At 71.8% G+C, this 55,829-nt stretch carries 55 protein-coding genes, 1 tRNA gene and 1 riboswitch (1 of these 57 cut by a window edge); of the genes, 33 read left to right on the top strand and 23 right to left on the bottom strand.

Translation table 11 applies throughout. From position 1 onward, the window contains the following. Window positions 1-86: 86 nt before the first annotated feature. Window positions 87-404, top strand: a complete 318-nt coding sequence (locus GPA03_RS07995) for a carboxymuconolactone decarboxylase family protein (RefSeq protein WP_156251484.1) — start codon at window positions 87-89, stop codon at window positions 402-404. Window positions 405-951: 547 nt separating this feature from the next. On the opposite strand, the gene GPA03_RS07990 is transcribed toward GPA03_RS07995, so the two are convergent. The 3 genes from GPA03_RS07990 to GPA03_RS07980 all read right to left on the bottom strand — a co-directional run bounded on the left by GPA03_RS07990 (window position 952) and on the right by GPA03_RS07980 (window position 4,181). Further along, the gene (locus GPA03_RS07990) at window positions 952-1,950 is read right to left on the bottom strand and encodes an LLM class flavin-dependent oxidoreductase (protein WP_241681160.1); all 999 of its coding nucleotides are present in this window, start codon (window positions 1,948-1,950) and stop codon (window positions 952-954) included. Between the two features lie 55 nt (window positions 1,951-2,005). Beyond that, window positions 2,006-2,599 carry a sugar O-acetyltransferase gene (locus GPA03_RS07985; protein WP_156251483.1) on the bottom strand — a complete coding sequence of 198 codons (594 nt, stop codon included), beginning with the start codon at window positions 2,597-2,599 and terminating at the stop codon, window positions 2,006-2,008. 805 nt (window positions 2,600-3,404) lie between these two features. Further along, window positions 3,405-4,181: a siderophore-interacting protein gene (locus GPA03_RS07980; RefSeq protein WP_156251969.1), complete on the bottom strand. Its 777-nt coding sequence runs from the start codon at window positions 4,179-4,181 to the stop codon at window positions 3,405-3,407. Window positions 4,182-4,502: 321 nt separating this feature from the next. On the opposite strand from GPA03_RS07980, the gene GPA03_RS07975 reads away from it, so the two are divergent. The 4 genes from GPA03_RS07975 (at window position 4,503) to GPA03_RS07960 (ending at window position 8,647) form a co-directional block, all read left to right on the top strand. Beyond that, window positions 4,503-5,723, top strand: coding sequence for an SHOCT domain-containing protein (locus GPA03_RS07975; RefSeq protein WP_156251482.1), 1,221 nt, complete (start codon window positions 4,503-4,505; stop codon window positions 5,721-5,723). Window positions 5,724-5,737: 14 nt separating this feature from the next. Further along, window positions 5,738-6,934, top strand: a complete 1,197-nt coding sequence (locus GPA03_RS07970; protein ID WP_156251481.1) for a TFIIB-type zinc ribbon-containing protein — start codon at window positions 5,738-5,740, stop codon at window positions 6,932-6,934. Beyond that, window positions 6,934-7,239 (top strand): hypothetical protein, encoded by a 306-nt coding sequence (locus tag GPA03_RS07965; RefSeq protein WP_206673486.1) that lies wholly within the window; start codon window positions 6,934-6,936, stop codon window positions 7,237-7,239. Before GPA03_RS07970 ends, GPA03_RS07965 begins: the two co-directional genes overlap by 1 nt. 217 nt (window positions 7,240-7,456) lie before the next feature. Next, entirely contained in the window at window positions 7,457-8,647 is a 1,191-nt protein-coding gene (locus GPA03_RS07960) for an acyltransferase family protein (protein ID WP_156251480.1), read from the top strand. A 9-nt stretch (window positions 8,648-8,656) separates the two neighbouring features. Here GPA03_RS07960 and GPA03_RS07955 read toward each other — a convergent pair whose 3' ends face one another. Continuing rightward, complete coding sequence (locus GPA03_RS07955; protein ID WP_162458301.1) at window positions 8,657-10,144, bottom strand: MFS transporter; 1,488 nt, start codon at window positions 10,142-10,144, stop codon at window positions 8,657-8,659. Between the two features lie 256 nt (window positions 10,145-10,400). Between GPA03_RS07955 and GPA03_RS07950 the strand changes: the two genes are divergently transcribed. Continuing rightward, window positions 10,401-11,555 carry a hypothetical protein gene (locus GPA03_RS07950; protein ID WP_156251478.1) on the top strand — a complete coding sequence of 385 codons (1,155 nt, stop codon included), beginning with the start codon at window positions 10,401-10,403 and terminating at the stop codon, window positions 11,553-11,555. Then, the gene (locus tag GPA03_RS07945; protein WP_156251477.1) at window positions 11,552-14,311 is read left to right on the top strand and encodes a multicopper oxidase domain-containing protein; all 2,760 of its coding nucleotides are present in this window, start codon (window positions 11,552-11,554) and stop codon (window positions 14,309-14,311) included. The genes GPA03_RS07950 and GPA03_RS07945 overlap by 4 nt, the downstream gene beginning before the upstream one ends. A 6-nt stretch (window positions 14,312-14,317) precedes the next feature. On the opposite strand, the gene GPA03_RS07940 is transcribed toward GPA03_RS07945, so the two are convergent. The 6 genes from GPA03_RS07940 to GPA03_RS07915 are packed head-to-tail and all read right to left on the bottom strand — an operon-like array spanning window position 14,318 to window position 20,642. After that, a complete protein-coding gene (locus tag GPA03_RS07940; RefSeq protein ID WP_156251476.1) occupies window positions 14,318-14,968 on the bottom strand; it encodes an aspartate/glutamate racemase family protein in 651 nt (216 codons plus the stop codon). A gap of 28 nt (window positions 14,969-14,996) precedes the next feature. Beyond that, on the bottom strand, window positions 14,997-17,000 hold the full coding sequence (locus tag GPA03_RS07935; RefSeq protein WP_156251475.1) for a glycoside hydrolase family 127 protein: 2,004 nt from the start codon (window positions 16,998-17,000) through the stop codon (window positions 14,997-14,999). An 11-nt stretch (window positions 17,001-17,011) separates the two neighbouring features. Next, window positions 17,012-18,322 carry a four-carbon acid sugar kinase family protein gene (locus tag GPA03_RS07930; RefSeq protein WP_156251474.1) on the bottom strand — a complete coding sequence of 437 codons (1,311 nt, stop codon included), beginning with the start codon at window positions 18,320-18,322 and terminating at the stop codon, window positions 17,012-17,014. Then, the gene (locus GPA03_RS07925) at window positions 18,322-19,590 is read right to left on the bottom strand and encodes a RuBisCO large subunit C-terminal-like domain-containing protein (RefSeq protein ID WP_241681158.1); all 1,269 of its coding nucleotides are present in this window, start codon (window positions 19,588-19,590) and stop codon (window positions 18,322-18,324) included. The genes GPA03_RS07930 and GPA03_RS07925 overlap by 1 nt, the downstream gene beginning before the upstream one ends. 13 nt (window positions 19,591-19,603) lie before the next feature. Continuing rightward, the gene (locus tag GPA03_RS07920) at window positions 19,604-20,077 is read right to left on the bottom strand and encodes a hypothetical protein (protein ID WP_162458300.1); all 474 of its coding nucleotides are present in this window, start codon (window positions 20,075-20,077) and stop codon (window positions 19,604-19,606) included. Between the two features lie 10 nt (window positions 20,078-20,087). Beyond that, entirely contained in the window at window positions 20,088-20,642 is a 555-nt protein-coding gene (locus GPA03_RS07915; protein ID WP_156251472.1) for a hypothetical protein, read from the bottom strand. A 111-nt stretch (window positions 20,643-20,753) separates the two neighbouring features. On the opposite strand from GPA03_RS07915, the gene GPA03_RS07910 reads away from it, so the two are divergent. The 5 genes from GPA03_RS07910 (at window position 20,754) to GPA03_RS07890 (ending at window position 23,117) form a co-directional block, all read left to right on the top strand. Continuing rightward, complete coding sequence (locus GPA03_RS07910; RefSeq protein ID WP_156251471.1) at window positions 20,754-21,050, top strand: type II toxin-antitoxin system VapB family antitoxin; 297 nt, start codon at window positions 20,754-20,756, stop codon at window positions 21,048-21,050. A 37-nt stretch (window positions 21,051-21,087) separates the two neighbouring features. Then, window positions 21,088-21,693, top strand: a complete 606-nt coding sequence (locus tag GPA03_RS07905; RefSeq protein WP_162458299.1) for a LytR C-terminal domain-containing protein — start codon at window positions 21,088-21,090, stop codon at window positions 21,691-21,693. Then, window positions 21,690-22,127, top strand: coding sequence for a DUF4190 domain-containing protein (locus tag GPA03_RS07900; protein WP_162458298.1), 438 nt, complete (start codon window positions 21,690-21,692; stop codon window positions 22,125-22,127). Before GPA03_RS07905 ends, GPA03_RS07900 begins: the two co-directional genes overlap by 4 nt. Beyond that, window positions 22,109-22,852 carry a glutamine amidotransferase gene (locus tag GPA03_RS07895; protein WP_421958406.1) on the top strand — a complete coding sequence of 248 codons (744 nt, stop codon included), beginning with the start codon at window positions 22,109-22,111 and terminating at the stop codon, window positions 22,850-22,852. The genes GPA03_RS07900 and GPA03_RS07895 overlap by 19 nt, the downstream gene beginning before the upstream one ends. A 174-nt stretch (window positions 22,853-23,026) precedes the next feature. Continuing rightward, window positions 23,027-23,117 (top strand) — tRNA-Ser (locus GPA03_RS07890). A gap of 149 nt (window positions 23,118-23,266) precedes the next feature. On the opposite strand, the gene GPA03_RS07885 is transcribed toward GPA03_RS07890, so the two are convergent. Next, a complete protein-coding gene (locus tag GPA03_RS07885; RefSeq protein ID WP_156251468.1) occupies window positions 23,267-23,959 on the bottom strand; it encodes a hypothetical protein in 693 nt (230 codons plus the stop codon). Between the two features lie 72 nt (window positions 23,960-24,031). Here GPA03_RS07885 and GPA03_RS07880 point away from each other — a divergent pair, with 72 nt between their 5' ends. Then, window positions 24,032-24,868 carry an NAD-dependent protein deacetylase gene (locus GPA03_RS07880; RefSeq protein ID WP_170296881.1) on the top strand — a complete coding sequence of 279 codons (837 nt, stop codon included), beginning with the start codon at window positions 24,032-24,034 and terminating at the stop codon, window positions 24,866-24,868. 99 nt (window positions 24,869-24,967) lie between these two features. Then, the gene (gene hutH / locus GPA03_RS07875; RefSeq protein WP_156251467.1) at window positions 24,968-26,566 is read left to right on the top strand and encodes a histidine ammonia-lyase; all 1,599 of its coding nucleotides are present in this window, start codon (window positions 24,968-24,970) and stop codon (window positions 26,564-26,566) included. Between the two features lie 136 nt (window positions 26,567-26,702). On the opposite strand, the gene GPA03_RS07870 is transcribed toward hutH, so the two are convergent. Continuing rightward, entirely contained in the window at window positions 26,703-27,251 is a 549-nt protein-coding gene (locus tag GPA03_RS07870; RefSeq protein ID WP_156251466.1) for an NUDIX domain-containing protein, read from the bottom strand. Between the two features lie 62 nt (window positions 27,252-27,313). On the opposite strand from GPA03_RS07870, the gene hutU reads away from it, so the two are divergent. From hutU to GPA03_RS07845, 5 genes are all read left to right on the top strand, one after another. Then, window positions 27,314-28,969 (top strand): urocanate hydratase, encoded by a 1,656-nt coding sequence (gene hutU / locus GPA03_RS07865; RefSeq protein ID WP_156251465.1) that lies wholly within the window; start codon window positions 27,314-27,316, stop codon window positions 28,967-28,969. A gap of 117 nt (window positions 28,970-29,086) precedes the next feature. Further along, on the top strand, window positions 29,087-30,304 hold the full coding sequence (locus tag GPA03_RS07860; protein WP_156251464.1) for an allantoate amidohydrolase: 1,218 nt from the start codon (window positions 29,087-29,089) through the stop codon (window positions 30,302-30,304). A gap of 112 nt (window positions 30,305-30,416) precedes the next feature. Next, window positions 30,417-31,742, top strand: coding sequence for a formimidoylglutamate deiminase (locus GPA03_RS07855; RefSeq protein WP_156251463.1), 1,326 nt, complete (start codon window positions 30,417-30,419; stop codon window positions 31,740-31,742). Continuing rightward, window positions 31,739-32,956: an imidazolonepropionase gene (gene hutI / locus GPA03_RS07850; protein ID WP_156251462.1), complete on the top strand. Its 1,218-nt coding sequence runs from the start codon at window positions 31,739-31,741 to the stop codon at window positions 32,954-32,956. Before GPA03_RS07855 ends, hutI begins: the two co-directional genes overlap by 4 nt. A 9-nt stretch (window positions 32,957-32,965) precedes the next feature. Beyond that, window positions 32,966-33,658, top strand: a complete 693-nt coding sequence (locus GPA03_RS07845) for an SDR family oxidoreductase (protein ID WP_156251461.1) — start codon at window positions 32,966-32,968, stop codon at window positions 33,656-33,658. 4 nt (window positions 33,659-33,662) lie between these two features. Here the strand turns inward: GPA03_RS07845 and GPA03_RS07840 are convergent, their stop codons facing one another. Continuing rightward, complete coding sequence (locus GPA03_RS07840; RefSeq protein WP_156251460.1) at window positions 33,663-34,469, bottom strand: GAP family protein; 807 nt, start codon at window positions 34,467-34,469, stop codon at window positions 33,663-33,665. Between the two features lie 119 nt (window positions 34,470-34,588). On the opposite strand from GPA03_RS07840, the gene GPA03_RS07835 reads away from it, so the two are divergent. Genes GPA03_RS07835 through GPA03_RS07820 form a run of 4 tightly spaced genes read left to right on the top strand, consistent with a single transcriptional unit; the run spans window position 34,589 to window position 37,098 of the window. Next, window positions 34,589-35,785: a sensor histidine kinase gene (locus GPA03_RS07835; protein ID WP_162458297.1), complete on the top strand. Its 1,197-nt coding sequence runs from the start codon at window positions 34,589-34,591 to the stop codon at window positions 35,783-35,785. Continuing rightward, entirely contained in the window at window positions 35,746-36,420 is a 675-nt protein-coding gene (locus tag GPA03_RS07830; RefSeq protein WP_156251458.1) for a response regulator, read from the top strand. The genes GPA03_RS07835 and GPA03_RS07830 overlap by 40 nt, the downstream gene beginning before the upstream one ends. A gap of 29 nt (window positions 36,421-36,449) precedes the next feature. Further along, the gene (locus tag GPA03_RS07825; RefSeq protein WP_156251457.1) at window positions 36,450-36,905 is read left to right on the top strand and encodes a hypothetical protein; all 456 of its coding nucleotides are present in this window, start codon (window positions 36,450-36,452) and stop codon (window positions 36,903-36,905) included. Next, entirely contained in the window at window positions 36,898-37,098 is a 201-nt protein-coding gene (locus tag GPA03_RS07820; RefSeq protein ID WP_156251456.1) for a phosphotransferase, read from the top strand. The genes GPA03_RS07825 and GPA03_RS07820 overlap by 8 nt, the downstream gene beginning before the upstream one ends. Before the next feature lie 124 nt (window positions 37,099-37,222). Here the strand turns inward: GPA03_RS07820 and GPA03_RS07815 are convergent, their stop codons facing one another. Then, window positions 37,223-38,008, bottom strand: a complete 786-nt coding sequence (locus GPA03_RS07815) for a helix-turn-helix transcriptional regulator (protein ID WP_241681157.1) — start codon at window positions 38,006-38,008, stop codon at window positions 37,223-37,225. A gap of 75 nt (window positions 38,009-38,083) precedes the next feature. Here GPA03_RS07815 and ilvD point away from each other — a divergent pair, with 75 nt between their 5' ends. After that, complete coding sequence (gene ilvD / locus GPA03_RS07810) at window positions 38,084-39,994, top strand: dihydroxy-acid dehydratase (RefSeq protein WP_156251455.1); 1,911 nt, start codon at window positions 38,084-38,086, stop codon at window positions 39,992-39,994. A 103-nt stretch (window positions 39,995-40,097) separates the two neighbouring features. Here ilvD and tadA read toward each other — a convergent pair whose 3' ends face one another. Beyond that, complete coding sequence (gene tadA, locus GPA03_RS07805; RefSeq protein ID WP_277754984.1) at window positions 40,098-40,550, bottom strand: tRNA adenosine(34) deaminase TadA; 453 nt, start codon at window positions 40,548-40,550, stop codon at window positions 40,098-40,100. Window positions 40,551-40,737: 187 nt separating this feature from the next. On the opposite strand from tadA, the gene GPA03_RS07800 reads away from it, so the two are divergent. Then, complete coding sequence (locus GPA03_RS07800; RefSeq protein WP_162458296.1) at window positions 40,738-41,673, top strand: GNAT family N-acetyltransferase; 936 nt, start codon at window positions 40,738-40,740, stop codon at window positions 41,671-41,673. 6 nt (window positions 41,674-41,679) lie between these two features. Here GPA03_RS07800 and GPA03_RS07795 read toward each other — a convergent pair whose 3' ends face one another. Together GPA03_RS07795 and GPA03_RS07790 are read right to left on the bottom strand one after the other, a co-directional pair. Next, window positions 41,680-42,027: a DUF1330 domain-containing protein gene (locus GPA03_RS07795; protein WP_156251453.1), complete on the bottom strand. Its 348-nt coding sequence runs from the start codon at window positions 42,025-42,027 to the stop codon at window positions 41,680-41,682. 34 nt (window positions 42,028-42,061) lie between these two features. Continuing rightward, entirely contained in the window at window positions 42,062-42,493 is a 432-nt protein-coding gene (locus GPA03_RS07790) for a glutaredoxin domain-containing protein (RefSeq protein WP_241681156.1), read from the bottom strand. Window positions 42,494-42,567: 74 nt separating this feature from the next. Between GPA03_RS07790 and upp the strand changes: the two genes are divergently transcribed. Further along, window positions 42,568-43,203, top strand: coding sequence for a uracil phosphoribosyltransferase (gene upp / locus GPA03_RS07785; RefSeq protein WP_156251452.1), 636 nt, complete (start codon window positions 42,568-42,570; stop codon window positions 43,201-43,203). Next, window positions 43,203-43,622: a YccF domain-containing protein gene (locus GPA03_RS07780; RefSeq protein ID WP_156251451.1), complete on the top strand. Its 420-nt coding sequence runs from the start codon at window positions 43,203-43,205 to the stop codon at window positions 43,620-43,622. Before upp ends, GPA03_RS07780 begins: the two co-directional genes overlap by 1 nt. Before the next feature lie 111 nt (window positions 43,623-43,733). Here the strand turns inward: GPA03_RS07780 and GPA03_RS07775 are convergent, their stop codons facing one another. Together GPA03_RS07775 and GPA03_RS07770 are read right to left on the bottom strand one after the other, a co-directional pair. After that, window positions 43,734-44,960, bottom strand: a complete 1,227-nt coding sequence (locus GPA03_RS07775) for an O-succinylhomoserine sulfhydrylase (protein ID WP_156251450.1) — start codon at window positions 44,958-44,960, stop codon at window positions 43,734-43,736. Further along, window positions 44,957-45,367 carry a rhodanese-like domain-containing protein gene (locus GPA03_RS07770; RefSeq protein ID WP_156251449.1) on the bottom strand — a complete coding sequence of 137 codons (411 nt, stop codon included), beginning with the start codon at window positions 45,365-45,367 and terminating at the stop codon, window positions 44,957-44,959. Before GPA03_RS07770 ends, GPA03_RS07775 begins: the two co-directional genes overlap by 4 nt. A gap of 4 nt (window positions 45,368-45,371) precedes the next feature. Continuing rightward, window positions 45,372-45,465, bottom strand: a riboswitch (SAM riboswitch). 140 nt (window positions 45,466-45,605) lie between these two features. Here GPA03_RS07770 and GPA03_RS07765 point away from each other — a divergent pair. Together GPA03_RS07765 and GPA03_RS07760 are read left to right on the top strand one after the other, a co-directional pair. Continuing rightward, complete coding sequence (locus tag GPA03_RS07765; protein ID WP_156251448.1) at window positions 45,606-46,133, top strand: hypothetical protein; 528 nt, start codon at window positions 45,606-45,608, stop codon at window positions 46,131-46,133. Between the two features lie 111 nt (window positions 46,134-46,244). Continuing rightward, the gene (locus GPA03_RS07760) at window positions 46,245-46,868 is read left to right on the top strand and encodes a hypothetical protein (RefSeq protein ID WP_156251447.1); all 624 of its coding nucleotides are present in this window, start codon (window positions 46,245-46,247) and stop codon (window positions 46,866-46,868) included. Here GPA03_RS07760 and GPA03_RS07755 read toward each other — a convergent pair. Next, window positions 46,865-48,085 carry an MFS transporter gene (locus tag GPA03_RS07755; protein WP_241681155.1) on the bottom strand — a complete coding sequence of 407 codons (1,221 nt, stop codon included), beginning with the start codon at window positions 48,083-48,085 and terminating at the stop codon, window positions 46,865-46,867. The two genes, GPA03_RS07760 and GPA03_RS07755, sit on opposite strands and share 4 nt — an antisense overlap. Before the next feature lie 96 nt (window positions 48,086-48,181). Here GPA03_RS07755 and GPA03_RS07750 point away from each other — a divergent pair, with 96 nt between their 5' ends. From GPA03_RS07750 to GPA03_RS07735, 4 genes are read left to right on the top strand one after another with little or no spacing between them, the layout of a single operon-like run. Then, window positions 48,182-49,165, top strand: coding sequence for a hypothetical protein (locus tag GPA03_RS07750; protein ID WP_156251445.1), 984 nt, complete (start codon window positions 48,182-48,184; stop codon window positions 49,163-49,165). Window positions 49,166-49,174: 9 nt separating this feature from the next. Then, a complete protein-coding gene (locus GPA03_RS07745; protein WP_156251444.1) occupies window positions 49,175-49,813 on the top strand; it encodes a hypothetical protein in 639 nt (212 codons plus the stop codon). Continuing rightward, on the top strand, window positions 49,810-50,370 hold the full coding sequence (locus tag GPA03_RS07740) for a DUF4352 domain-containing protein (RefSeq protein ID WP_156251443.1): 561 nt from the start codon (window positions 49,810-49,812) through the stop codon (window positions 50,368-50,370). The genes GPA03_RS07745 and GPA03_RS07740 overlap by 4 nt, the downstream gene beginning before the upstream one ends. After that, a complete protein-coding gene (locus GPA03_RS07735) occupies window positions 50,367-50,987 on the top strand; it encodes a hypothetical protein (protein ID WP_156251442.1) in 621 nt (206 codons plus the stop codon). The genes GPA03_RS07740 and GPA03_RS07735 overlap by 4 nt, the downstream gene beginning before the upstream one ends. Here the strand turns inward: GPA03_RS07735 and GPA03_RS07730 are convergent. The 3 genes in view from GPA03_RS07730 to GPA03_RS07720 are tightly spaced (at most 38 nt apart) and all read right to left on the bottom strand, a layout consistent with a single transcriptional unit that may run on beyond the window. Continuing rightward, the gene (locus GPA03_RS07730; protein WP_156251441.1) at window positions 50,879-52,306 is read right to left on the bottom strand and encodes a hypothetical protein; all 1,428 of its coding nucleotides are present in this window, start codon (window positions 52,304-52,306) and stop codon (window positions 50,879-50,881) included. The two genes, GPA03_RS07735 and GPA03_RS07730, sit on opposite strands and share 109 nt — an antisense overlap. Window positions 52,307-52,339: 33 nt before the next feature. Continuing rightward, window positions 52,340-53,179, bottom strand: coding sequence for a TIGR03560 family F420-dependent LLM class oxidoreductase (locus tag GPA03_RS07725; RefSeq protein WP_156251440.1), 840 nt, complete (start codon window positions 53,177-53,179; stop codon window positions 52,340-52,342). 38 nt (window positions 53,180-53,217) lie between these two features. After that, window positions 53,218-55,829, bottom strand: the 3' portion of a protein-coding gene (locus GPA03_RS07720; RefSeq protein WP_162458295.1) for a helix-turn-helix transcriptional regulator. The gene runs 277 nt beyond the window's last position; only the last 2,612 of its 2,889 coding nucleotides appear in the window; its start codon lies off the right edge, out of view; its stop codon occupies window positions 53,218-53,220.

Here is a 55,829-nt window from a genome sequence, read left to right as displayed (position 1 = left end):
CGGCGTACTGCCAGTTCCTCCCTCCCAGCGTGACCGCGGCCTAGCGTGGTCGCGCCAGTCCCCGTGCCGATACGAAGGAGCCCACCATGACCGGCACCAGTCCCCGCGTCGCGCCCGACCTCATCCGAGAGCACGCCCCGAAGCTCGCCGACCTCACCGACGATGTCCTCTTCGCTGACGTCTGGGAGCGCTCGGAGCTCTCGCCGCGCGAGCGCGGCCTGATCACCGTCGCTGCCCTGATCGCGCTGGGCCGCGACGCGCAGCTGAAGAGCCACATGGGCAGGGCGATGCAGAACGGCGTCAGCCGCGACGAGCTCGCCGAGGTTGCCACCCACCTCGCGTTCTACGCCGGCTGGCCCGCGGGCATGAGCGCCGTGAACGTCCTCGCAGCGATAGAGGAGTGAGCACATCGGCGAGGAGACCGGCATCGCGCTGACCACGCTCGTGCTCGGCTCGGTCGTGGGCGGCCAGGGAGTCAGCGACCGCTCTCCGTGTTTCAGGACCGGACACAACGGGTTGTGACAGCACACGGTTCTACTGTCACACCACTGTCACAGCTCGACGAGCGTCAGTATCACCGCAGGTCAGAGCCATTGAGGTGACTATCCCCCATCCTCCGCGAGAGTCCTCGAGAGGAGAGCACGAGTCACTGTGTACTCCGCTGAGCGAGGCGATCGCCGCCTTCCGATCAATCTCACCGGCACTCGGTATATGCCGCACCTTGTCGTGGAGGGTGGGGACGGCGAGTATCTCGGCGTCGTGTTCTATTCGGAATCCACGCTGATGACTCCTCAGGAGTAGGCACGTGGGCGCCCCACACCGCTCGCGCCCTCTCCCGGGCAACCTCGGCCGGGGGTCGCGTCAGCGCAACCCCGCACGACCTAGCGTCTCTGCGGGCAACCTGGTGGGTGCCACAGTGTCGACCGAGGGTGCGCATCGGACGGATCAGCGCTACTGGACCTGGGCGAGTTGCTCCAGCTGGGAGCGGCGGTCCTCGCCTACCGGCGTGAGCACGACGCTGGTGGCGCCGGCGTCGTGGCGCGCGGCGATCTTTGCCCGAATTCCTTCCGGCGTCCCGGCGAGGCTGAGAGCGTCGACCCAGGTGAGCGGCAGTTTGCGCGCGAACTCTTGGGGTGATTCGCATTGAGCACGCAACGCCGCGAGGTCGTCTGCGAAGTCGAGGTCGACAAGGTGGGGTGCCCAATCGGGCTCGCCGATGTAGGCCAGTCCAGGGCGGACCGCCTCGAGGGCCTGTCCGCTGTCGCTGCTGACTGCCGCAACGTCGTAGGTGATGAGCTGGTGGTGTGGACCGGTGGCCGCGATGTGGCTGAGCGCCGCTCGAATGTAGGTCGGTGGAGCCGGCTCGGCCAGCAGTGTGCCGTCAGCGATCCGACCCGAGAGCCCCAGCGACCGCGGTCCGCGAACTCCCAGAAGGACGGGAGGAACGACGTCGGGTAGCTCGGTGAACTCTTGATGCTCGAGCGTGACGTACCGGCCCTGAGGCACGGCCTCCCCGCGGAGTACCGATCGGACCGCTGTGGCCGTTTCCTCGAGGAGGGTCAGCGGGCTCGCGGGCCACAGGCCAAGGCTGCGCATCCACGCCGGCATCCCGTGGCCGAGCCCGGCAACGATGCGACCGGGGAAGAGCTGCCCGAGCGTGGCGATCTCCATCGCCGCGAAGGCTGCGTGACGCGCCGCGGCGGGCGCGATTCCGATGCCGACGGTGATGCGTGACGTGACGGCCAGCACTGCGGCCGCCTGTGCCACACCGCCGCGGAAGCCGAGGTCCTCGAGGACCCACAGTTCGTCGAAGCCGAGCGAGTCAGCCTGCCGCGCGAAGTCAAGGACTTCGTGGGACGGCAGATCGCGCGGAAGCATCACGCCGATGCGGCGGCCGGTAGGTGCCGACGGCGCATCGGGGTCGGCGGAGGTGTGGGCTGTCGTGGTCACGTCGTCGTCCTTGGGTGGTGTGGCATCGAAGCTCCTCGAAGGTCTGTCGGGCTGGTCAGCTCTTGACGAAGCCGGTGATGTCGGCCTCGGTGATGGCACGGATGACGCGGGCGGGATTGCCTGCGGCGACGACGCCGGCCGGGATGTCCTTCGTGACGACGCTGCCCGAGCCGATGATCGACCCAGCACCGATGGTGACGCCCGGGTTGACGGTCACGCCTCCCCCCATCCAGACGTCGTCGCCGATGGTGACCGGCTTGGCGTAGCAGGCGCCGGCCGCACGCTCGCGCGGGTCTGCGGCGTGGTTGGAGGTGAAGATGCCGACGCGGGGACCGAACAGCACGTTGTCGCCGATGGTGATCGTCGAGCCGTCGAGCAGCACGCAGTCGAAGTTGGCGAAGAAGTTGCGTCCGAGGTGGATGTTGTAGCCGAACTCGCACCGGAAGGTCGGCTCGAAGTGAGCACCCTCCCCTACCGTCCCCAGGATGCGCGCCAAGACCTCCTGACGCTCTTGCTGCGGACGACCGAAGGTGGCGTTGTAGGCGTTGGTCGCCAAGATGGTGTCCTCACGCGCCTGGACGAGCTCCGGGGTGAGGTCGTCATACATGGCGCCGGTGAGAATGTGGGCCCTCTGGTCCTGCAGGTCCATGGGGTCTCTCCTTGCGAGTCTGGGTTCCCGTCGAGGGACGCCCACGGGTGGGCGTGGGGCAGAGTGGGGATGAACAGCTGCGAGTCCGCGCTCTCACGAGACCATGGACGGCCCCGCCTGCGGGGGATGCCCAGAGCGTGCCGCCGACATGCACAAACGTACACACCTCGGTCGAGGAGGAACGGACGTGAGCGGCACTCGGCGCGAGGTCCCCAACGACATCGGAAGCAAGGACCGGATTCCGGATGCGGCCCTCGAGGCTCCTACCAGTTCAATCAGCTCGCCTTGAATGGTCGCAGTCTCGCAGTGGTCTCCGTACACACCAGAGCCGTCAAGAGAGCCGAGTCGCTGCTGGCCTCTCTTGTCGACGACCTGGAAGTCCGAGGCCACGCCATCCAGGCACTTCGTCGCCGAGGCAGCCCATTCCCACCCACGGCGCGCGACGGACTCAAGCGAGCGTTGACTGACTCACGCCGCTGGGTAGTCAATGAGGCGAGCCGCGTCCCTCGACCACTAGGTGGGACCCAAGCACGGCCACCTTCGGTGAAGGAACACGCATACGGGTCTGCGACCGCTACGCAATCACGCAGGTCAGAGCGACTGGGGCGACAATCCCTCGTCCTCCCGCCCAAGCAGGTCCATGCAACCCGACTCCCCGCGCGTATCTTGGCTCGATCGATCCAGGCGACGATCGACGTCCCGCTCGCGAGCTGACGTCGCACGCCGCCGCCGCCTAGGGGCTGCGGTAGGAGATGTGCTGCAGGCAACCCTGCGGAGCCGCGCCGCTTCGGAGGGCGCCGCTCGGTCAGGTCGTCGCGGGTCGACCGTGCCGCCAGTAGCCAACGAAGTCGACGTTGCGCTTGGGTACGCCCCACTCCTGCACGAGGTGACGGCGGGCACCCGTGGCCAAACCGGACTCGCCGATGAGATGGGCGTGGACCTCGCCGCCCAGGGGAACGGTCGCCTTCACGGCTTCCAGCGCGAGCTGTCCCGGCTGGTCGCCGCCCGCGGACTCGTCCCGGTGGATCCACCGCACCTCCATCTCGGGCGGCACCCGGAACTCCTGTCTGTCACCGGCAGTGGGTACCTCGATGATCGCGATCCCGCGGGCATCCTCAGGGAGCGAGGCGATGACTCCGGCCACAGCGGGCAGCGCTGTCTCGTCACCAACGAGCAGGGTCCAGTCGTGCGGATGGTCCGGTGTGAATCCGATGCCTTGGTCGAGGAATCCGAGGCGATCACCAGGGCTGGCCGCCAGCGCGAACTGAGCCGCCGGTCCCAGTCGCCCTGCCACGTCCTCGTGGATCACGGAGTCGATGTCCACCTCTCCCGTGTCGGGACGCACGTTGCGACAGGTGTACGCGCGGACCCACGGGCGTCGCGCTCTGGGCGTGGCGAGGTACTGGAGGTACCAACCGACCTCGCCAGTACGCGTCGGCAGCTGGAATGCGTCCTGTCCCTCGCGCGCGAAGAAGAGCCGGCACCAGTGGTCATGCCCGCGCGGTGCCAGCTGGTCCAACCCACCAAGCGTCAGCCGCACGAAGCTCGGACTGAGGCGTTCGACGTGACGTACGTGCGCCATGGTGAACTGGCGATCGGTTGGAGTGTTCTTCTTTCTCCCCACGAGCTGAGGATAGCCTTACCTAAGTAGGTAGGTCGGCGCTGGTGTGGCGCTGGACGCCCCCTACCGAGCCGCAGGCGCCCCGCTCCCCACGGAAGAAGTCGACTGACGACTCCGGCGATGCCCGCGTCCGGCCAATCGGATCCAGGCACACCTGCCCACCACGACCCGTGCCGAAACCCTCGCAGATCCCTATACTCGAGCCGATCGACGCGGATCGCTGCGCGTCCGCACACCCTGGGCTCAGCCCAGCACACATCGGCTAGAGCAAGGGGCAAGACTGTGGGACTCATTCAGGCGATCACCGGAGCCATCGGCGGCACGCTCGCCGACCAGTGGAAGGACTTCTACACGGTCCCGCAGGGCCTGAGCCCCACCGCGGCGGTCTTCGCCGCCGTGCCGCGGGGCACCAACGCCGGCCGTGGCTCGAACACACGCGGCTCCGACGGCGTCATCACCAACGGCAGCAAGATCCTGGTCCCCGAGGGCTACGGCCTCATCCTCATGCAGGACGGCGCGATCACCGGTTTCGCAGCCGAGCCCGGTGGTTACGAGTGGAACTCCGAGGCGCAGGACTCGCAGTCGATCTTCGCCGGCAACGGCATCGTCAGCCCGCTGATCACCACCTCCTTCGAGCGCTTCAAGTTCGGCGGCCGGCCCAGCACCCAGCAGCGCGCCTACTTCGTGACGCTCAAGGAGCTGCCCAACAACCGCTTCGGCACCCAGTCGGAGATCTACTGGGACGACGCCTACATGAACGCCCAGGTCGGTGCGATCACCCGCGGCACCTACACGCTCAAGATCAGCGACCCGATCCTGTTCGTCAAGAACTACCTGCCCGCCAAGTACCTCGAGCCCGGCCAGGTGTTCGACTTCACCGACATCGACAACGACGCCGCCTCCCAGCTCTTCAACGAGGTGGTCGGCTCGCTCGCCCCCGCGTTCTCGATGTACACGAACGATCCGAGCAAGGGCAACCGGATCACCAAGATCCAGCAGGACTCGGTCGGGTTCGCGCAGAGCCTCTCGGCCGCCGTCGAGCAGAACTACGGCTGGAGCACCGGGCGCGGCCTGACCATCGTCAGCACCGCGATCATCTCCATCGAGTACGACGAGACCACCCGCGAGCTGCTGCGCAACGTCCAGCGCGCCGACGCCCTCTCCGGCGCCCGCGGCAACTCCAACCTGCAGGCCTCGGTGGCCGCGGGCTTCGAGTCCGCCGGTGAGCAGGGTGGCGGCGCCGGCCTGGTCGGCATGGGGCTGGCAGCCGGCACGACAGGAATCGGAGGGCTGCAGCAGCCGGTTCCCGGCGTCGGTGGTGGCGGGGCCGGGCAGCCCCAGCAGGTCCCCGCCCAGCAGCCGTACGGTCAGGCACCGCAAGCGCCCGTGCAGGATGCCGAGGACCCGATGGCCAAGCTCGCCAAGTTCAAGGAGATGCTGGACGCCGGCCTGATCACCGAGGACGACTACAACGCCGCGAAGGCCAAGGCCCTCGGCCTGTAGGGCGGCCTGCACCGATGTCGACTCCCCCACCGCCGTCGCAGCCGCAGGACCAGCCCGAGGTCGTCAACACCCAGAACGCGGATCTGGGCGACGGCGTCAACCGCTGCCCGCGCTGCGGCTCCACCGACATCCAGCTCCGTGCCTCGACCGGCATGCTCATCTGCCTGTTCTGCCGCCACGAGTGGAGCGAGCAGCAGGCTGAGGGTCAGCTCTTCGACGACGGGAATCTCACCGAGCTGCGGGGCACCACGATCGGCTCGGGCGCGGCGGACATCGCTGCCGACGTCAACGCCGTCGTCACCCTGAAGTGCCAAGGGTGCGGGGCGGAGGTCGTGGTCAACACCGCGGCCGCCATGTCCTCGCGCTGCCACTGGTGCCGACACGTGCTGACGATCAACAACCAGATCGCCAACGGCGCGGTCCCCGACGCCGTGCTGCCCTTCGCGCTCTCCCACGAGGAGGCGGTCGCCCGGATCACGGAGTTCGCGAGCAAGCGCAAGACCTTCGCGAACCGTCAGTTCCTCAAGGAGTTCACGCCGCAGAACGTCGTCGGCGTGTACATGCCGTACATGATCGTCGACGGCAACGTCAGCAGCGACGTGTACGGCCACGGCGAGGTCGAGACGCGCCGCTACACGCGCGGCACCGACGAGAACCGCAGAACCTACTACGACGCCGACGTCTACCAGCTCCATCGCCACGTGGACTTCACCGTGGACGACCTCACGATCGAGTCGTCGGCGGAGCGCGCCATGATGGACACCTCCGTCAACACGAACAACATCATCAACACGATCCTGCCGTTCGACACCAAGAACGCCGTCCGCTGGAACGCGAACTACCTCAACGGGTTCTCCTCCGAGAAGCGCGACCAGGACGTCGAGCAGCTGCAGCCTGCGCTCGAGCACCAGCTGCTCTCGATCGCGCGATCCCAGGTGGCGCCGTCGGTGTCCCGCTACGGCCGGGGCGTGCGGTGGGAGGCCGAGAAGGTCGATGTGCACGGCACCCGATGGGTGTCCATGTATCTCCCGGTGTGGCTGTACTCGTACTTCCAGAAAGAGAAGAACATGGTGCACTACATCGCGGTGAACGGCCGCACGGGCGAGACGATGGGCAGCATCCCGGTGGCGCAGGGCAGGCTGCTCGCCGTCTCCGCGGCGGTGGGTGTCGTGGCCGAGGTGCTCGCGATCATCATCCTGGTGGTGAGCTGATGGGCATCGGTGCGGAACTCCTGGCCACGGGTGCGCCGATCCTCGCCGCGGGCGGATCCGGCGACGGCAGCCCTGCCGGCATCCTGCTCGCCGGCCCGATCGCGGCGATCGCCGTCTACGGGCTCCTGTTCCGCTACTACCGCAACACCGACAAGTCGCACTCATTCGAGACCGAGACCCGCATCCAGGCCGCTCCGATCACCGGCGGGGAGCAGAAGGTCAACGAGATCCGAGGCACCCAGCAGACCCAGATCCAGGGCAACAACGTCAGCAACCACCGGCAGCGGGTGCAACGGGCGCCCTAGCGCGACACGGACGCCGGCAGCCGCGTGCTGCAGGCGATGGCACGGGCGTGGAGCGCCCGCGGCGGCCTGCTTCGAGCCTGGCATAACGTCCTGGCTGCAGGGTCTGCCACTCCGGCCCCTGCGCCGGCGGTGGACCCGGCCGTCAGCCGAATGACGGATGCTGCTTCAGCCAGATACCCGACGCGTCCGGCGCGGCGCCGCTCCTAGCGTCGAAGCCATGACGACGACGGCTGCACCAGCAACCCGCCGATCCACCCGGCTGCATGGTCTCGACACGCTCCGCGCCGCCGCGCTGGGCCTGGGCATCCTGCTGCACTCGCTCATGCCCTTCATGCCAGGCATACCGTGGCTGGTCAACGACACCCAGACCAGCGAGGCGACCTTCGCAGCCACGTACTGGATCCACCTGTTCCGCATGATCGTGTTCATGGCGCTCGCGGGCTTCTTCGGACGCATGGTCGCTCAGCGCCGCGGCACCCGCTCCTACCTACGCGACCGGGCGGTCCGGATCGCGTTGCCTGCTGTGGTGTTCTGGCCGATCGCGGTGCTGTCGCTGGGCATCATCGCGCAGGCGGGCGCACAGCTGCGGGGTGTTGACCCGCCCTTGCCGACGCCGCCGCCCGCCTCGGGCATCGCCGCCCTGCTCCTGCTCTTCACGCCTGGTCAGCTGTGGTTCCTGGTGGTGCTGATGCAGTGCGTGCTCATCGCGGTCGCCGTCCGCGCCGTGGCCAGGCGTGCGCTCGGCGACGCACGCAGCGGCCGGCTCGCCCAGCGGATCGGCTCGGTGCTGGCCTCGCCCGCCGGCATCGCGATCGCGGCCGTGCCGTACACCGCCTGCCTGCTGCTGCAGGGAATCGCTGGCGGCGGCATCCACGAGCCGCTCACGATCCTGCCCTCGCCCGCACTGATCGCCTATCTCGGAGCCTTCGCCACCGGTTGGTTCCTGCACGCGGCGTCAGGGTCGCTGGCTCGGCTCGCGCGGTACTGGCCGATCCACCTGGCGATCGGTGTCCTGCTAGCGGTGGCCGGATATGTCATCGAGGTCATGCCGGTGCCGCTGCTGGTCCAGGCGGCCGTGATCGCCGGCGCTGGCTGGGCCTGGGCGTTCGGACTGATCGGCGTGTGCATGCGTTTCCTGACGCGGGAGAACCGCGTCATGCGCTACCTGGCCGACTCCTCCTACTGGAGCTACCTGCTGCACCTGCCGATCCTGCTCGTGCTGGGGATCGCGCTCGCGGACCTCTCCTGGCCCATCCCGGTGAAGCTCGCCATCACCTGGGCGGTGACCTCCGCACTCCTGCTGCTCAGCTACGACCTGCTCGTGCGCAGCACGTGGATCGGGAGGTGGCTCAACGGGCGCCGGATGCCGAGGGTGCTGCGAAGGCGCGCTGCGCCGTCCTCAGACTGATCGGTTCACTCACGCGGCCCGTCGACGCCCGCGCAACAGCATCACGAACACCACCGCGACGAGCGCGATCACCACACCGTTGACCCCGACGACGGCGGCCCACCCCGACCCGAAGCCGCTCACCGCAAGCTTGGGGTCGAGCCCGCTGACGTCGCCGGTCGCGAGGCGATCGGCCGCCTCACCGCCGCCGACAGCGCGGCCGATCGCGACGGCGAGGCCGCCTCCGAAGACGGCGAGCACGATCGAGGTGACGCCTGTCCGCACGGTGTTGAGCAGACCCGACATCATGCCCACGTGCTCGCTGCCGGCCCGGCTCATCAGCTGGGCGTCGCACAAGCCCGTCAGCGTGCCGGATGCCACCCCGAGCAGCGCGGTCGGCACGAGGATCGCCCACGCCGCAGGGTTCGTGGCGAGCGCGGCCAGCGCGAACAGCCCCGCGCTCATCAGACCGAGGGCGAGCGCCACGGCGCGGGCAGGCGAGCCGCCGCGCGTGACCCAGCGCGAGGCGAGCATCGGCGTCACGAAGATCGGCACGGTGAACGCCAGCATCCAGGTGCCCGCCGGCCCGGCCTCGACGCCGCGCACCGTGAGGAGATAGGTCGGCAGATACACGGTGAAGCCCGCGAGCCCGACCGGGCCCATCACGCTCGCGAGCAGCCACCCCGCGACCTGCCGGTTCTTCACCAGGGCCAGGTCGAGCAGCGGCTCCGCCACCCGCAGGCAGCGCACCACGAACGCCGCGAGCACGAGGCACGCCGCCACCAGCTCGCCCACGACCACAACGGTGAAGCCGGAGCCGGTGCCGGTCGAGATCCCCAGCAGCAGCAGGCTCAGCCCGATCGCGAGCAGCACGGCACCGCCCACGTCGAGGCGGCGTGGCTGCGCGGCCCGGCTCTCCTCGATGAGATAGGTGCTGACCACCATGAGCACCGAGACCGCCGCAAGCACCACGAACGTGCCGCGCCAGCCCGCCTGCGCCACGATCCAGCCTGCGGCGGTCGGCCCGAAGGCCATGCCGATGCCGCCCGCGGTGCCGCACAGCGCGAACGCACGCACCCGGTCCACGCCGTCGAAGGAGCTCGCGAGCACGGCAGCGCCGCACGCCATCAGACCGGCCGAGCCGACACCGGACAGGATCCGGGCGGCGTCGAGGGACACGATGTCCTGCGCGAGCGCAGCGCCCACCATGCCCGCGGTGTAGAGGATCGAGGAGATCCGCAGCACCAGCCGGCGCCCGTACCGGTCCCCGAGCGCGCCAGCCACCAGCACCAAGCAGGTCGCGGCGAGCAGGTAGCCGGTGACGAACCACTGCATCCCGGCGGGGCCGGCGCGCAGCTCGGTGGCGATCGTGGGCAGTGCGATCGCCGTGCCCGATGTCGTCAGCGTGCCCACCACATACCCGGCCAGGACGCACACGAGCGCGGCCCACTGCCGCGGTGTCCAGGAACCAGAGCCGGCCGCCGAGGTGCGGCGGCGGCGCTGCAGCGAGAGTGTCACGGGCACTCAGGATAGGGCTCAGATCGAAACGTTACGACCACGGGCCGGCACCTGATCGGACGTGTTCTCGGGCACCCCAGCTCGCCGAGTTCGTTGCACATCGTCGGGTTCGTCGGGAGCACCAAGCGAACTCGCCGAGGTGCAACGAACTCGGCGGACGGGGGCGCGCACCGCTCATCCCACCCGCTCCGCGCCCCCACGAGCAAGGGCCCAAGGTCCCGGGCAGGCGCCACCGGCCGTTCCTAGCATCGGAAAGGTGCCCACCCGCCCGGCGCATCCGCGCGCGCTCCTCCTGATCCCCGCCGGCCTGGCGTTGCTCGCGGGGCTCGACGGCGCACTCCTGCTCCTCGGGCTCGCCGCCCCCGTGAGCTCGGAGCGCTGGGAGCAGGTGCACGGCCCGCTGATGGTCCTCGGCTTCGTCGGCACCGTGATCGCCCTCGAGCGTGCCGTCGCCCTGCGCCGGCCCTGGGGATACCTCGCCCCCACGCTCCTCGGCGTCGGCGCCCTCGCGCTCCTCGCGCCGATCCCGCTGCGCGCGGGCCAGGCGCTGCTCACCCTCGGCACCATCGCCCTGCTGCTCGTCTACCGCGCGATCTGGCGGCGCGGCCCGGCGCTCCCGCTCGCCGTCGAGATCCTCGGCGCCGCGAGCGCGACCGGCGCCGCCGCGCTCTGGCTCGCGGGCGTCGCCGTGCCGTTCCTCGCTCCGTGGCTGGTCGGGTTCCTCGTGCTCACCATCCTCGGCGAACGCCTCGAGCTCTCGGTCGTGGGTCTGACGACGACGGCGCAGCCCCCTCGTGCGCAGGTCCTCGCCACCGCCCTCGGTGGGCTGTGGCTCCTCGCCGCCGCCACCGCGCTGGTGCTGCCGACCGTCGGCTACCTGCTGCTCGGGCTGACACTGCTGACCCTGGTGGCGGTGGTCGGTACGGCCGACGTCGCCCGCCGCACCATCCGCACAGGCGGCCTCACCCGGTTCATGGCGGCCGCGATGCTGGCCGGGTACGTGTGGCTCGCCGTCGCAGGCGCGACCTGGCTCGTGGCCGGGCCGCTCTGGCAAGGACCTGGCTACGACGCCGTGCTGCACGCGGTCTTCCTCGGCTTCGTGATCTCGATGATCATCGCCCACGCGCCCGTGATCCTGCCCGCCGTGATCCGCCGCCCGCTGCCCTACCGGCCGGTGCTCTGGGTGCCGCTCGTGCTGCTGCACGCCTCGCTGCTGACCCGGGTGCTCCTCGGTGACGCCTGGGGCGTCCCCGCCGCGGTCGCCGCCTCCGGCGTCGCCAACATCGTCGCCCTGCTGCTGTTCGTGATGCTGGCCGCGGGCAGCGTCGTGCTGGGAGCCCCATCATCCCGCCCCCGCGCCGCCGAGCCCGCACCGGCCGCACCCGCACTCACCCTCGGAACCACACGATGAGCCAGCCCCACAAGACCACTGCATCACCGCCGTCGCGCGCCTCGCTCTACGTGCCCGCCAACGGGCTCGTGCTCGCCTGGTTCGTCGCCGCCGGCGTGGTCACCCTGGGGCACCGGTTCGTGCCCGCGGCCGGCTGGCTGATGGTGCACCTGCTGCTGCTCGGCGGCGTCAGCACCGCAATCTTGCTCTGGAGCCAGCACTTCGCCGAGACGCTGCTGCGCCGCCCCGCACCCGGCGGCCGCCGGGTCCTGTGGCTGCGGCTGCTCGGCTGGTCGGCCGGCGCCGCGCTCGTGACGGCCGGCATGATCACCGAGCAGACACCGCTGGTGATCGCCGGGGCCGCGATCGTCACGGCCGTGGCGGTGCTGCACCTCGTGGTGCTCGTGCGCCAGGGCAGCGGCAGCACCCGGATGCTCGGCAACCGCCTCTCCCACCTCGTGCGCTACTACCTGCTGGCGACGGCGATGCTCCCCATCGGGGTCGGGCTCGGCGTGGTCCTGGCACGGGTACCGGTGGGTCCCGAGGCAGGGGGTCGCCTCTACGTGGGGCACGTGGCCGTAACGCTGCTCGGCTGGGTCGGCACCACGGTCGCGGGCACGGTGGTGCTGCTGTGGCCGACCGTGCTGCGCACCCGCATCTCCGCCACCGCCGAGGCCACCGGCAGGCGTGCGCTGCTGGTGCTGCTCGCCGGGCTGGTCGTGATGCTCGCGGGACCGGCCAGCGGGTTCCGGCCGCTCGTGGGCGCCGGCTCCCTCGTGGTCGCCGCCGCGCTCGCGATGCTCGGCGTGCACGTGCTCGCGCAAGGCCGGGCTGCGAGCGCGGCCGGGACCGGCGGCACCTTCGCCGCGGCCTCGATCGGCGCGTCGCTGGTGTGGCTGCTCGGCAGCGTCGTCGGGTTCGGCGTGGTGGTCTCGACCGCTCCGTCGTGGACAGTGGCGCCCGACCGCCTCACCGGTCTGGTCGCGCCGTTCGCGGCCGGTTTCGTGGCTCAGGTGATGGTCGGCTCGATGACCTACCTGGTGCCGGTGGTGCTCGGTGGCGGACCCGCCGCGGTGCGCTGGAGCATCGCCGAGATGGAGCGCTCGGGCGCCGCCCGACTGGTCGTGCTCAACGCCTGCGTGCTGCTGTTCGCGCTGCCGCTGCCGAGCTGGGTCGCGGTCACGGTGTCGACCATGGGGCTGCTGCCGCTGCTCGCCTTCCTGGTCATCACGGTGCGGGTGGTGCTGGTGCAGCGCCGCAGCAGCAGGCGCACGCTCGAGCTGGCCGCGCCCGCACGCGGCGGCCCGGTCCCCCCGGCCGCCTTCGGCGCCTCGCTGACCGGGCGGCGCGGGCTCACCGGTGCGGGCCTGGGTGCCGTGCTGGTGGCGATCGCCGTGATCGGGGGCGTCGCCGTCGACCCGGCCGCCGCCGGCGTGCTGGCGATCCCGGCCTCCGCGGGCCCCGCGAGCACGGAGGCGGCCGCAGGCGAGACCGGTGAGACCACCACGGTCACCGTGACGATGGCCGACATGCGGTTCTCCCCCGACGTGGTCGAGGTCCCGGCCGGCAACGCCCTGGTGATCGACCTCGTCAACGCCGACGACCAGATCCACGACCTCGTGCTCGCCAACGGCGTCACCTCGGGGCGGGTCACGCCCGGCGAGTCGGTACAGGTCGAGGTCGGGCCGATCAGCGCCGCCCTGGACGGCTGGTGCTCGGTCGCGGGCCACCGGCTGATGGGCATGACCCTGACCGTGGTCACCGCCGGCGGCACGGTCACGGCCGGGGACGAACCCACCCACCACGGTGACCAGGGCTCCGCGACCCAGCCCTCCGCCGTCGGGGATCTCGATCTCATGGCGGAGCCAGCGGAGGGCTTCGAGGCGTACGACGCCGCCCTCCCGCCCGCCGCCACCAGCGGCACCGACGCCCACGGCACGACCAGCGAGCCCGACCCGGACGGCGAGGGCACGCTGCACCGGCTCACGATGCGCGCGGAGGAGGTCGAGCTCGAGGTCGCGCCCGGCGTCACCCAGATGCGGTGGACGTTCAACGGCACGGCGCCCGGGCCCACGCTGCGGGGTGCGGTCGGCGACACGTTCGTCATCACGCTCGTCAACGACGGCACGCTCGGCCACTCGATCGACTTCCACGCCGGCGCCCTCGCACCCGACGAGCCCATGCGCACCATCAACCCCGGCGAGTCGCTCACCTACACGTTCCGCGCCGAGCGCAGCGGGATCTGGATGTACCACTGCTCCACGATGCCGATGAGCATGCACATCGCGAACGGCATGGCCGGCGCCGTGATCATCGACCCGCCGGACCTGCCGGAGGTCAACCGGGAGTACCTGCTCGTGCAGTCGGAGCTGTACCTCGGGCCGCAGGGCGGTGTGGCCGACGCCGACCGGATCGCCTCCCAGCACCCCGACCTCGTCGTCTTCAACGGCTACGCCAACCAGTACCGGCATCAGCCGCTGCCCGCCCTCGTGGGCGAGCGGGTGCGGGTATGGGTGCTCGACGTCGGCCCGAATCGGCCGAGCGCGTTCCACGTGGTCGGCGGCCAGTTCGACACCGTGTTCTCCGAGGGCAGCTACCTCCTGCACGACGGCGGCGAGACCGGCACCGGAGGCGCCCAGGCGCTCGCGCTGCAACCCGCCCAGGGCGGCTTCGTGGAGCTGACCTTCCCGGAGGCCGGGCACTACTCGGGCGTCACCCACATCATGAGCGACCTCGAGAAGGGCGGCTCGGCGATCTTCGAGGTCACCGAGCCCTGAGCGACGTCAGCGGGCCGCGAGGGCCTGCGCGACGCGCCGCACGCCGAGCTCCGGGCTGGTGAGCACGGGCACGTCGACCGTCACGGCCGCGGCCGCCCCGGCCATCGACGCCTGCGCGAGCACCACGACGTCGTTCTCGGCCGCGAGGGCGACGATCGCCTCACCGACCAGCCGGTCGTGCGTGGCGGCGTCACCCCCGACGATCGCCTCGAACGCGCCCTCGACCACCCGGTCGGTCACCTCGATCTCGGCACCGGCGTGCGCGGCCCGGTCCCGCAGCAGCGCGACCGTGGGCTCCAGCGTGGTGGGTAGCGTCGCGATCACGGCCACGCGCGAACCGGTCGAGACGGCCTCGTCGGCCATCGCCTCGTCGATCCGCAGCACCGGCACCCCGAGCTTCTCGCTCAGGCCGGCCGCGTACCCGCCGATCGAGCTGCACGAGAACACCACGGTGGAGGCGCCGGAGGCCACCGCGGCGGCACCGAGCGCCTCGAGCCGTTGCTGCACCCCGCTGCCCTCGGCGTCACGGCCGAGGTCGCCCACGATCGTCGAGTCCAGCAGGTGCTGCACCTCGACCCCGGGCAGGTGCTCGGCCGACAGCGCCGAGAACGTCGGGATCACCACCGCACCGGTGTGGATGTAGGCCAGTCGAGTCATGTCGTTCTCCTCGTTGCTCGGGTCCTGCTCACCAGATCACCGGCAGCCACACCGACATCTCGCCGTCACCGCGGTTGCCCCAGCGGCCGTACGGCACCAGCCGCACCGGCAGCTCCGCGGGCGCCGCCGCGGGCAGCTCGCCGTACAGGTGGCCGCTCGCGACCAGCCGCGGCAGCCGGCGCGCGACGCCCTCGAGGACCGTGTAGCCCTCGAACGGGCCGTCGCCGGCCACCTCGGCCAGCTCGATGCCGCGCGGCAGATAGACCTCCTCGATGCCGACGCCCTCGGGCAGGTCGGCCTCCTCGAGGCAGTACACGATCGGGCCGCGCATCACCGCGACCTGGTTCGTGGCCTCCTCCACGAGGTGGTGCGCAGCCACCAGCCGCGCGCTCATCGGCAGCTCGAGCGTGATCGTGGCGTCGGTCCACTCCCGCTCGATCACCGCATAGCCGTGCTCGACGGCGGTGATCGCCTCGCCGTCGACCCTCACCGTGGCCTCGTCCCCGGCCCAGCCGGGGATGCGCACGCGCACCGCAGCACGTAGAGGAGCATCCGCGGTGACGCGGATCGTCACGGACCCGGCCGCGGGATAGGCGGTCGTCTGCTCGAGACGCAGGGTCCCGCCGTCGACCTCTGCCGCCATGGTTCCCGAGACGAACTGGTGCACCCACACGCCGTCGGGAGCGGTCCCGTAGACGTAGTAGGGCAGCTCGGCGAGAGCGCGCGCGATGTTGGGCGGGCAGCAGAAGGAGGAGTCCATGAACGCCTGCCGCGGCCGCACGTGCGAGGGCCGCACGCCCTCGGTGGCCCGCAGCTGGTCGCCCGCGCGGCGCAGCTCGTACGGCAGGTCCCGGACCTGCCGCAGCGGGTTCGTGTACAGGTAGGTCATGGCATCGGCGCCGATCATCGCGGGCAGCGCGTTGAGCAGCACCCGCTCGATCTCGTCGGCGAACCGGGCCTCGCCGGTGAGCGCGAGCATCCGCCACGCCCACATGATGAAGCCGATCGAGGCGCACGACTCGTTGTAGGCCGTGGTCTGCGGCAGCTGGTAGGAGCGGCCGTAGGACTGATGGACCTTGGTCACGCTCCAGTAGTCCTGCGCCGCGTCGGGCGAGGCGCCGTCGTAGAGCGCGCCGCAGCCGCCGGTGATGTAGAGCTTGCGGCCCACGAGGTCGTCCCAGAGCGAGTCGATCGCCTCGCGCAGGGCCGGGTCGCCGGTCTCCAGGACCACGTCGGTCATGCCCGCGTACAGGTAGTTCGCGCGCACCGCGTGCCCGGCAGCGACCCGCTGATCGGCGGCGGCGAGCTGGTCCTGGTTGTCGTCGCTGCCCGCGCGGCCCTTGCCGCCGTGCAGCTCGATCAGGCGCGCGGCGAGCGCCGTGTAGCGGTCGTCGCCGGTGGCGCGGGCGAGCTCCACGGTGCCCATGTAGTGCGAGGGGCAGATGTTGCAGTCGGCGAACCGCTCGGGGTGCTCCTGCACGGCCACCAGCAGCCAGTCGCCGAGCCGCTTCGCGACGCCGAGGAAGCGGTCGTCGCCGCTCGCGCGGTAGGCGATGCTCGCGAGCGTCATCAGGTGCCCGAAGTTGTAGGTCTCGAAGTCGAGCCGGTCGGCCAGCGGCCCGGGGCCGCCGTCACGCTCGCGCGTGGTGGTCTTGGTCTGGACGTAGCCGTCCGCGCGCTGGGCGCCGACGACGGCGTCTGCGGCCTTGTCGACCATGCTCACCAGGTCGTCCGCGTCGGTCTCGGCCGCGGCCACCACGGTGGCCTCGAGCCACTTGTAGAAGTCGCCGTCCATGAACGGGGCGCCGTGGTGGGCGCCGCGCGTGCCCTCGGTGACCCCGCCGGCGACGAGGAAGTTCTGGTACGCGTGCGCCCGGTCGGCGTCGAAGAAGATCGCGCCCATCGTGGGGATCGTGGTGGTGAGCGCTGCGGCGTGCATCGCCGGCAGCGGCGCGGCGCCGGTGATCTCGACCGAGCCGGGCGCGGCCGAGCTCATCACGGCGTGCGCGCTCGCGCGGGTGTCGGTGAGCAAGAGGATTCCTCCTAGCGCAGCGGGGTGCCGCTGCGGATGTCGTCGAACAGGTTGTCGTGGCCCATCTGGCCGCCCTTGAGCGCGACCTCGATGCCGCCACGGAGGTGCTCCTGGGTGCCCTCGGCTCGGCACAGCGAGACGATGCCCCAGGCGTTGCTGGTGATGCGCAGCGAGTCGATGCCGAGCCGCCGCAGCACGTTGCCGGAGGTGTCGCCGCCGGCGACCACGAGCCGGGTGTCGGGCCGGGCGCGCAGCACCGCGGTGCCGATCGCGGCGAGCCGCTCCTCGATCTCGGCGCTGCTCGCCGTGCGAGGTTGCCCGGGTCGTGTGGAGTGGACGACGACGGCGCTCCCCTGCGCCGCGAGCCGCAGGGCCTGGTCGGGGGTGCCCTCGGCGAACAGGTCGAGCGCGGTGAAGCCCGCCTGCACGGCGGCCTCGACCTGCCGCCACGTGAGCGCCGACGCCGACCCGCTCAGCACGAGCGTGGGGCCAGCGCCCGGGGCGATTTCAACGCACTTTCGACCGCTTTCCGACTTCAACGCACTGTCGACCACCGACTCTCCGGGCACGGCCTGCGCGCCGAGACCCAGTGCACGCGAGAGGCCGCCGGAGCCGAGCACGAAGCGCGGTCGAAGGTGCGTTGAAATCGGGTCGTGGTCGAAGGTGCGTTGAAATCGGGGGGTGAGGGTGGCGCCGAGGAGGCGCAGGTGGTCGTCGGTGAGGGCGTCGAGGACGAGGATGTCGACGTCGGCGCGGGTCAGGTCGAGCGGCGGCAGGTCCGCGAAGGTCGGCCAGTGCACCGCGCCGATCCGCAGCCCGGTCTGCGCACCCAGGTGCACCCGCAGGTCGGACTCGGTCGCGGGCGTGACCGGGTGGTTCGCCATCGTGGGCTGCCGGTCGAGGCGGTACACCTCGCCGCGGTCGGCCGCGAAGTGGTGGCTGAAGGCGGTGTAGCGGCCGAAGTCGGGCTGCGCGAACAGCACCGGGACCGGCGAGGTCCCCACCAGCGCGCGACCGATCTCGATGACCCGGCCGAGGCTGCCCACCTCGGGTGAGGAGTCCGCCGTCGAGCAGGCCTTGTACTGGAGGACGTCGGGACGCAGCGCCAGCAGCGCCTCGAGAGCGGGCCGGACCTCGGACTCGAGCTGCGCCGTCGGCAGCGAGCGGGCGATGCCCGCGATCCCGACGACGTCGGCCTCCCCCACCCGGGCGACGGCCTCCGGCGAGGTGACCAGGACGCCGTCGAGCCCGGTGCGGCGGAACTGCAGCAGCGCGTCGACCGAGCCGGTGAAGTCGTCGCCGTAGAAGGCGAAGCGCACCATCAGCGGCGGCCGAAGCGCTCGAGGGCAGCCGCCAGCTCGGGCACGGCAGCGGCACGATCCTCGAGCGGCTCGCCCGAGACCGCGGCATCCCACGCCTCCCGCATGGCCCGCACGCCCGCGGCCGAGCCGCCCGGGTGGCCGTGGATGCCGCCGCCCGCGAGCACCAGCAGATCCGTGGTCTGCACCGCCTCGTAGGTCGCGTGCGCGAGACCGGCCGACTGACCGGAGGACAGCACCGGCAGGCAAGGCGTGGTCCCCAGCAGCGGGGTGCGCACCTGCGCGATCGAGTCGAGCACGGTCGCGTCGTCCTCGTAGAACTTGTTGCGCAGCCCGTTGGTGTGGACGTGGTCGGCCCCCGCGAGCCGCCACAGCTTGGACGAGGCGTGGAAGCCGATCCCCACCTGCGGCGACCGGTTCATCGCGCCGAACATCGTGCGGTGCGCGTGGATCGGCAGCTCGGAGCGCTCCCGCAGGTACTGCAGCCCTGCGATGCCCACGGTGTTGACGGCGACCATCACGCAGGTGCCGCCGTGCGCCTTCACCAGGTCGTGGTGCTCACCGAGGCGGCCGATGTCGTCGGTGATGTTGAAGGCGTACATCGGCAGCTTGCCGGTGCGCTCGGCGCTCGCGTGCAGCGCCTTCATGACGGCGGGCACCCGCACCGCCAGCGGCAGCGCGGGCGAGTTGCCCTGCAGCTCGTCGTCCTTGATGAAGTCGATGCCCGCATCGGCGAGCTCGGTGACGAGCTCGGCCAGCTGCTCGGCGTCCAGACCGATGCTGGGCTTGACGATCGTGCCGATCAGCGGGCCGTCGTGCTCGCGGCCGGCGAGCTCGAAGGTGCCGTCGACACCGAACTGCGGCCCCCCGTAGGCATCCGCGAACGCCTGCGGCAGCTCGAGGTCGACCAGCTTCAATGCACCGGCCTCGCGGATCTCGAACAGGTTGCCCGCCACCGCGGCGAGCAGGTTGGGGATCGAGGGCCCGAAGTTGTGCAGCGGGAACTCAATCGTCACGCGCGCGCGGCGGGCCTGGCTCCAGTCCCCCGAGGCGCCGGGCAGCGGGGGCAGCCCGCTCGGGGGCAGCTCGGCGATGTCCACCACGCGGGCGGCGAACCGGGCCTTCAGCTCCTCGGTCTCGCGGGCGACCGCCACGAACGTGCCGCTGCTCTGCTCGCTCGCCATCACGGCGGCGGTCTGCTCCAGCGGCAGCGCGCTCTCGATCTCGTAGACGGCACGGACGACCTCGGCCACCGGCGGCCCTTCCGTCACCTGCGGCGACTATCTATGCACTACTGAATGGTCGTGTCATTCTACCGTCGGTGCCCCAGGCGGGCAAAGCGCGTCCACGAAGCAGACCGGACTCGGCCAGCAGCAGCGCGGCCGCGAGCAGCGCTGCCACTGCACCGGGCCGCAGCGCCGTCCCGGCCAGCGCCACGGCGCCGACCTGCAGCAGCGCCGCGGCGGGCAGCTGCCAGCGGCCACCGTTGCGGGTCCAGTGCAGCAGCAGCACGGCGCCGAGCACGATCGTGATGCGCGCCGAGGTCTGGTAGCCCGCGTAGGCCGCCCCCTGCCCGGGGATCACGAACCCCGGGCTGATGTAGCTGTAGGTGCAGTCGAGGTAGCCGTCCCAGGTGGTGACGCAGTACGAGGGGGTCATCCAGCCCGCCACGTACTCGGTCTCGGCACCGACCACGCCCCACGGCAGCCCGAGGGCGAGCAGCAGCGCCACCGCTGCGAGCGCCACCCGGCCGTTCATCGGCTCGCGCTCATCGGCGGGCGCCCCCGAGCCACGCCGCCACCCCGGCGCACCCGACGCCGAGCGTCTGCAGGAACCCGGCGTTCGAGGAGATGCCCGGCAGCACGATGACGACCCAGTACGCCACCAGTGCGGCGGTCGCGATCATCGCGATGACTCGCATCTGCTCGGGGTCCCGACCCTTCAGCAGCGTCACCAGCTGCGCGAGCGACATCACCGCCGCGAACAACGCCCACAGCGTGTAGTCGGTCCACCCCATGCTCCCGCTCTGCGAGATCGTCAGGCCCACCAGCACGAAGACCGGGCACAGGATCCGTGCCCACGTCATCACGGTCGCCGACGACGGCGGGGCGCCCTGAGCAGGTCCGGGCGCCTGGGGTGCGCCCTGCCATCCTTGCTGCGGCTGCGGCCCGCCCCACCCAGGGGGAGGCGGACCCCCGAACCCGGGCTGCGCCGTCTGGCCCTGACCGGGCCACGGACCAGGGTGCGACGACGGACCGAAGCCCGGCTGCGCCGTCGGGCCCTGCGGGTATGAGCCGGGCGGACCCGGGGGTGGCGTCGACATGAGCACATCCTGGCCGTTCCGGTGCCCGGCGTCGATGGGGTGGCCGACCCTTCTCGATATCAACCTGAGGACGGATCGCCCCGCGTCACCGCCGTCTCTTAGGATCAGTGGGTGATATTCAAGTCGGTCGGCGATGAGCGCCCGTACCCCGATCATGGGCGGACCACGCCGAAGGACTGGGCGGACGTGCCGCCCCGGCAGGTGCATCTCGACGAGCTCGTAACCACGAAGTCCACGCTCGACCTGCGCAGCCTGCTCTCGGAGGACTCCACGTTCTACGGCGACCTGTTCGCCCACGTGGTCCGCTGGAAGGGGACGATGTACCTGGAGGATGGGCTGCACCGCGCGCTGCGGGCGGCGCTCGGCCAGCGGAACGTGCTGCACGCACGCGTGCTGGACCTGACGTGACCGGGGATTCCCGGGGCGTCGGATAGGTTCTACTCCCGTGAGCCAGAGCACGGAGGCCGTGCGCGCCCGAGCAGCCCGCCGTCGGCACCTGCAGCAACGCCAGACGGTGATCTTCGGCACCCTCGTGGCGGCGCTCCTGGTGATCGGCCTGCTCGGCGGTGCGGTCTGGTCCGGCGTGATCCCCTCACCGATCGATGTGCCGATCAACAGCGGTGAGGCAGCGGGCACGCCCCCACCGGTCGCGCCACCGTGCCCGCCCGCCGAGACGCTGCCGGTCCCATACGCGGAGATCAGCGCGAACGTCCTCAACGGCACGGACGAGCAGCAGCTGGCGGCCCGCACCGCCGCGGTGCTGCAGGACTACGGCGTGCAGATCGGGCGGCAGGCGAACGGCACGCCGTACGGCGGCGTGGTGCAGCTGACCACGGGTCCGCTCGGCGTCGCCTCGGCGTACACGCTCGCCGGGGTGTTCTCGAGTGCCCAGATCGTGCTCGACGGGCGCGAGGACGCGACGATCGACGTGCTGCTCGGCGACGGTTTCGACGGTGTGCTCGCGCCCGATGAGGTGACCCTCGACCCCGCGGTCGCCATCCCGGCCCCCGAGGGGTGCAAACCGGTCGAGACGCCGAGCGTCGAGGGGTGAGCGCGCCCGGGTTCACCCCGCTGTCGAGCACGCCGGCTCCCTACGGCGCGACCGACCTCGCGCTGGATGTCCCGGACGCGCTGCGCGTGCAGCCGCGCGAGGACCTGCGCGACCCGGTGGACCCGCAGGTGTTCGTCAATGAGTACACGCGGCCGTTGCCCACGTACGAGGAGACCTTCTCGGGGCCGGGCTACGAGGCGAAGCCGGCACCCACCAGCGGGTTCGCGGTGGCGGCGCTGGTGTGCGGGATCGTCGGGGTGTTCACGCTCGTTCCTGCCCTCGCGGCGATCGTGCTCGGGCACGCCGGCCTGTGGCGGACCCGCTCGAACACGCACAGCGGGCGCGGCCTGGCGATCGGCGGGATGGTGCTCGGGTACGCGGTCTCGACGGTGGTCGCGCTGGTGATACTCGCGACGTGGATCGCCTCGCCATGAAGCCGTTCCTGCTGCTGGCCACCCGGCCGGAGCACGACGCTGCCGACGCCGAGTACGCCTCGTTCCTGCGGTTCTCTGGGCTGAGCCCCGAGCAGCTGGTGCGGGTGCGGCTGGAGCAGGCTGCCCTGCCGGAGCTCGACCTCGACGACTACTCCGGGATCTTCCTCGGTGGCAGCCCGTTCAACTCGAGCGAGCCGCACAAGTCCGAGCTGCAGCTGCGGGTGGAGAACGACCTGCGGCGGCTGCTCGATGAGGTGGTGCCGCGCGACTTCCCGTTCTTCGGCGCCTGCTACGGGGTCGGGACGCTGGGCATCCACGCCGGTGGCGTGGTCGACTCGACGTACTCAGAGCCGGTCTCGGCGGTCGAGGTCCGGCTGACGGCGGAGGGCCGCGCGGACCCGCTGCTGGCCGAGATGCCGGAGGCCTTCGCCGCGTACGTGGGGCACAAGGAGGCGCTGGCCGGCCTGCCGCCGGGGGCCGTGCTGCTCGCGACGGCGCAGAGCTGCCCGGTGCAGATGTTCCGGCTGGGAAAGAACCTGTACGCCACCCAGTTCCACCCCGAGCTCGACGAGGACGCGATCGTGGCCCGCATCCGCGTGTACGCCAACCACGGGTACTTCCCGCCGGAGACCCGCGACGCGGTGATCAGCAGCGTCCGGGGCGCCCCGGTGGGCCACGCGCACCTGCTGCTCTCGGCGTTCGTGCAGCGGTACGCCCGGGACTGAGGCGCTGCTCACAGCGCGTGCGGCGTGACTCAGGCGCCCCGATGGCAGCGGAGTCACGCGGGAGGGCCTGATGTCGTCACTGGGGTGCCATAGGGGCACTCGGGCGACGCGACGTCGGTGCGCGGCCTCGGTTTGGGCCGACCCGCCACGTTGGGTACCCTGTCCAGCGGCCTAGGTAGCGTGTCCGAGCGGCCGAAGGTGCAGCACTCGAAATGCTGTGTGGGTTAATCGCCCACCGTGGGTTCAAATCCCACCGCTACCGCCAACGGAATCAACCCCCGCCCATGCTTTTCGGGCGGGGGTTGATTCCGTTATCAGGCAGGGGGATTTGGGAGGAGCGCAGCGCCGTGCGACGAAGGACCACGTCGCTGCGCGACGGCGTCCCACCGCTACCGCCGAGCTGCGGGCGCCCCCTCACCAAGCCCGCATGTTCCGGATCATCGCGACAGCGTCGGCGACCGACACCTCGAGCAACCCGCACCGGATCCAGATGCGCGGCCGCGGCACCCCGGCGGCCTTGACGATCACGATGGCCCGGTCGACCTTGATCTCGGGGATCTCGATCCAGGTGTGGAACCGGCGGGGTCCCATCGTCGACTCGATCCCCTTGGGGGTGAGGCGGATCCGGGTCCCCCGCACCCACCAGGTCAGCACGGCCAGCCATGCCCCGAACAGCAGCGCGAGCGCACCCATCACAGTCATCGCGGGGTCATCCATGGGTAGTAGCAGTGCCACGCCCAGTCCGAGGAGCAGCAGCGTCAGCACGGCGCAGAGCACGACGACGCTCGTCTTGGTCGGCAGGAGCAGGTCGTTCCCCTTCTGAACCACCCCGTACGGCAGCGCCCGCTCCTCGGCGCTCAGCTCGGCGCGGTCGGCAGCCAGGGCCCCCGCCTGCCGGGCCGCCAGCTGCTTCGAGACCCAGCTCGCTGCCGCGACGAGCCCGGCCGCGTACACGACGAACCCGAGCAATGCCCACCACCACTGAGCTCCGGCGAGACCGGCCGCCGTCGTCGCCCCGAACGACAGCAGCACGAGCACGACCACGTGCGCTGTCCACCGCAGTCGCAGCAGTCTGCGGGTCCGTCGCATCCGGCTGGCCCGTGGCATGCCGCTGATCCCATCCCACGCGCGGTGCCTCGTCAATCGGTAGCACTCCCCCGCCGGGCATACGGTGGGCACGTGACCAAGGCGACCCGGCTCGGAACCGTGAGCGACGCCGTCGGGATCCTCGCCCGCACCCGCCTGGCGGTGCTCACCGGTGCGGGCATCTCGACAGACTCCGGCATCCCCGACTATCGCGGCCCGGACTCCCCACCGCGCAACCCGATGACCTTCCAGCAGTTCGCCGGCGACCAGGCCTTCCGCCGCCACTACTGGGCCCGCAACCACGTGGGCTGGCGGCACATGCGCACCACCCGCCCGAACGCCGGCCACCGCGCGCTGGCCGGGCTGGAGCGCCGCGGCCTGCTCTCCGGCATCATCACCCAGAACGTCGACCTCCTCCACGAGCAGGCCGGCGCGACGAACGTGATCGACCTGCACGGGCACTACAACGAGGTCATCTGCCTGACCTGCAAGACCGTGTTCACGCGCGAGCACATGCACGAGCGGCTGGACGAGGCGAACCCGGATTTCGCCGTCGAGGTGGGCGATGTCGAGATCGCCCCCGATGCCGATGCCGTGCTCTCGGACACCGCCGGCTTCGTGGTGCCGCCGTGCGAGGTCTGCGGTGGCATCCTCAAGCCGAACATCGTCTACTTCGGGGAGAACGTGCCCAAGGAGCGGGTCGCGGCCGCGTACGAGATGGTCGACGACGGCGGTGCCCTCCTCGTCGCGGGCAGCTCGCTGGCCGTGATGTCCGGGCTGCGGTTCGTGCGGCACGCCGCCAAGGCCGGCAAGCCCGTGGTGATCGTGAACCGCGGCGAGACCCGGGGCGACGCTCTCGCCACCCTGCTCGTCGACGACGGCACCTCCGAGTTCCTAGCCGAGCTCGCCGCCTCGCTCCCCGACCTCTGACCCGCTGACTGCGAACATCCACGGTGAGTGCGCACTGCGCACGATGCGCAGTCACCGGGGAAGTGCGCACTCACGGGCACCGTGCGTGAAGATGAGCCGGTGAACACCACCGCACTCACTGTCGAGGTCGGCGTCGGACCCGTCGCACCCGAGGACCTGCTCGCCGTCGCCCGCGACGGCGCCGCCGTCCGGCTGACCGCCGAGGCGAGCGCCGCGATCGAGAGGGCGCGCGCGGTCGTGGACGCGCTCGCCGACGACGCCGTTCCCCACTACGGCATCTCCACCGGGTTCGGCGCGCTCGCCACCCGGCACATCGCCCCCGAGCGGCGCGCCGACCTGCAGCGCTCGCTGATCCGCTCGCACGCCGCATCCTCGGGACCGCCTGTCGAGGTGGAGGTCGTGCGAGCGATGATGCTGCTGCGGCTGTCGACGGTCGCGGGAGGCCACACCGGCGTGCATCTCGCGACCGCGCAGCTGCTTGCCGATCTCCTGAACCACGACATCACACCCGTGGTCCGCGAGTACGGCTCGCTCGGCTGCTCGGGCGACCTCGCACCGCTCTCGCACTGCGCGCTCGCCCTCATGGGCGAGGGCGAGGTGATGACTCCCGACGGCGAGAGCCACCCTGCCGCTGAGGCGCTCGCCCGGGCGGGGCTCGCCCCCGTGGAGCTCGACGCCAAGGAGGGGCTCGCGCTCATCAACGGCACCGACGGCATGCTCGGCATGCTGCTGATGGCGATCGCGGACCTGACGATGCTGCTGCGGACCGCCGATGTCGCCGCAGCCATGTCGGTCGAGGCGCAGCTGGGCACCGACCGGGTGTTCGCGGCCGAGCTGCAGGCGCTGCGCCCGCACCCCGGGCAGGCGGCCAGCGCGGCCAACCTCAGGGCGCTGCTCGCCGACTCCGGCGTGGTCGCCTCGCACCGCGGCCCGGACTGCAACCGGGTCCAGGACGCGTACTCGCTGCGCTGCTCGCCGCAGGTGCACGGCGCCGTTCGCGACACCATCGCGCACGCGCTCACGGTCGCCGAGCGGGAGCTGGCGGCGTCGATCGACAACCCGGTGGTGCTGTCCGATGAGGGGCGTGGCGATCTGACTTCGGGTGAACCCGGGGGCGGAGCCCCCGGGCGTGTGGAGTCGAACGGCAACTTCCACGGCGCCCCGGTCGCCTATGTGCTCGACTTCCTCGCGATCGCGGTGGCGGATGCCGCCTCGATGTCCGAGCGCCGCACCGACCGGTTCCTCGACGCCGCACGCAACAACGGCCTGCCGCCGTTCCTCGCGCACGACCCCGGCGTCGACTCCGGGCTGATGATCGCCCAGTACACGCAGGCTGGGGTGGTCGCGGAGCTGAAGCGGCTCGCGGTGCCGGCGAGTGTCGACTCGATCCCGAGCTCGGCGATGCAGGAGGACCACGTCTCGATGGGGTGGGGTGCAGCACGCAAGCTGCGCCGCGCCGTCGACGGCCTCACGCGCGTCCTCGCGATCGAGGTCATGACGTCGGCCCGTGCCCTCGACCTCCGCAGCCCGCTGCGGCCCGCCCCGGCGAGCACCGCCGTCGTGCAGCTGCTGCGGGAGCACGGCGTCGGGGCGCCGGGCCCCGACCGGTACCTTTCCCCCGAGATCGAGACGAGCTATCGGCTCGTGCGCGACGGCGCGGTGGTCGCCACGGCCCAGCGACACGTGACGCTTCAGTAGCGCCCCGCCTGGGGGACGTGGAACCGCGCGGCCGGATCCACCCGCCTCGACGATCCCATCTGGAACGTTCTCCACGCTCGATGCGATGGCAACCGGTTGTCTGGCCGCGCCCGCGCCATCGAGCGTGGACTTTGTTTCAGCGCGCCGTCAGCAGCCCGAGCGCGATCGCGTGGGCGAGCACGTCGGCGTGGATGGTGTCGTGCTCGGCGATGTACTCGACCGCCTCACCAGGTGCGAGCTGCAGCACCTCGGTGACCTGCTCGCCGTCGTCCGGGTTGCTCGGCGGACCCATCACCTCGACCTGGGCGACCGCGTGCAGCCAGTACGCCCGCGGGTGTGGCAGGTGCGGCCGGTACGGTTCCGCGGTGCGGCTGTCGGCCACGAACGACGAGAACGGGGTGGGATCGCCGATCAGCCGCGCGCCCGCCTCCTCGACGAGCTCCCGCCGCGCGAGCTCGAGCAGCGACTCCCCCGGCTCGCGCGTGCCGCCGGGCAGGAACCGCCAGCCCTGGATCGACCTGCTCACCACCACGTCCCCCACGGGCGTGACCGCCACCAGGTGCAGCCGGCTCACCAGCTCCTCGGGCGGCGGGTCGGTCGTGTAGCGCACGTCGCAGCTGGCGTACCCGACGCGCTCGGTGCCGTAGAGCCGCGCGACCCGCTCGTGCCACCGGTCCTCGCCCATCCGTCCATCGTCCCAGCCGCCGAACCGCTGACGGCCGGCGACCCGCTGGCTAGCGTGGCGGGATGGACGGCGCACGGCAGGTCCGTGCCCCTCGGGGCACCACGTTGACCGCCCGTAGCTGGAGCACCGAGGCTCCGCTGCGGATGCTGATGAACAACCTCGACCCCGAGGTCGCCGAACGCCCGGACGACCTCGTGGTCTACGGCGGCACCGGGCGCGCGGCGCGCGACTGGGCCAGCTTCGACGCGATGGTCCGCACTCTCACCACGCTGGCCGACGACGAGACGATGCTCGTGCAGTCCGGCCGCCCGGTCGGGGTGTTTCGCACCCACGAGTGGGCGCCGCGGGTGCTCATCGCCAACTCCAACCTCGTGGGCGACTGGGCCACCTGGCCCGAGTTCCGGCGTCTGGAGCACCTGGGCCTGACGATGTACGGGCAGATGACCGCGGGGTCCTGGATCTACATCGGCACCCAGGGCATCCTGCAGGGCACCTACGAGACCTTCGCCGCGGTGGCCGCCAAGCGGTTCGGCGGCAGCCTCGCCGGGACGCTCACGCTCACCGGTGGGTGCGGCGGCATGGGCGGCGCGCAGCCGCTCGCGGTGACGCTCAACGAGGGGGTGTGCCTCGTCGTCGACGTCGATCCCGCGCGGCTGCACCGGCGCGTGGAGCACCGCTACCTGGACACGGTCGCGGAGGACCTGGACGACGCCGTCGAGCTCTGCCTGGCCGCGAGAGCGGCGCGTCGAGCGCTCTCGGTCGGCGTGGTGGGCAACGCCGCCGAGGTCTTCCCCGAGCTGCTCCGCCGCGGCGTCGAGATCGACGTCGTCACCGACCAGACCTCGGCGCACGACCCGCTCTCCTACCTTCCCGAGGGCGTGGCTCTCGAGGACTGGGCGGACTACGCCGACCGCAAGCCCGAGGAGTTCACCGACCGGGCGCGTGAGTCGATGGCGCGTCACGTCGAGGCCATGGTCGGTTTCATGGACGCGGGCGCCGAGGTCTTCGACTACGGCAACTCGATCCGTGACGAGGCCCGCCAGGGCGGGTACGACCGCGCCTTCGCCTTCCCTGGCTTCGTGCCCGCCTACATCCGGCCGCTGTTCTGCGAGGGCAAGGGGCCATTCCGGTGGGCCGCGCTGTCCGGCGACCCCCAGGACATCGAGGTCACGGACCGGGCGGTCCTCGACCTGTTCCCGGACAACGAGCACCTGCACCGCTGGATCACCGCGGCGCAGCAGAAGGTCGCCTTCCAAGGCCTGCCGGCCCGCATCTGCTGGCTCGGCTACGGCGAGCGCGACCGTGCGGGGCTGCGGTTCAACGAGCTGGTGGCGGGCGGCCAGATCAGCGCCCCGATCGTCATCGGCCGCGACCACCTCGACGCGGGCTCGGTCGCCTCCCCGTATCGCGAGACCGAGGCGATGGCCGACGGCTCCGACGCCATCGCCGACTGGCCCTTGCTCAACGCGCTCACCGCCACCTCCTCGGGTGCGACCTGGGTGTCGATCCACCACGGCGGCGGTGTGGGGATCGGCCGGTCGATCCACGCCGGCCAGGTCAGCCTCGCCGACGGCACCGACATCGCCGCCGCCAAGCTCGAGCGCGTGCTCACCAACGACCCGGGCATGGGCGTGATCCGGCACGTCGACGCGGGCTACGACCGCGCCGAGCAGGTCGCCGCCGAGCGTGGCGTCCGCGTCCCGATGCGGGAGGGCTGAGCGTTGGCCGAGCCGCCCGCCCCCGCCACCCCACCCCGCCCAGTTCGTTCCACATCGTCGAGATCGTCGGGCGCACCAGGCGAACTCGACGATCGGGAACGAACTGGGCGAGCGGGGGTGCCCGACGGCGGAGCTCGCCTGGCCGAGGCTGCGTTCCGTTCGGACTGGGCTGCTCTGGGCGACGTGGGGCGGGACGCCCGCTCGGGCGGGTACCGGCGGTTCGCGTGGACGCCCGAGGACGCGACGTTGCGGGAGTGGTTCCTCGGGCGTGCGGGCGGGCTCGGGATGGAGGTCGTGACCGACAGGTGCGGGAACCTGTGGGCGTGGACCGGCGACCCGGACGCCGCCGTGGCGGCCGGGCGGGCGCCGCTGGTGCTCGGCTCGCACCTCGACTCGGTCCCCGACGGCGGCGCCTTCGACGGCCCGCTCGGGGTGGTCTCGGCGTTCGCTGCGCTGGAGATGCTGCGGGCAGCGGGGCGCGCGCCCGAGCGGCCGATCGGTATCGCGTGCTTCGCCGACGAGGAGGGCGCGCGGTTCGGCATCGCATGTGCGGGCTCCCGGCTGCTGACCGGCGAGCTCGACGCCGACCGTGGCCGGGCGCTGACCGACGCCCAGGGCACCAGCGTCGCCGACGCGATGGCCGCGGCCGGGCTGAACCCGGCGCACGTCGGCCGCGACGAGGAGGCGCTCCGCCGCATCGGCACCTTCGTGGAGCTGCACGTCGAACAGGGGCGGGCGCTCATCGACGAGAGCGCTGCGGTCGGCGTCGCGAGCGCGATCTGGCCCCACGGCCGTTGGCGCCTGGACCTGCACGGCCGCGCCGACCACGCCGGCACCACGCGCCTGCCGGACCGTGAGGACCCGATGCTCCGGCTCGCGAGCGCGATCACCACGGCCCGCGCGGCGGCGCACCAGCACGGCACGGTCGCGACCGTCGCCAAGGTCCACGTGCACCCCAACGGCGTCAACGCCATCCCCTCCCAGGTCACCGCCTGGCTCGACGCCCGCGGACCCGACCCCGACGCGGTCCGCCGCGTCGTGACCGAGGTGAGCACCGCCGTCGGGAGCGAAGCGAGCGAGGAGTCCTGGACGCCGTCGACCGAGCTCGACGTGCCGCTCCGGGACCGCCTGGCGACCCTGCTCGGCGACGCCCCGGTGCTCCCGACCGGCGCCGGCCACGACGCCGGCATCCTCTCCGCCGCCGGCATCCCCGCCGCGATGCTGTTCGTCCGCAACCCGACCGGCGTCAGCCACAGCCCTGCCGAGCACGCCGAGGAGGCCGACTGCGTCGCCGGCATCGAGGCCCTCGCGCGTGTGATCGAGGACCTCGCGTGAGCGGCATCCGGCCCCTCGCGCACCGAGTTCGTTGCCGACCGTCGAGCTCGGTGGGTGCACCCGACGAACTGAACGGTCGGCAACGAACTCGGCGTCAGGGAGGTGCAGCTCGGTGACCTTCTGGTGCGAGCGGGCGTGGTTGCCCGACGGCGTCGCCTCACGGGTGCGGATCGTCGCCTCGGGTGGGGTGATCGTGGGGATCGTCGCGGACGCCGACCCGCAGCCGGAGGACGAGCGGCTCCGGGGCCTCGTGCTCCCGGGGCTCGCGAACGCCCACTCGCACGCGTTCCACCGCGCGTTGCGAGGCCGCACCCACGGCGAGGGCGGCACCTTCTGGACCTGGCGCACGCGGATGTACGCGGTCGCAGCCCGGCTCGACCCGGACTCCTACCTCGCCCTCGCCCGCGCCAGCTATGCGGAGATGGTGCTGGCGGGGATCACGTCCGTCGGCGAGTTCCACTACCTGCACCACGCCCCCGGCGGCACCCGGTACGCCGACCCGCTCGCGATGTCCACGGCACTCGTGCAGGCAGCCGCCGACGCCGGCCTCCGCCTCACCCTCCTCGACACCTGCTACCTCGCCGGCGGCCTCACCGGCTCCGGGTACGCGCCCCTGGCGGACGAGCAGCTGCGCTTCTCGGACGGCACCGCCGACGCCTGGTCCGGGCGGCACGAGCAGCTGCGAGTGCTGGCCGGCCCGCGCGTGGTGATCGGGTCGGCCGTGCACTCGGTGCGGGCGGTCCCGGCCGAGGCCCTGCCCGTGATCGCCGCAGCAGCCGAGGGCGAACCCCTGCACGTCCACCTCTCCGAGCAACCCGCCGAGAACGAGGCGTGCGTGGCCGCGCACGGCGTCACGCCCACGCGCCTGCTCGCCGACCACGGCCTGCTCGGCCCCTTCACGACGGCGGTCCATGCCATCCACCTGTCCCCCGCCGACATCGCGCTGCTCGGGCAGACCGCGACCGCGGTGTGCGCGTGCCCCACCACCGAGGCCGACCTCGCCGACGGCATCGGCCCCTTCCCCGAGCTCGCCGCCGCGGGTAGCCCGCTGTGCCTGGGCACCGACCAGCACGCGAGCAGCGACATCCTGCTCGAGGCCCAGCGCCTCGACGCCCACCAGCGCCTCCGCTCCGGCGAGCGCTCCGGCTTCGCGCCGGGCACGCTGCTGCAGGTCGCCACCGAGCACGGTCAGCGCGCCCTCGGCCAGCCCGGCGGCAGCCTCGAGGTCGGCGCACCGGCGGACCTGGTCGCGCTCGACCTCGACACCCCGCGCATGGCGGGCACCGACCCCGCGCAGGCCACTCTCGTGGCAGGCGCCGCCGATGTGCGCACGGTGGTCGTCGCCGGCGAGGTCGTCGTGCGCGACCGCGCCCACCGCCTCGGTGACGTCGGCGCGTTGCTGCGCTCCGCCGTCGAACCTCTCTGGGAGAGCTCATGAGCACCCTGGTGACCGGAATCGGCGAGCTCGTCACCCATGACGAGCGGTTCGGGGGCGATCTCGGCGTCCTCGAGGGCGCTGCGCTCGTCGTCGAGGGCGGCCGGGTCGCCTGGGTGGGCGCGGCCGCCGCGGCGCCGGCCGCCGACACCAGCCTCGACCTCGAGGGCCGCGCGGTCATCCCCGGGTTCGTCGACTCGCACACCCACCTGGTCTTCGCGGGCGACCGGGCGGCGGAGTTCGAGGCGCGCATGTCCGGCACGCCCTACGACGGCGGCGGCATCGCGAGCACGGTCGCCGCCACCCGCGCGGCCACCGACTCCGAGCTGCGCGCCACCCTGGCTCGGCTCGTCGGCGAGATGCGTGCCCAGGGAACGACCGCCGTCGAGGTGAAGAGCGGCTACGGGCTCACGATCGATGACGAGGTGCGGGCGCTGCGCCTCGCGAGCGAGGTGACCGACGACGTCACCTACCTCGGTGCGCACGTGGTGCCGCCCGAGCTCCGCGGCCGCGAGCGCGAGTACGTCGACCTCGTCACCGGGCCGATGCTCGACGCATGTGCGCCGTACGCGCGCTGGATCGACGTGTTCTGCGAGCCCGCCTCACCCACCGCGTTCGACGGCGACGCCTCCCGGGAGATCCTGCTCGCCGGGCAGCGGGCCGGGTTGGGTCTGCGGGTGCACGGGAACCAGCTGAGCGAGGGCCCGGGCGTGCGGCTCGCGGTCGAGCTCGGCGCGGCGAGCGTGGACCACTGCACGCACCTGGGTGCCGCGGACGTCGACGCGCTCGCCGCCGGGGACACGGTCGCCACGCTGCTCCCCGGGATCGAGTTCTCCACACGCTCGCGCTACCCGGACGCGCGGCGGCTGCTCGAGGCGGGTGCCGTGGTGGCGCTCGCCACCGACTGCAACCCCGGCAGCGGGTACTCGAGCTCGATGCCGTTCGCGATCGCGCTGGCGGTGAGGGAGATGCGGATGACACCGGCCGAGGCGTTGCGGGCGGCCACGCTCGGGGGCGCGCAGGCGCTGCAGCGGCCGGACGTGGGGCACCTGCGGGTGGGGGCTCGGGCCGATCTCGCCGTGCTCGACGCCCCCAGCTACCGGCACCTCGCCTACCGCCCGGGGGTGCCGCTCGCCCGGGCGCTCGAGCTGGGCGAGAGGCCTACTGCCACCCAACCGCAGCACCGAGCGCATGACGCCGTCGGGGGAAACCGATAGCGTCGGAGCATGGCTGACATCGTCGTCATCGGAGCGCACGGCAAGGTCGCACAACTGACGCTTCCGCTGCTGGTCGCAGCGGGGCACAACGTGTTCGGGCTGGTGCGCAGACCGAACCAGATGCAGGCCATCGAGCAGACCGGTGCGCACGGGATGCTCGCCGACATCGAGCATCACGACACCCGCGGCATCGCGAACCTGCTGCGTGGCCACAAGGCCGTGATCTGGTCGGCGGGTGCAGGCGGAGGCGACCCGCGCCGCACCTACGCCGTCGACCGCGATGCCGCGATCCGCACGATGGATGCGGCGGCGAGCGTGGGCGTGCACCGGTTCGTGATGGTCAGCTACTTCGGCGCCGGCCCCGAGCACGACACCCCTCCGGACTCGAGCTTCTTCGCGTACGCGCAGGCGAAGTCGGCCGCCGATGGTCACCTGGCCCTGACGAACATGGCGTGGACGATCCTGCGCCCGAGCCGCCTCACCGACGACGAGCCCACCGGGAAGATCACGGTCGGCAGCGATGAGGGTGCTGGGTCCGTCAGCCGCGCCGATGTCGCGGCCGTCATCGCCCACTGCATCGCAGATCCGCACACGATCGGCAAGATCTACGAGTTCAACAACGGCGAGGTCCCGATAGCCGAGGCGCTCGCCCAGGGCGGCTGGCACCCGCCGGTCCCCGAGGCCGTCGGCCCGATCACCTGACGCGTCAGCCGAGCCCGGTCACCCCGGGGATCCCCACTCTGCCGAGCGCGTCGAGCGCGAGCAGCACCCCGAGGATGCCGACGATCCACGCCGTCATCGAGGCCGCCGAGCGAGACATCCACGCCTCCAGCCGTTCCAGCAGGCCACGGACCCAGCGGTAGGCGACGAGCCGCAGGACCAGCAGCACCAGGGCCGGCAGGATCATGACCAGGCAGTAGCCCGCGAGGACAGCGATCCCGGGAGCGAGCGCCAGATCGGAGGCCGTGAGCAGCCCGATCGCCGAGAGGTACGGCAGCATGCTCGCCGTCTCGATCCCGGCCGCCGCGATCGCGAGCCCGACGAGCGCCACCAGCGATCCTGCTCCCTCGGCGCCCATGGCGCGGGTTCGCCAGCGTGCCACGCGACCGGGCTGCGCGGGCGGCGCCTGTGGCGGAGCCTCCCCCGGGGTCGAGCCGCCGACGGCGTGGCTCGCCTGCACGGGGACGCCGGCCTCGACGCCGGCCTCCTTGCTCTCCTTCGGGTCGAGCTTGAAGGAGAGCAGCAGCAGCCCCACCCCGAGGATGAGCTGGATCCAGGCCGCCGCGGGGGTGGCCAGGAAGCCGCTGAGCGCGTCGGCCACCTGGGTGGCACCGGCCATCAACGCGGCGCCGAGCACGAAGTAGTACGCCGCGACCGTGCCGAGGAAGATGAGCACCCGATGCGGCCGTAGCCGACCGGGCGCAAGCATGAGCCAGAGCGGGATGAGCAGCGTGCCGAAGCTGGTGGAGTCCACCAGCGCCAGGCCGACGAGCGGGGCGAGCAGTTCGGTCATGCTCCCAACGTGGGCCCCGTCGGCGGTCTGCCGCGTCGGCCGTCCTTCTCATCACGCGGCGCCTCGCGTACATCCTTCGGCCGACACCCGTGTCGCGCTGCTGTGCTGGGATGAGGTCCGTGAGCAAGGTCAGGGCCGCGGTGCGGCAGTGGGTGCGGGTCTACCTCGACGACACCAGCCCGCTGACCACGCTCGGCCTGTTCCTCGGCGGCACGCTCACGATCGCGCTCGGCCTGGTCAACGTCTGGTCGGACGTCGGTTGGCTGGAGCACTACCAGGCGTGGTGGCACCTCGGGCCGCTGCTGGTCGGGTGCGCGGCGAACCTGGTGCGCCGGTCTCGACCGGTGCTCACGCTGGTGGTGGCGGCGCTGATGTTCGTGGTCGATGCCGTGATCGGCGGGTCGTTCGCGATCGTGCTGGTGCTGTTCGACGGGCTCTACGTGGTGGAGCGGTTCGGCTCCGTCCGTGCCCGTGGCGTGGTCCGGTTCGCCGCGGGCGTGGTCACGGTGGCGACCGCGATCGCCGCCCTGCTGGGCGGGGAGTCGGTGCGGACCGCGCTGACCCTCACGTTCCAGAACGCGGCGCTGCTGCTGCTCCCGATCTGGTGGGCGCGCGACGTGCGCAGCCGCGAGGAGCTGGCCGCCGCCGCGCACGCCCGTGCGGACCTCGAGGCTTCTCGAGCGGCAGCGCGAGCGCGGGCGCAGGATGCGGAGCAGCGCAGCGCGGTCCAGGCGGAACGCTCGCGGATGGCGCGGGAGCTGCACGACGCCGTCGCCGGGGACGTGAGCGCGCTCGTCATCCGGGCCGGCGCCGCGCTCGCCAGGCCGCCCGGCCCCACCGACCGGGAGTCTTTGGCGGCGGTCCGCGAGAGCGGCCTGCACGCGCTGGACGAGCTGCGCTCGATGATCGAGGTCCTCGCGGCGGAGGGCGACCAGGAGCCGGTGGCACCCTCGCTCACGGAGGATGGTGCTGGTCTCCTCGAGCGTTCCGATGTCATGGTCGACGGCGTGAGCCCGGCCGAGCTCGGACCGCTGGCTCCCGCTGTGGACCGGGCGGGTTACCGCGTTCTCCAGGAGGCGCTCACGAACGCGACGCGGCACGGCCGGCCGGGATCGGCGTCGGCACGCCTCCGCCGTGGCAAGGAGAACGTCGAGATCAGGGTGAGCAACGCCGTCGAGAATCCCGCTGAGGACACGAGCGGCATGGGGGTCGCGAGCATGACCGAGCGCGCGCAGGCGGTGGGCGGCATCCTGGGGGTCCAGGTGGAGGAGGGGACATGGACCGTGACGGCAACGCTGCCGGTCGCGCACCCGTGAGGGTGCTGCTGGCTGATGACCACGCGGCGGTCCGCGCGGGGCTGCGGATGGTGCTGGAGGCGGCACCCGACGTGTCGGTCGTGGGCGAGGCCGCCGACGGCGCGACCGCGGTCACCAACGCGCGCGCACTACGACCCGACGTCGTGCTGATGGACGTGCGGATGCCCGGCATCGACGGCATCGAGGCCACCCGGCAGGTGGTCGGCGAGGGCCTCGCGCAGGTGCTCGTGCTGACCACGTTCGACCTCGATGACGCGGTGTTCGGGGCGTTGCGGGCGGGCGCTGCGGGGTTCCTGCTCAAGAGCGCCACGCCCGAGGAGCTGTTGACCGCCGTGCGGCGCGTGGCGGCGGGTGACGGCGCGCTCGCCCCGGAGGTGGTACGACGGGTTCTCGACGCTGCCGTGGCGGGGCGGCGTGAGCCCGATGACGTGGTGGTCGACGCGAATCTGGACCAGCTGACCGAGCGCGAGCGCGAGGTGCTGGCCGCGCTCGGTCGCGGCCTGTCGAACGCCCAGATCGCCGCCGATCTCGTGATCACCGAGGCGACGGCGAAGACGCACGTCTCGCGAGTGCTCGCCAAGCTCGGGGTCGCCTCGCGCGTGCAGGCGGCGCTGATCGCGCAGCGGCTCGGCTGATGGCTGGTGAGCACGGCACGGAAGCGGCGATGCCGCCAGCTGTGCCGCGACTCGATGCTGCGGAGGTGCTCGCCCGGCTGGCCCGGGGCGGGTGGAGCTGGAGCTGGTCGGCGCCGCGCCGGGCGGCGAGGTGGGTGCTGCGTTCGTGCGATGGGCCCGACGGCCACGGCGGCGTGCTGACCCGGGCGGGCGACGGGTCGGCGGCGTCGGAGGCCTCGCTGCGGCTGACGGCGGACGTGCTGGACGTGGCGCGTGCGGCAGGCGTGCCTGCACCGAGGTATGAGCTGATCGCCGGGATCGACGATGCGCACGCGGTGGTCCAGGAACAGCTGGTGGGCAGCGTGCCCGAGGAGGTCGGACCTGGGTTGGTGCGAGCGATGCTGGGCGAGTGCGAGCGGTGGGCCGGGCTGCTCGCCGAGCGGGCCGAGATCGGACCGGTCTCGCTGCACCTGACCGAGAGCGGACCGGGGTTCTGCGGTGCATGAGTCGCTCGAGCGGTACGCCGGCCGCACGCGTGACCTGCTGAGCCGGGTACAGGAGGCCGGGCGGGAGGTTGATCGGCTCGAGGGCGAGGATCTCGTGCACCTCGACTACCACCCGGGCAACGTGCTGGTCGGCTCGGACGGCAGGGTCACCGCCATCATCGACGGGGACGGCTGGGCACGAGGTGATCGCTAGCTGCCACAACGAGCTCCACGCCGGCAGACTCCGCTGCGAGCTCGGCGACGACGGCCGCTGGCACATCCTGCCCACCATCCCCCTCCGCAACCGCACAGCCCTGACCTGGTCAGCCTTGGCGTGATCAGACCGGCACGTACATCACGAGGTGGAGGCCGGTGGCGTCGTCCGGCACGACGCGATGGTGCTCGAACGTGAGCAGGCCGTCCTGCGCGTGGCGGAACGTGCGGCGGCGCGAGGCGAACCGCTCGATCGCGAGCTCGGCCCACTGCTCGCGGAAGTCCGGGCTGGCTTCCCGCAGCCGGTCGACCAACGCCTTGTGCCGCGGCGCGCCCAGCCGCACGCCGGACTCCGCACGGAACTCGGCCAGGAAGCGGCGGCTGTCCTGCTCCCAGTCGGGCAGCAGGTCACGCAGGCCGGGGTCGGTGTAGACGAGCCAGAGCAAGTTGCGGTCGCCCGGCTCGAGCGCAGCGATCCGCGGGTACAGCCACTGATAGCCGGCGTTCCACCCGGCGATCGCCCAGTCGGCGGCGACGGCGAACGCCGGGAAGGTCAGTGCGTCGAGCAGGTGCTGGAGGTGCTCGGGCATGCCCTCGGGCTCGTCATCGACGGCTGGCTCGTCCCGTTCTGCGAGCGCGATCACGTAGTCGGTCTCGGCCGCGGTGAGGTCGAGCACTCGAGCGACCGCGGCGAGCACCTGCCGCGAGACGTTGATGTCCCGGCCCTGCTCCAGCCAGGTGTACCAGGTGGCGCTCACGCCGGCGAGGGTCGCGATCTCCTCACGGCTCAGCCCGGCGTCGCTGCGCCGGGTGGTCGGCGGCAAACCCACCGCCGACCGGCTCATCCCCCGGCGCCTGCTGGTGAGGAACTCGCCGAGCTGCTCACGCCGAGGCGTACGGGGCCGGATCACACCGATTGATGGTACTCCCAGTACTAGTACCACCAGCATCTTCCCCCGCACGCAACGACCTGGCTCAATGGTGCAATGCCTGACTATCGCTCTCGCACGGTCACCCACGGACGCAACATGGCAGGCGCGCGCGCACTCTTCCGCGCTGCAGGCGTTCCCGGCGGAGACCTCGGCCGCAAGCCGATCATCGCCGTCGCCAACTCCTTCACGGAGTTCGTCCCCGGCCACACGCACCTGGCGCCGGTCGGCCGGATCGTCTCCGACGCGATCACCGAGGCCGGCGGCATCCCTCGCGAGTTCAACACGATCGCTGTCGATGACGGCATCGCCATGGGCCACGGCGGCATGCTCTACTCGCTGCCCTCGCGCGACCTGATCGCCGACTCGGTCGAGTACATGGTCAACGCGCACTGCGCCGACGCGCTGGTCTGCATCTCCAACTGCGACAAGATCACGCCCGGCATGCTGCTGGCCGCGCTGCGCCTCAACATCCCCACCGTGTTCGTCTCCGGCGGCCCGATGGAGTCCGGCCGCACCACGCTCGAGGACGGCACGATCCGCACCCTCGACCTCGTGGACGCGATGAGCGAGGCCGTCAACGAGAAGGTCTCCGACGAGGACATCGCCCGCATCGAGGAAGCCGCCTGCCCCACATGCGGCTCCTGCTCTGGCATGTTCACCGCCAACTCGATGAACTGCCTGACCGAGGCGATCGGGCTGTCGCTGCCGGGCAACGGGTCCGTGCTCGCCACCCACACCGCTAGGCGCGCGCTGTACGAGAAGGCGGGCTCGCTCGTCGTCGAGGCGACCAAGCGCTACTACGAGGGAGACGACAGCACCGTGCTCCCCCTCAGCATCGCCACCCCGGCCGCGTTCGGGAACGCGATGGCGCTCGACATCGCGATGGGCGGGTCCACCAACACCATCCTGCACCTGCTGGCCGCCGCCCACGAGGCCGGCGTGCCGTTCGGGCTCGACGAGATCGACGCCGTCTCCCGCCGGGTGCCGTGCCTGGCCAAGGTGGCCCCGAACATCGCGGGCAACCGCACCTACTACATGGAGGATGTGCACCGCGCCGGCGGCATCCCCGCGCTGCTGGGCGAGCTGCGCCGCGGCGGGCTGCTCGACGAGAACGTCCACACCATCCACGCCGCCACCATCGGCGAGTGGCTCGACGAGTGGGACGTCCGCGGCGGCAAGGCGAGCCAGGAGGCCATCGAGCTCTGGCACGCCGCCCCGGGCGGTCAGCGCTCCTCGACCGCGTTCTCGCAGTCGGCGCGATGGAACGACCTCGACACCGACGCCGCTGCGGGCTGCATCCGCGACATCGAGCACGCCTACACCGCCGACGGCGGCCTCGGCGTGCTGCGCGGCAACATCGCTGTCGACGGCGCGGTGGTCAAGACCGCTGGCGTCGACCCCTCGATCTGGACCTTCTCCGGGCCTGCGGTGGTGTGCGAGTCGCAGGAGGAGGCGGTCGAGAAGATCCTGGCCAAGCAGGTCACCGAGGGCGACGTGGTCGTCATCCGCTACGAGGGCCCCAAGGGCGGCCCGGGCATGCAGGAGATGCTCTACCCGACCTCGTTCCTCAAGGGCCGCGGGCTCGGCAAGGCGTGCGCGCTCATCACCGATGGCCGCTTCTCGGGCGGCACCTCGGGCCTGTCGATCGGGCACATCTCGCCCGAGGCGGCCGCGGGCGGTGTGATCGCCCTGGTCGAGGACGGCGACATCGTCTCGATCGACATTCCCACCCGCTCGCTGCAGCTCGAGGTGCCGCAGGACGAGCTCGACCGCCGGCGCGCCGAGCTCGAGGCAGCGGGCGGCTACCGCCCGAGGGCCCGCGTCCGCCCGGTCTCGGCCGCGCTGCGCGCCTACGCCGCGTTCGCGCAGTCCGCGGACAAGGGCGCGGTCCGGATCGTGCCCGAGGACCTGCCGGTGGTCACCGCGCCGAGTGCCGCCTCCGCGCCGGAACTGCTCGACGCCTGAGACGCCCGACCAACCTCGACGTGCAACGAACTTGGCGCCAGATCTCCCCAGTGCCGCCCAAACGCGGCTGAATGGCGATCTGGCGCCAAGCTCCTTCCACTCCTCAGCGCCGCCGGGCGGCGAAGAAGTCCTTGAGGAGCCGGCTGCACTCGTCGGCTCGGACGCCTGAGGTCACCTCGGGGCGGTGGTTGAGGCGGGGGTCGGCGAGCACGTCGCTGACTGACCCGGCCGCCCCCGCCTTGGGGTCCCAGGCCCCGAACACCACCCGGTCCACGCGGGAGAGCACGATCGCCCCCGCGCACATCGTGCACGGCTCCAGCGTCACCACCAGCGTGCAGCCCCCGAGGTGCCAGCGACCCCGCGCGAGGCCCGCACCCCGCAGCGCGAGGATCTCCGCGTGAGCCGTGGGATCGCCGTCGACCTCTCGCCTGTTGTGGGTGGCGGCGACGACGGCGCCCGCCTCGTCGAGCAGGACCGCGCCGATCGGCACGTCGCCCACCTCGGGCGCCAGCCTGGCGTGCGCGATGGCCAGGGCCATGGCCTCGTCGTCGTCCACAGCCCCAGTATGGTTGGACCCACAGGACCCGACGGATGCGGGCCCGGAGCGAGAGGAGGCCGACATGTCTGTCATGCACTGCGCCGCCCTCGCCGAGGTCGGCTGAGGCTCCCCTCGCTCGACGGCGCAGGGTGAGCCGCCACGACGGCGCCCCGCTCCCGATGGGCGCCTCGATCCGAGGATGTTCATGCACCTGTTCTCACCGGCGTCGCGCCACGACGCCATCGACCTGATCCAGTCCTTCTCCCCCTCGTTCGACACACCGGGGCAGCGGCTGCTGTTCGCCCAGCCATCGCTCGACCGGCTCTTCGAGCGCGGGCAACGCGCACCCGAGCGGGTATGGGCGCTCCGGAGCGCTGACCCGCGCACGACCGGGGTCGTCGCGGGCCGCCTGCTCGGTGACTTCGCCCTGGTCGACCTGCTCGCGCTCCCGGAGGACGACGACGCGGCCACCCTCCTCGTCGACGCCGCGACCTCGTGGGCTCGTACGGCTGCCTCGGCGGAGGTGTCCTTCGAGACCCCGGTCACGGACGAGCCGCTGTCCGATCCGGCGGTGGCGCGGCTCGTCGAGCTGTTCGGGCGAGCAGGTTGGCGCGTTCTCGTCACGCGCAGGCACTACCACCTGCCAGCCACGGCGGTGGCCGAGGTGAGCGCCGCGGTGCCGCTGTCGGTCGACCTGGAACCGGCGTCGGCTGCGGATCGGGATCGGCTGGTCTCGCTGCTCGGCCGGGTGCTGCCTGGCTCGCTCGACGTGCACGACCGCGAGCTCGTGACCGCGCGAGGAGTCGCTGCGGCGGCCGCGGAGCAGGCCGACGACCTGCTCGCGGCCGATCCACCCGAGTGCCTGAGATTCGCGACCACAGCAGGTAACGATCTCGGGTTCGTCTCCTGGCGCCGCATGCCCGACGGCCGCGCCTACGTGCTGGCGGTGGGTGTCGCGGTCGAGCACCGAGGGCGTGGGCTGGGCGCTGAGCTCGTCGCCGCCGCGACCCGGGACCTGGTGGCCGCCGGTGCGCACACGCTCGTCGCCGATACCGATGACGCCAACGTGGGCATGGTGCGGGGCTTCGCGCGGGCGGGCTGGGCCGCGACCGCGGCGCGGATCGACCTGGCGCCCGTGTGACAGGGGCTACTCGGCCGGCAGCGCCTCGCGCATCGACCGGGCGGTGGTGCGGGCGTCATAGCCCTCCGGCACGCCGTCGACGAGGATGATGTCGCCGGGGATGTGCCGCGAGCGCAGCGGCGCGATCTGCCGGTAGGCCGGCGAGTCCCACCAGGCGCGCGCCCGGTGGATGTCGGGAAACCCGATGAGCACGACGTGGCCGGGCCACGATCCCTCCTTGACCTCGTGCGGCGTCACGTGGACGAGGAACTGCCCGCCGAAGGGTTCGAACGTGCCGGGCATCCGCTCGATGTACTCGATGACCTCCGGGTGCGGCGGGGACTCCTGCAGGTGGGCGATGACATAAGCGGGCAATGCGTTCTCCTTCTGTCGACAAGATCCGTCGGGTTCACGAGCGTCCAGCGAGGGCCTTCCGCACCAGACGCGGGTCGGGGTTGGTGTGCGGCACGCCGTCGATCACGACCGTGGGAACGGTCTCGTTGCCGTCGTTGACGCTGCGCACGAAGGCAGCGGCGTCGGGGTCCTGCCAGATGTTGACCCAGGCCGCTCGGCGTCCGGTCCGGCCGAGGGCCGAGCGCAGCCGCAGGCAGTAGGTACATCCCGGGCGCCAGTAGATCGTGACCGGTCGATCCGCCTCCGGCAGCGCCACGACATCGGCGTGGCCGCCAGCGGTGCTGCGGCCCTGGAACGGGCTCAGCCACCAGCTCAGGCCCAGGCCCAGCGCGCCGTAGACGATCGCGAGCCAGTACGAGCCCTCCGTCACAGCGGACGCGACCAGATACGCCGACAGCGCGGCCATCGGGACCCACATCCAGCGCATGGGTACATCCTGATCGTCCGGACCAAGGTGCGCATCCACCACCGGGGGGAGATCGGCGGGATATCGTGCGAACCATGCACCTGCACGTGGCTGACCACCCGCTCGTCTCGCACAAGCTCACGCTCCTGCGTGACGTGCGCACGTCCTCGCCGACGTTCCGGCAGCTGACCGAGGAGCTCGTCACGCTGCTGACCTACGAGGCCACGCGTGGGCTGAAGACCGAGCCGTCGGAGATCACCACGCCGGTGACCGAGATGACCGGGCAGCGGCTCACCGACCCCCGCCCGATGGTCGTGCCGATCCTCCGCGCGGGGCTGGGGATGCTCGAAGGCATCACCCGGCTGCTCCCGACGGCGGAGGTCGGGTTCCTGGGGCTGCTGCGCGACGAGGAGACCCTGGAGGCGGTCACCTACGCCAACCGGCTCCCGGAGGACCTCTCGGGGCGCCAGTGCTACGTGGTCGACCCGATGCTCGCCACGGGCGGCACGCTGGTGGCCGCGATCCAGTACCTGCTGGAGCGGGGCGCACAAGACGTCACCTGCATCTGCCTGCTCGCGGCCCCCGAGGGGCTGAGCGCCGTCGAGCAGATGGTCGGCGACGAGGCGAACGTGACCGTGGTGGTCGCCGCCGTCGACGAGCGGCTCAACGAGAAGGGCTACATCGTGCCCGGGCTGGGCGATGCCGGCGACCGGCTGTTCGGCGTGGTCTGATGCGCCTGCTCAACCTGCTCCTCAACGTCATCTGGCTGATCCTTGCCGGGATCCCGATGGCGCTCGGGTACATGCTGGCGGGCATCATCTGCTGCATCCTCATCGTCACGATCCCGTGGGGCATCGCCTCGTTCAGGATCGCGAACTACGTGCTGTGGCCGTTCGGCCGCACGGTGGTGCAGAAGCCGGGCGCGGGCGTCGCCTCAGCGGTCGGCAACGTCATCTGGATCGTCGTCGCCGGCATCTGGCTCGCGATCGGCCACCTCGCGAGCGCCCTCGCCCTGTTCGTCACGATCATCGGCATCCCGCTCGCGATCGCCGAGCTCAAGATCATCCCGGTCACGCTCACCCCGCTCGGCCGCGAGATCGTCCGCAGCGACCGGCCGTTCGCGAGGTACGGGACGGTCACCCAGGTCTGATTTCAACGCACCTCCGACACCAAACCGATTTCAACGCACGTTCGACACCCCAGGCCAACCGGGCGGTCGAAAGTGCGTTGAAATCCGGAAGTGGGCGAAAGTGCGTTGAAATCAGAGGGCGGCGAGCGCCTGCGTGAGGTCGGACTGCAGGTCGGGGACGTCCTCGAGACCGACCGAGAACCGGATCGTCGACTCGCTGATCCCGCAGGCGGCGCGGCCTTCGGGGCCGAGCTTGCGGTGCGTCGTCGTGGCGGGGTGGGTCACGAGGGACTTGAGGTCGCCGAGGTTGTTGGAGATGTCAACGATCTGCAGCGCGTCGAGGAAGGCGAACGTGCGCTGCTTGAGCGCCTCGCCCTCCAGGCCGGCGGGGTCGAGGTCGAACGTGACCACCGTGCCGCCGCCGCTCATCTGCGCCCGCGCGAGATCGTGCTGCGGGTGCGAGGCCAGGAACGGGTAGCGCACCCGCGCGATCTCGGGTCGCCGCTCGAGCCAGGTCGCGATCTCGAGCGCGGCCGCTGACTGCGCCCGCACCCGCAGCGCGAGCGTCTCCAGCCCCTTGAGCAGCACCCACGCGTTGAACGCCGACAGGCTCGGCCCGGTGTTGCGGATCAGCGTCTGCACCGGCCCGTAGATGTACTCCTTCGAGCCGAGGATCGCGCCACCCATCACCCGGCCCTGGCCGTCGATGTGCTTGGTGGCCGAGTACACGACCACGTCCACGCCGAGCTCGGCCGGCTTCTGCAGCACCGGCGTGGCGAACACGTTGTCGAGGATCACGAGCGCACCGGCACGGTGCGCGAGCTCGGTCACGGCCGCCACGTCCACGATGTCCTGCATCGGGTTGGAGGGCGTCTCGAAGATGACGACGTCGGCCGGCTGCGACAGGGCACGCGCCCAGCCTTCGAGGTCGGTCGCGACCACGTAGTCGGTCCGCACGCCCCACTTGCCGAGGATGTCGTTCAGCACCACGAACGTGGAGCCGAACAGCGCCTTGCTCGCCACCACCCTGCTGCCGGACTGCAGCACAGCGCCGAGCGAGGTGAACACCGCCGCCATGCCGGTCGCGGTCGCGTAGCAGGCCTCGGTGCCCTCGAGCAGCCGCAGCCGCTCCTCGAACGCGTTGACCGTGGGGTTGCCGTAGCGGCTGTACGTGAAGCGGTCGATCTCCTCCGCGAACGCGGCCTCGGCGTCAGCAGCGCGCTGGTAGGCGTAGCCCTGCGTGAGGAACAGCGGCTCGGAGATCTCCTCGAATCCCGTGCGCTCGAACCCGCCGCGGACCGCGAGCGTTCCCGGTCCCACACCGTCGGGCAGGTCGGTGCGGGGCTGCGGGCGGCTCACTGCTGCCGCCAGGGAAGTCCCTCGGCGCGCCAGCCCGCCGAACCGCGATGCCCTTCCTCGTCGACCTCGCCCTCGAAGCCGTCGGCCACGTTGTAGGCCGGACCGTAGCCGGCCGCGGTGAGCGCCGCGGCCGCCGAGGCCGAGCGATGACCGCTGCGGCACAGCAGCACGATCGGCGCCCCGGGGTCGACGTGCGCGGTCAGGGCCTCGACGAACCCCGCCGGGTTCGGGCCGCTGCCGAGCGAGCTCCACTCCGCGAACAGCGGCCGCTTGCCGAGCTCGCTGGTGTCGGGGACACCGACGAACGCCCACTCGGCCTGCGTCCGCACATCGACGAGCACAGCGTTCTCGTCGCTCGCCAACAACTCCCACGCCTCGGTGGGCGTGAGGTCACCCGCATAGCTCATGTCGCCTCCATCGGTCCTGGCAGTAGCACCGTGCCGCACGAAGCGGATGGTTGCTGCAGCGTCGTCGAGCCAGATCTCTCGGCTGCTCTGGATGGTGTTCCGACGGCGAGTGTATGCCGTCCCGACCGCGCACCTCGCGCCGTGGTGTGCTCGTCCATCCCTCGGGAAGCGCCCCGGCTGCAACACTCGGCGAAGCCGAGACATTCATCAGAGACCAGGCCCGGCACCGGGAGGACACGTGAGTCGCCGCATCGGAGGGATGCTGGTCCTCGCCGCCACGGCGGCGTTGACCGCGTGCACCGGTGGCGGGCCTGGTGAGCAGCCCACCGCGGGCCCTGGGTGGCGCCTCCTCGGTGAGGGCCTCTCCGGTTCGGCCTATCGCACGGGTGTCGCGACCACGCCTGAGCAGCTGAGCGCGCTCTGGGAGGACGCCGGGCTCGACGGCGAACCCCCACAGGTGGACTTCGCCACCGAGATCGGGGTCTGGTTCGGCGCCGTCTACGGCAGCGACTGCCCGGTGCGGCTCGACGGCGTGGACGTCACCGGCAGGGTGCTGCACGCGGACGTCGTGCTCCGCGGGTACCCCGGCGGCTGCTCCGACGATGCCAACCCGCACGCCTACGTCGTCGCGGTGGAGCGGACGATGCTCCCCGACGGCGGGTTCTGGGTTCAGCTGAGCGCCGACGACCCGCCGCGCGGGATGCCCGAAGAACGCACCGTGGTCGAGGTCGACCTCTCCGAGCCGGGGGCGACGACCGAGCCCTGATCACGCGATGCTTGACCGCACCCGCTGCCCGCGATCGGGAGTGTTCTTGTCCACACCTGGGGCGGGTGTCGCTGCCCGGGCGAGGTGGCGCGACCCCGCCAGAATGGAGCGGTGCGTTCCCTCCGTCTCGGCGTTGCCCTCCTCGCCGCCTCCGCCGCGCTGCTCGCGGGCTGTACCGACCCCTCACCCGAGCTGACCGACACCACCGAGGAGTCGGCTGCGGCCTCGCCCGGCGCAGCGACCACCGAGCCGACGGAGCCCGCGGAGCCCAGCGCGACACCGAGCCCGGAGGCACCGGAGGCGCCGGTGTTCGGCACGTCCGCCAACCTGCCCGGCGGCGCTGCCAGCGCCTGCGTGCCGGCTATCGGCGGTCAGATCACGTTCAGCACGGTGCTGACGGCGGTCGACGACATCACGCTCGACGAGCTCACTCTCGAGCCCCGGAACGGCGCGACCCTCGAGATCCTCGACCAGTACGTGCTGCCGTTCGCCGGCGGCGCCGGTGGCATCGCGGTGGGCGACTACCCGCCCGCCGACCCGAACAGCGACCGCGAGGACCTCGGCGAGTATCCGCTCCCCGCGGGCCAGACCGTGGTGGTCGGCGTCGGCGTGACCGCCGAGGCCGAGACGACCATGAGCCTGACGCTGACCTACCACGGCGACGACGACGTCGAGCGGACGCTCACGGCCCAGCACGAGCTGACGGTCGCGGAGTCCTGCTCGGCGGATCTCTAGGTCGCTTCCGCCGGGTCGTCGTCGTGGTCCAGGTGCCGCAGCTGGCGCCAGATCAGCACCACGAACACGGCCGACCCGATGCCCGCGAACCAGAACGGTGCAGCGACCGTATAGCGCTCCGCCAGGAACCCACCGAGCGTGGAGCCGAGCACCAGGCCACCGAACACGCCGACGCTGTTGACGCCGTTCACCCGCCCCTGCAGGTTGATCGGCACCACGCGCTGCCGGATCGTTGCCGACGTCGTCCCCCACACGAACGCGTGCGCCCCGAACACCACGAAGATCGCCATGGCGACCCACGCCACCCGGGTGAGCGCCAGCGAGATGTGGGTCAGCGTCTCGATGATCAGCCCGATCCGCATCAGGTCGCCCAGCGTGAAGCGCCGCGTCAGCCATCCGTAGCAGCCCGTGCCGAGCAGGCCGCCGATCGCCCCCATGGTGGCGATCAGGCCGAAGCCGATCTCGTCGAGCCCCAGCTGTCGCTGCGCGTACAGCACCAGCACCGACCACGCCGCCCCGAACGTGATGTTGAAGATGAAGATCGTCAGCACCAGCGTGCGTACCGCGGGGTGCGTGATCGCCCACCGCAGCCCCTCGGCGAGGTCGTGCCGGACGTGCCGCCGCTCCCCCACGCGCTCCACGGGAGGCAGCACCGCACGCGAAAGCAGCAGCAGCGCCGCGGCCACGAGCAGGATCTGGGTGGCGAACGGCCAGGCGTGCCCGAGCGCGAACAGCGCTGCCCCGATCGGCGGGCCCGCGAGCTGGTTGACGGTCACGAAGCCCGTCATCACCCGTGCGTTCGCCACGGCGAGGTCCTTCCGTGCCACCAGCATCGGCACCAGCGTCGAGGAGGTGTTGTCCACGAACACCTCGGCGCAGCCGAGCAGGAACAGCACCGCCAGCACGATCGCGATGGAGACGTGCCCGGTGAGCACCGCCGTCGTGAGCACGCCGAGCACGACGATCCGCAGCAGGTTTCCGGCCAGCATCACGCGCCACCGGTCGAACCGGTCCGAGATCACGCCGGCGAGCAACGAGAACAGCAGCGGCGGCAGCCACTGCAGCGTGGCACCGAGCGCGACCAGCCGCGCGTCGTCGGTGAGCGAGGCGACCAGCAGCGGGCCGGCGGCGAGCACGATGCCGTCGCCGAGGTTGCTCACCCAGCTCGAGGAGAGCACCCAGCGGAAGTCGCGGCCCAGCCGTGCGGGCAGCGCCACCTCGACCACTCTTCGCATCCAGCCCACGAGCAGTGCACGCTACGCCTGGTCCGCAGCGCGGCCTACCTGAATCGCTCGCGGGGTAGCGTCGAGGCCATGGAGTGGACCGCGGACGTCGCCGCCGGCGCGTGGCTCGCCGAACGCATCGACAGCCCCTGGCGGCGCACGATGCACGACCTCGTCCCGCGCGGCTTCGATGCCTATGCGCGGGTGTTCCACCCCGTTTCGCGGGACCGGCCGGTGGGACGGGCGTGGCCGCCGCTTCCCTACGCGGCGCACCGCGCCGAGTGGGAGGCCTTCCAGGCGAGCCGCCCGGAGATCGACCGCGAGCAGATCTCGTGGGCGCGCACGGCGGCCGCGTTCGGCACAGCGATGCACCCGCTCGCGCAATGGGACGCGCTGGTCGCGCCCGGCGTGATCGTGGAGAACGAGGACGGCCCGCGCGACCGTGACGGCTGGCGCTATGACGAACCAGAGATCGGCCAGCTGGAACCCGCGCTGCTGGCTACCGTCGCCCTCCACCTCGCCCAGCACACCTCCACGCCCGACGGCGGCCATCTCGCCGTCTGGGAGGGCTGGGGTGGGTTGGTGGGTGCGATGGCGCCGTTGCCGTCGCGGGCGTTCCTCACCAGCTCCGACGAGGCCCGGCACCGTGGGCTGCTCTCCCACCTGGTCCCAGAACGGTTCCGCAGCCCGTTCGCGAAGGACCGGTGGCAGCCGGGCATCCTGCCGGACGAGGTCTCGGCCGGGCCGCGGCTGCAGCTGCCGGGGCGCGACCACGTGCTGTTCACCGGCGGCGTGTCCGAGCTGACCTCGCCCGACTGGGTTCTGGCTGCGCCGTGGCGTGACCGGGAGGCGGAGGGGCACGGGATCGAGCCCTCGGCGCACTCCCCCAGCCTCGTCTGGCCGGAGGACCACGCCTGGGTGCTGGTCAGCGAGGTCGACTGGGACTCCACGATCGTGGCCGGCACCGTGGCGCTGATCGAGGAGATCTGCGCCGACCCCGCGCTCGAGGCGCTGCCGCTGCCGCCCGAGGCCGACCTGACCGTCGAGGGTGATCGGGTCAACGACAGCAGATAACCTGCACCCGTGAGCGAAGCGGGGGCGATCACGGCACGAACGGTGCTGGCGTTCCTGCTCGCCTCCTGGCCGCGCCGGATCCTGGTCGGCCTGCTGCTGCTGGCGCCGCTGCTCGTGGCCGCTGCGGGCGGGTTCCAGCAGGCCGATCCACCGCCGCGCGGCGTCGAGGCCGGCGTGGTGACCGACACCGGCGCCTACCTCGTCGTCCCGCAGTACTACTTCGTCTCCGACCAGGTGGACGCCTACGGCCTCGACGACGGCGAGCAGTGGCTGGGAGCCGTCGTCGAGATCACGAACCAGGGCACCGAACCCATCAGCGTGACATTCAGCGACGAGACGTTCGAGGTTCCCCAGGAGCTGCTCGGCGATGACGGGCGGCCCCACCCGGGAGAGGTGCTGCGGCTCGACACGGGCAGCTATCTGGGCGAGGCGCAGCCCGGGCTCACCTACGAGGTCGCGCTGCTGTGGCCGACCGCTGCGCTGACCGCGCCGCCGCCGGAGCTGACGCTCACCATGAACCGGACGGCCTGGACCGAGATGAACCTGGAGGAGGGCTACTTCCTGTGGCGGTCGACCGGCCAGTCGTACGACGTGGCGCTCTCGCTCGGCGAGGCGCCCTCCTCGATCCTCGCCGAGGAGGACGAGTGAGGTCCCGCAGGTGGCCCGTGATCGCGATGATCGGCCTGGCGCTGGCGATCGGCGCCGGGGCCAACGCCGTCGAGCAGAACCACCTCGCGAGCGGATGGCACACCGTGGCGCGCGGCGACGAGGGCGGTGACCTGACCGTCGGGAACCTCCAGGTGCACGTGCACGGTGCCGTCGCCTCACCGGTGCTCGACGACGACGAGCCGGTGACGAGCCCCGGCAGCTTCGTCCTCGTCGACCTCTCCTACGCCACCACCGACTCGTGGTTCCTGCCCGAGAGCCCGGTGCTCGTCGACGGCGACGGCCGCGAGTACACCGAGCCCAGCGGCTTCGGGTCCGCGGGAGGCGTCTGGATGGCCGGTCCGGACATCTGGTACCGCGGCGGCCTGCTGTTCGAGGTGCCCACGGACGTCGTCGACGACCTCTCGATCGAGTTCCGGCCCGAGCGCACACAAGCGCTGCTGCCGTCCACCGTGCTGCGCGTCCCGCTGACGGTGAGCCTGTCCGCCGAGCCGCTGGTCCTCGGGTACCCGACGGTGCTCGCCGAGGGCGAGCGATGAGCGACCGACCGCAGCCCGAGCCGTATGGTGCCGCGGCTCCCGGCGATGCCCCGTCCGCGCCGCCGAGCGGGCTGGACAACAACCGTCATCGCCGCGGACGCGTCGCAAGCACAGCTGCGCTGCTCGGCCTGCTGGCGGCACTGGCCGGCTGGGCCTGGTTCGCCACCGAGAACGCTCGCGAGGGTTGGTGGACGTTCGGCCAGCACGTCGCCATCGGGCCCGACGGCGAGGGCTGGGCGAGCATCGACACCGTCGGCGTGGCCCTGGTCTCCGTCGACGTCGCGACCGAGATCGACGGCGTCAGCCCGCCGACCGGGTACGAGTACCTGGTCCTCGACTTCGAGGTCGAGGCGACCGAGACCGAGCAGTACCGCTCGTGCACCGTCGAGGTTCGCGACGCCGAGGGCCGGCAGTTCCTCGCGGGCCGTGAGGTGCCGAACGGCGACCCGTACCTCTCGGAGCTGATGTGCGGCACCTCCGACCCGGCCGAGGACCCCGTGCCAGGTGCTCAGTCCACGCTGGTGCTGGTCCCGGTGGGTGCCGAGCTGGTCTCGGTGCGCGTGGACTCCAACGAGTTCCCCCCTGCCGCGTTCATCGAGCTGCCGCTGCCCTTCTGACGCGCCCCGCTGCGCAGCTGGCCCACGGCGCCGAACCGCACGAGCAGCCGGTCGGCGAAGACAGCGGTGAGCGTGACGCTCAGCACCAGCGTGAGCATCTGCGCGACGCCGTCGACGGGGACGTAGAGCGCCTCCCACACCAGCTCCGTGCGCCACCCGAGCGCGAGCCGCACGAACCACCAGAGCACCACGTCGAGCTGTGCGATCAGCGTGAACAGCACGCAGTACGCGAGCACGGGTGAGAAGGCCGACCGGATCACCAGCCCCAGCCCGCCCACGAGCACGCCGAACCGCCCGGCGGGGTCGGACAGCCGACCCCAAGCCTGGCGCAACCGGGCGTCCCCGACACGGTCGACGAGCCCGTTCCAGCGGCCACGCCTGGCGGCGCCGACCACGTCATCGGCACCGACGGTGGCGACGACCTGCAGCCCGTAGACGATCACGGCGATCGTCAGCATCGAGAGCGGGACCACCAGCCCGGTGACGGCCGCATCGGCGAGTACGGGCAGCAGGCCGAGGAACCAGTCACCGATCGCCCCGAGGCTGGGCAGGTTCTCCCGCACCGCGGCCCAGCCGCCGAAGATCGCCTGCGCGAGGGTGCGGCTGGCCCACCACGCCCCGATCCCACCGAGCACGCCCGCGAGCACCCAGGCGCCCAGCGTCACCCACACCGCCTCGGCATATCCGACCAGGACGTGCAGCAAGCCGCGGCGGGGGTCGTCGGGCGAGCCGAGCCTCGTGCTGTGCGCGAGCCGCCCACCCACCGCCCGGACCACCAGGGCAGCGACGACGATCCCGAGCACCAGCCAGGACGCGATCTGCGGGAGCCGCGCGAACTCCTGCCCGGAACCGATGTCCTCCCAGATCCCGGCGTTGACGTACGCGAGGAGGTCGGTGCGGAGGTCGCCCCGGCTCTCGTAGACCACGAGGAACGGCACGAGCACGGCGCCGACAGCGGCGACCACGCCCCAGATGTCCGAGCGCCGCGCCTCCCGGCTGCGTACCACCAGCAGCATCCCGACCAGCGCGACCAGGTTCGCCAACGGCACGAGTGCGAGCGCGAGGAACCCGGGTACGGCACCGGCGCGACCGGCGACGACCGCGAGCTGGGCGAGCAGCTCGTGCGCGAGCAGGCTGGCTGCGGCGATCGCGAGCAGCGGCAGCCAGTGCTGGGCCAGCAGCCCGGCCGTCGCGCGCACGAGCTGGGCGGACTCGTGCAGCCCCAGCGGGTCTGCCCGTTCCGCGACCTCGTCGGAGCTGTCCGGCGCGGCCGCAGGATCAGGCGGGGAGCCCGCCTGCTGAGTCTCGCCGTCGCTCATCGGCGTCACTGTAGCGAGGTGCGCAGCATCCGCTCACCCCAGCTCGCGGAACCGGGGAAGCATGGCGGCGAGACGTTCGCCGTCGACCACCGGGTTCGGCGTGCGGGCGATGAAGATGATCTCGGTCGCGCCGCGGTGGACGGCGTCGGCGACGATCTCGAGGCAGGTGTCCTCGCCGTCGGGGAGGCGGAGCTGGACCGAGCGGCGGACCTCGCCCGGGTCGCGACCGATCGTCTCGCAGTGCGCGTCGAGGGTGGCGGAGGCGTCGCTGAAGTCCTCGAGGCCGGGCCCGGTCCAGTTCCACACGTCGGCGTGCTCGGCCACAACACGCAGCGTCTTGCGGCGGCCGCTGCCGCCGATCCAGAACGGCACCGGCTGCTGCACCGGCTTGGGCTCGGCGACGAGGTCGGTGATCGTGTAGTGCTCGCCCGCGAACGTGGTGCGCTCGTCGTTCCAGAGCGACTTGACGATCGTCACGGCCTCCTCGAACCGGCGCAGCCGCGGTCCAGGGGCACCGAGCTCCAGTCCCATCGCCTCGTGCTCGTAGGTGTTCCAGCCTGCGCCGAACCCGAACTCCAGGCGGCCACCCGAGAGGTGGTCCACGGTCACCGCCATCTTCGCGATCTCGGCCGGGTGCCGGTAGGTGTTGCCAGAGACCATGCAGCCGATGCGCACGCGCGAGGTCGCCACGGCCATCGCCGCCTGGAGCGTCCACGCCTCGAAGATGTCGCCCTGCTCGTCGTGGTCGATGGTCGCGAAGTGGTCCATCACCCACGCGTGGTCGAACCCGGCATCCTCGGTGAGCTGCCAGAACTCCCGGTACTCCGCCATGCTGGCCCGTTGGCTCAGCTTCAACCCGTACCTCAGCGTCATCGGATCGCTCTTCCTCTCGGTGGTGCCCCTCAGGCTAGCTAGATCAGGCCGCGCGACATCGCGACGGCGACCGCCTCGGTCCGGGAGGTGGCCCCGAGCTTGGCCATGACGCGGGTGAGGTGGACGCTGACCGTCTTCTCCGAGATGAACAGCTCCGCCCCGATCGCCCGGTTGGTGAGGCCGCGGGCCACGCGTTCCAGCACGGAGCGCTCACGCGGGGTCAGCACGTCAGCGGTCCTGCGCACCCCCGGGAGGGTGACCCTGAAGCGTCGACAGGTGGCCTCGACAGCAGCCGCCAAGGGGGCCAGCGCCATCTCGGTCGCGAGCGCGTGCGCCGTGATCAGCTCCGTCTCGCCGGAGCGGTCGGTCTCGGACAGCAGCGCCTCGCCGAGCCGCCACCGCGCGACCGCCTCGTGCGGGCGTTCGCCGAACTCGGCGGCCTCGACGACCGCCCGCCACAGCTCCGGCGCGTTCTCGCCCCGACACCGGGCAGCCTCGGCGCGGGCACGCGCCAACCACATGCGCCCCTCGGCGCCGAGCTCCTTGCCGCGCGGCACCCCGACCTCGGCGACCCGCTCGACGCGCTTGAGCAGATCCTCCGAGGACTGACCCGCCTCGGGGATCGTGGTGGGATGACCGCTCGCGGCGGCGTCCGCTCGCGCGGCGAGCAGGATCGCTCCGATCCGGATCTCCGCCAGGTCGTCCGGGTACTCGGGGACCGCCAGCGCACGCGAGAGCGCGGCCTCGACCAGGTCGGTGCGGCCGCGCCACAGCCAGGAGTGCACCAGCCCGTGCCCGGACATGGTCTCGTTCGACCGGCCGGACAGGACTCCGGCAGCGATCTGCTCGGCCGAGCCGAGCGCGACGACGTCGGCGTCGAGCTGCTGCCAGTCCCCCGTCCACGCCGCCGCGAGCACCCTCGTCGAGAGCACCAGCGAGCGCTCCGAGCTCGGGACGGACTCGAGGGCGGCCGTGCTCCGCGCCACCACGTCCGAGAACGCACCGCGGGCGATGTCGATCATGCCGAGCAGCCAGGTGAGCTCGCGCCCGTACCCGGACCAGGTGCGCCCGTGCTCGGCGGCCACGGCCACGCCTTCGGCCGCGATCTCGGCAGCCTCGGCGATCCGCCCGTGGTCGTACCGGAGCATCGCCATGTTGAAGTAGGCACGGAGCTCGGTGTCATCGGCGGCGTCCTCGCGAGCCTTGTCCCGCGCCTCCACGAGCCGCTCCATCGCACCCTCGACATCGCCGTCGTGCTGCAGCAGGAAGGCCAGCGAGATCAGCGCATCGGCCTCGGCGCCCTGCGCGCCCACCGCGCGGGCCTCGGCGATCGCACGCTCGGCGAGCTCACGGCGCTCCGGGGTGAACACGCCGTAGGACATCGTCGACATCACCCATGCGCGCTCCGCCGTCGAGGGCTCGTTCTCCAGCAACGTCCAGGCGAGAGCGATCTGCCGCTCCGCCTCCCGCCACTCCCCGTCGTTGTAGAGCAGGTTGGCGATCCGGCGCCGGGCGCCTGCCTGCTGCAGCACGTCGCCGACCTTGTCGGCGAGCTTCACGCCGGCCCGTGCGTAGGACAGCGCACGATCGCTGCGGGCAGCCGCCGTGGCCTCGTCGCAGGCACGCAGCGTCAACGTCAGCTCGGTCACGCCCGTGACCGCCTCCGGGTCGGTCACCGCGGGCCACAGCTCGAGCGCCTTCTCGACGTGCGCGAGGGCGTCGCTGTGCGCGGCGTACTCGCACGCGACCGTGGTGGCCTCGAGCCGAGCGGTCAGCGCCCGGGCCAGGTCGCCTGCGCGGGTGGCGTGGAACGCGATCGCCGCCTGCCACCCCTTCGGCTGCTCGCGTTCCAGCACGGTCACGTACGCGCCGTGCAGCCGAGCACTCTCGCCGGGGAGCATGTCGGCCAGCACCGCCTCCCGCAGCAGCGCATGCCGGAACGCGTAGGCGCCGTCGTGAGCGACGACCAGCACGTGCGACTGCACGCACTCCCGCAGCGCGGACTCGACCTCGTTCGGAGCGAGGCCCACCACCTCGGTGCCGACCAGCCCCTCCAAGGAGGTGGCCCACAGGTCCCGCTGCCCCACGATCGCGGCCGCACGCACCACGCGCTGCGCCGCCGTGGACAGCCGCTCGATCCGGTCCAGCAGCACCGAGGTGAGCACGTCGCTCAGCTCCGCGGCACCGCCGCGCGCGGCGCTCATCAGCTCCTCGGCGAAGAAGGCGTTCCCCTCGGAGCGCTTGGCGACATCGGCCACCACCTCGTCGTCGGCCTGCCCCTCGGGGAGCAAGGTCCGCGCGAACGCACGCACGTCCTCATCGCCCCACGGCTCCACGTCAACCCGGATGACACCACGCATCCGGACCACGCTCGCCAGCCAGGGCCGCAACGGGTGCGACCGGTTCAGGTCGTCGGTGCGGTAGCTGAGCAGCACCAGGATCCGGCTGCTCCCGAGCCGCGCCAGCAGGAACAGCAGCAGGTCGCGCGTGGAGGGGTCGCTCCAGTGCAGGTCCTCGACCACCACGAGCACCGGCTGCTTCCGCGCCGCCCGCAGCAGCAGCGACTGGACGCCGTCGAAGAAGCGCACCTGGTCGCCCGAGACATCGGCGCGCAGCAGCCGCCCGGTGCTCTCGACGATCTCGCTGTCGT

Source organism: Pseudactinotalea terrae (assembly GCF_009733845.1).
GTDB classification, from domain to species: domain Bacteria; phylum Actinomycetota; class Actinomycetes; order Actinomycetales; family Beutenbergiaceae; genus Pseudactinotalea; species Pseudactinotalea terrae.
This window is presented reverse-complemented; position numbering and strand designations above follow the sequence as displayed.

What these genes read in the sequence shown, in the direction of transcription:
- GPA03_RS07870 (WP_156251466.1), bottom strand. Translation starts at nt 27,251, where the DNA reads ATGGGCGAGGACCGGTGGCACGAGCGGGTCGCGCGGCTCTACGGCACC.
- GPA03_RS07970 (WP_156251481.1), top strand. Translation starts at nt 5,738, where the DNA reads ATGTCGACTCCCCCACCGCCGTCGCAGCCGCAGGACCAGCCCGAGGTC.
- GPA03_RS07770 (WP_156251449.1), bottom strand. Translation starts at nt 45,367, where the DNA reads ATGAGCTATGCGGGTGACCTCACGCCCACCGAGGCGTGGGAGTTGTTG.
- GPA03_RS07885 (WP_156251468.1), bottom strand. Translation starts at nt 23,959, where the DNA reads ATGCCACGGGCCAGCCGGATGCGACGGACCCGCAGACTGCTGCGACTG.
- GPA03_RS07730 (WP_156251441.1), bottom strand. Translation starts at nt 52,306, where the DNA reads ATGAGCGACGGCGAGACTCAGCAGGCGGGCTCCCCGCCTGATCCTGCG.
- GPA03_RS07960 (WP_156251480.1), top strand. Translation starts at nt 7,457, where the DNA reads ATGACGACGACGGCTGCACCAGCAACCCGCCGATCCACCCGGCTGCAT.
- GPA03_RS07920 (WP_162458300.1), bottom strand. Translation starts at nt 20,077, where the DNA reads ATGAACGGCCGGGTGGCGCTCGCAGCGGTGGCGCTGCTGCTCGCCCTC.
- GPA03_RS07840 (WP_156251460.1), bottom strand. Translation starts at nt 34,469, where the DNA reads ATGACCGAACTGCTCGCCCCGCTCGTCGGCCTGGCGCTGGTGGACTCC.
- GPA03_RS07750 (WP_156251445.1), top strand. Translation starts at nt 48,182, where the DNA reads ATGGAGTGGACCGCGGACGTCGCCGCCGGCGCGTGGCTCGCCGAACGC.
- GPA03_RS07945 (WP_156251477.1), top strand. Translation starts at nt 11,552, where the DNA reads ATGAGCCAGCCCCACAAGACCACTGCATCACCGCCGTCGCGCGCCTCG.
- GPA03_RS07965 (WP_206673486.1), top strand. Translation starts at nt 6,934, where the DNA reads ATGGGCATCGGTGCGGAACTCCTGGCCACGGGTGCGCCGATCCTCGCC.
- ilvD (WP_156251455.1), top strand. Translation starts at nt 38,084, where the DNA reads ATGCCTGACTATCGCTCTCGCACGGTCACCCACGGACGCAACATGGCA.
- GPA03_RS07790 (WP_241681156.1), bottom strand. Translation starts at nt 42,493, where the DNA reads ATGCGCTGGATGTGGGTCCCGATGGCCGCGCTGTCGGCGTATCTGGTC.
- GPA03_RS07845 (WP_156251461.1), top strand. Translation starts at nt 32,966, where the DNA reads ATGGCTGACATCGTCGTCATCGGAGCGCACGGCAAGGTCGCACAACTG.
- GPA03_RS07825 (WP_156251457.1), top strand. Translation starts at nt 36,450, where the DNA reads ATGCCGCCAGCTGTGCCGCGACTCGATGCTGCGGAGGTGCTCGCCCGG.
- GPA03_RS07995 (WP_156251484.1), top strand. Translation starts at nt 87, where the DNA reads ATGACCGGCACCAGTCCCCGCGTCGCGCCCGACCTCATCCGAGAGCAC.
- GPA03_RS07780 (WP_156251451.1), top strand. Translation starts at nt 43,203, where the DNA reads ATGCGCCTGCTCAACCTGCTCCTCAACGTCATCTGGCTGATCCTTGCC.
- hutU (WP_156251465.1), top strand. Translation starts at nt 27,314, where the DNA reads ATGGACGGCGCACGGCAGGTCCGTGCCCCTCGGGGCACCACGTTGACC.
- GPA03_RS07985 (WP_156251483.1), bottom strand. Translation starts at nt 2,599, where the DNA reads ATGGACCTGCAGGACCAGAGGGCCCACATTCTCACCGGCGCCATGTAT.
- GPA03_RS07915 (WP_156251472.1), bottom strand. Translation starts at nt 20,642, where the DNA reads ATGTCGACGCCACCCCCGGGTCCGCCCGGCTCATACCCGCAGGGCCCG.
- GPA03_RS07735 (WP_156251442.1), top strand. Translation starts at nt 50,367, where the DNA reads ATGAGCGACCGACCGCAGCCCGAGCCGTATGGTGCCGCGGCTCCCGGC.
- GPA03_RS07940 (WP_156251476.1), bottom strand. Translation starts at nt 14,968, where the DNA reads ATGACTCGACTGGCCTACATCCACACCGGTGCGGTGGTGATCCCGACG.
- GPA03_RS07725 (WP_156251440.1), bottom strand. Translation starts at nt 53,179, where the DNA reads ATGACGCTGAGGTACGGGTTGAAGCTGAGCCAACGGGCCAGCATGGCG.
- GPA03_RS07830 (WP_156251458.1), top strand. Translation starts at nt 35,746, where the DNA reads ATGGACCGTGACGGCAACGCTGCCGGTCGCGCACCCGTGAGGGTGCTG.
- GPA03_RS07800 (WP_162458296.1), top strand. Translation starts at nt 40,738, where the DNA reads ATGCACCTGTTCTCACCGGCGTCGCGCCACGACGCCATCGACCTGATC.
- GPA03_RS07930 (WP_156251474.1), bottom strand. Translation starts at nt 18,322, where the DNA reads ATGGTGCGCTTCGCCTTCTACGGCGACGACTTCACCGGCTCGGTCGAC.
- hutI (WP_156251462.1), top strand. Translation starts at nt 31,739, where the DNA reads ATGAGCACCCTGGTGACCGGAATCGGCGAGCTCGTCACCCATGACGAG.
- upp (WP_156251452.1), top strand. Translation starts at nt 42,568, where the DNA reads ATGCACCTGCACGTGGCTGACCACCCGCTCGTCTCGCACAAGCTCACG.
- GPA03_RS07980 (WP_156251969.1), bottom strand. Translation starts at nt 4,181, where the DNA reads ATGGCGCACGTACGTCACGTCGAACGCCTCAGTCCGAGCTTCGTGCGG.